Genomic DNA, 55189 nt, shown 5'->3' on the forward strand with positions numbered 1-55189 from the left:
GCCGCTGACCACCTTTGCCCAGAACAACGGGGTTATTCAGATGACCGGGGTGGCTTCCCGCCATGTCGGGAAAATCATTGCGGTTATCCTGGTGATCCTGGGGCTGTTTCCGGGGATCGGCTGGTTCTTTACGACGATTCCGGCACCGGTGCTGGGTGGTGCGATGACACTGATGTTCTCCATGATTGCCATTGCCGGGATCCGTATTATTCTGTCCAACGGTCTGCGCCGCCGCGAAACCCTGATTGTGGCGACCTCACTGGGGCTGGGGTTGGGTGTCTCTTATGACCCGGCGGTTTTCCACGTCCTGCCGACATCCCTTTACGCGCTGGCAGAAAACCCGATCTGTATGGGCGGTGTGACCGCTATTATTCTGAATTTAATTATTCCGATCAGTAAGGAAACCGAACCGGATGATATTGAAGAATCCGTGAGGGAAGAGGAAGTTTAATCAGCACAGCCTGACAGCCCGCTTATCTCAGCGGGCTGTCAGTATACGGACTTACCGGTGACTGAGTGCCAGCTTCACGGCAAAAAACATAAAAAGTCCGCCGGTCAGGCGATCCATCCACCGGATAAAGCGCCGTGATTTCAGCAGGCGTGAGGCGTAACCGGTCATCATAATCAGAGTCAATGACCAGAGCGTACCGATAACCACATGAATAGTGACGAGCAGAAATGTCCGGGCTATCAGCGGCTGTCCGGCAGGAATAAACTGCGGCAGGAAAGAGACATAAAATATCCCCTTGTGTTGTACTGAATGATTGACGGGGGTGCAGAATTAACTGAATACCCAGCCAGAGCAGATAAAGTGCCCCGCACCATTTAACGATATCGTAAGCCGTGGCAGACGCGGCGAGCAGTGCACCGAGACCCGGCGCCACGAAAAGCCCCCGGAAAAAGATAAAAAAGTGGTTTAACGATATTTTCCCAATAAGTATCAACTATAACAATAAGAGAAACGGCAAAGAAAGAATACGCTACCATGATTTTCCACACTTTTTTGAAGACAGTAACTGATTTACCAAATTTCCTGTTTTTCTGAACATCAGTGAGTTCTTTATACAAGTTTTCTTTTTCTTTATCTGACATTTTTTCACTGCGGATTTTCTGCAGCAGGCGTGTTTCAGTTTTTGTATGAAACAATGGCATCCATTAATTCAATATATTGCGGAGAGTGCCTAGTACTGTTCATTTTGTCCTCATGAGTACCATTGAGTATTGTTCTGACAATAAAAAAACCGGCGGATACAGAGCATCAGCCGGCTTATGGATGTGTACTGAGTTACTGTGAAGCGTTACTCAATATTGAATTTATTCATTGAGTAGGTGGCTTAAAGACGCGTGGTTGCTGGATTATTGCTATTCAATATTTTCTAGGGGTACACCCTTGGGTACACGCTAAATCGGAGTGTACCACCGGATTGATTAATTTGTGTCCGCTGGTGGATTCGCCGTCCAGACAGAACCCTACCCGTAACCTCCCCGTCATTTTTCATGCCTCCGTTTCAAACGGAACCGTGATATCCGAAGAATGGTTTATGTCTGTCCTGCACACCGAACTACCCCAATAATATTGGGTCAGTTAAATGGCAGATCTCTGCCACTTTTAAAGTCGGGATTCCTCACCTTTGAATTTCCCGATTTCAAATCCGACAACATTAACTTTTACTAACCGGTGACTATCTGCGCCCCGGTGAGCTGATACCCGTTAAACCATTCATGCCGCCCAGTGGCGATAACCAAGCTTCCTTTCTGGCAGGTCATCAGTTCCAGTGCGTTCATATCAAATGCCACCAGCTTCAGCGGATAGGGGCTGCGGCGTTCGCTCTCTGCCTGAATGGTCATTGTTGCCATTACCTTACCGGTGGCCGTCTTAACCCGCTGAGGTGGTTTAGTGACAGTGCCGGTTACTGTGGCTGTGATGGGCTTTGTTTTTCGGTATGTGCGCATAAATCACCTGCTGGCTGTTGAGACTGCGGATAGTATAACTCATTGATAACGCTTGTTTCCGGTATAAAGCCGGAATCACTTCTGCTATTGGTCACTGAATCAATGACCAATGATGATACGGGATAATCCCTCAGATAAAACCTTGCCGTAATCTTGCCGTAAACCTTACCGTAATCTTACCGTTTCCTCGCCCTAATCTCGCCCTTACCCCTCACCGTAATCTCACCGTTATATAGCTCTGACCCTTGTTGTAATCTTGTTGTTCCCCGAGACCGTCACTTTGTCCCGCGCAGGGTGATATAACTTAACGTACTGATATTTATCCAGAGTGTGATTTAGCATTCTGGCGTGAGCCACCGATACCGGAGCCTCCTGTCCGGTCATTGTCCTGATACCGGCTGCTGATAGAGTGGCATAAGCTGGTGGTCTGTCCGGTAATTGTCCGGTACGCGGGATCATACAGGCTATTCCGGTGCGTACCAATCTGCGTACCAATGATGATAAAGCCTGTAATCACGCCTGGCTGATCCACATTCGGCGGCTGTTCGATGCCTGGTTTTGTCCGGTTCCGGTGACAGCTTTTCACCACGACATTTCACAACATCCGAGTTTCTTGATGTCAGGTTTTGACAGGTTCAGATGTCAACATTTGTCAACATCAGCACTCTCCGGCATCCGGTTTAAAAGTTAACATTTGTAAACGTCTGAGGGCTTTTCTCTGGCGGGTAATCCTTTGCTCTCAATCCCGAAACTAAAACAACAAATCTGTGCTTTTCTGTACCGGGCCCGCATTCCAACCGTCACCCTTTCCGGCTATTGCGACAACCACAACGGTACAAAGCGCAAATCTGAGCTTTGCTTGTTTAACAGATAGTTAGGCTGATATTTGTTTGTTATCTGAACTGTATAACACCGTTATACACTGGTATAATATCCAGTAATCACCAGTAAAAGGACTTTTATCATGAGCAATTCTAACCTTGTCGCCTTTCGTCTCCCCACAGAACTCCAGACCGTGTTTAATGACGCTGTAACGGCCTCCGGCAGCGATAAAACATCATGGATAGTCTCAGCCATTAAAGAGAAGCTGAACTGTCCAAAGGGGAATCCTGATGCCCGTATGCTGACGCTGGTGGAAAGGATGGAATCCGCCGCCGCTTCCCTGATAGCAGGTAAAGCCGATACTCCGCCTCATGCCTACAATGAACCGGCAATCGTCGCCGTGGTGAATCAGGTGCTGTCTGAGGGGATGGAAAACGGACGTGTCATTGCTGAGCGGATTAACAAGGCTGGCTATCAGACAAAGGCCGGTAAAGCGTGGGACAAGGATATCTATTCTGCGTGGAAGCGCAGAAAGCAAAGACCCAGAGATATGGGTCTATCCATTTAAAACACTTCAGGTTTAGAGATGTTTTCTTGGGCGTAATGAAGGAAGTTTATACTTGGAAGAAGCACCGGCGGATGGCCTCCACTAATAAGTAAGTTGGCCAAAAAAGCCCTTAAAAATGGGAATGCGATAGCCGGCGCATTGATTACTGGAAACTTAGAATTACGAAAAGCTTCATTAATATCTGAATCAGTAATAAAATAGCTCTGATAATCTATTCTTAAGTATTTTCTATCTGTAGTTATATATTCAAAATCGAACACAATTTTGAATTTTCTAGCGTCTTCCTCATAGAAAATCGGCTCAAAACTTAAGCTAAAGTCAGAATCTAACGTCTGATTGTCTTCGGCATCAACCAGAATTAGCTGGTTTACTTTATTTTCTTTCAATGAAAGCTTCATTGCTAAGCTGCTTCACCCATGTCGTAATTTTCTGAAGAAAAAATAATATTTCTTCTGCTAGGAGCATCGAGATTACTAGGCTCGATGACAGTTACTCGCTCAGATACTTCAACTACATGAGCAGCTAAAGATCTCCCATATGCTGGGAATTTAGACAATTCTTCAAAAAGAGACTCAGGAGTATACTCACTGAGAGCCGCTTCTAATAAAGCCATTCTTTCTTCAAAGGAAAGCATAATTTCCTCCTAATTTTGTTCAGTGTACTCTTTTGGGGACATGAAACAGCTAAAATCAATTCTGTCCTTCGCGTGAGCAAAAACGCACATTTGCTGCCTAGTGGCTAAACAAAGATGCTCTCGCCGATAACGGGTAAATAGCATTTTGGGGAACCTGCTATCATGTGGAGCGTCTTGTGCTTTAACTGCTAAATAGGGAAAAATTCCTGAAGATTTGGTTTCCTTGTTCAGTTTTCTAAAAAAAGCGATCACCTGAGAAACCGTAATTTTACCCACATTTTTAATGTCTAATTTTTGCGCAACTTGCGTACGCATTTTTTGAAATTCACATATTTGTCTAGTGTTGCCGACTAAATCTAGTAGCTCATCATCTTCATGAAATGTAATAGTAAACTTACTTATTGTTACCTGTTTCCCTTGATTCCACCGTTCAGCCCAGTAGGTATCATCTGTCCAGAAGTAGTAGCCTTGAGTCAGCCACTGATTATCTCCCTCTCCGCTTAAAAAAGGAACATTTTCACGGAGGAAATCATAACCACCTTCATCACGACAATTATGGTATCCAATGTGAATTTGGCGACCCATGCGTAATATTACCACTAGTTAGTTATTTGAATTTATTAGCATTAGTCTGAATTTCAGTATTAATCTAATAAGTTGATTGTTAAGTATACACCTTTTATTGATATAACCAATACGTACATAACTAGGCTAACCAGAAAAACTAAACTACTAGGATTTAGTTAAAAAGCAAAAACAAAACGTGCCAATCATCATCAAACTTGTATCAACTCTGATGTTAAGCATACTCCGCACTCCGCCCGCAATTCGCAATTTGACCTTAACATTTCTATACATCCATATTTGCGCAAAAATCACGTTAACCATTGTTACACAAGGCTTTTTCCGTGGTTCGCACTGCGCAGTTTTCGGGTTTCGTTTTGCGCAGTTCAGCGCGCACAATACCGATACATTCCGATACATGCGAACCGGAAACATTTATAGATTTTTTAAGGCGCGGCGGGGATCTGCGGAGGTATTTACCTTATCAAACCTTATCATCCGGAACGTTAGCAAATGTTAGCATCCGTACCGGGTCAGAAACGCCAGATAACGGCATCAATTGTTATCATTTTACTTAAGATTTCCAAAGATTCGGGCCGATAAGACTTAGTAAAACTTAGTATTGCGATATCCGAAAAACGTTAGGATTTGTTAGGATTTACTCTCTGTATTTGTCGCTATTCAGCCCGCTTTCACGGGCTTTCTAATAACTATTTTTCTTTGTAATTATCTATAAGTACGCATTCTTTGTTGGTCAAATTATTGACATCCATAAGTTCGCTATCTTTACAGATTGACTTTAAGGTTCTCATGCTAAGAAGGGCATACTCATAACCATCCGAAGATAGTCTTTTCCGTACATCATTTGGTAAATCCTCATTAGTTTCTTCACGCCAAGAGCGCTCGACAGCAATCGCCTGCGCCTGCTCATAGATAGCCTCTTTAACAAAGATATTACCGCTGAGGTCTGGGTTGTCACTAAAAAAACTGTCAAGGCCAGCGGCAGAAGATAATGCAGGAAATAAAATAAATAATAATATGCGGGTCGGTTTCATTTTCTACCGCCATCTGCGCTTTCAACAATTACTACTCTTGGTTTCATCATACTGATAGCTTTGACTAAACAGTACGGAATCACTGCCCAAGCAATGCCGATAGCAGCGCCTGCGGCTTGTTGTGGGGCACTATTGGCCATGGTAATAGCCGGGAGGAGACCATCAAGCAACCCAATGACAGCGCAAATAACAACAACACCCCAAAGAATTTTCATATCAACCTCAATTTATTAATTTAAGTTAATAATCATTTTGCCACTGGGGTGTTGCGAATTAAAGTCAATTAACTCATTGGTGTGATCAGCTGGAACATGTTTTCACGGGCGGATGTGGTCGCATCTGCCACGTTACCGCTGACTGTCGCTGATGAGGTGTTGATATTAATATCTCCGAAATTAGCCTCAACACGGTTATTAACGGTTTTGTTCCCCGACTGAAGCATCTGTGAATTAGCCATAATTTGCCGGGTTCCTGCGGCTGCGTTCGGCGCAATAGGATTGGAAATAAAGTCATTAAAACTATTGATTTTATTTGCCAGATTTACAGCCGGATCACCAGTACCATTAATGGCAGACATAACCAGCCCTTTGGAATACGGGAATTTCCCCTTATTTTCCATTTTAGACATTTCTTTCATCAGGTCATACATAACTGATGAATCATTCAGGTTTATCTTGTCGTGGACACCAACCCCCATGCGAGAAGCTACTGTATTTGAGTATGCTACCGGATCATTTTTCCCATGACCTTTGGGTGCCCATTTGTGAATGATATCCCACACCGTTTGCAGTTTCTGATAACCAGCGGCGCGTGATGTGCCGTCATAATACATCTTCAACTGGTTTGCGCTTGCTCGTATCCCGTTGTATTCAGTATCAAATTTAGCCCAGCCTCCGATATTGTCTGCGCCTTGCTGATTAGCATAAGCAAGGTTTAGCGGACTGTTATAGCGCAAGCCTCTCTCGGTATGATTTTTGGCAACGCTGCCATCTTCACCATCAGCATCAGATGAAATATCATAGCCATTCATCAGGATATCATTAGCCTCGTCCAGGCTTAATTCACCTTTTGACACTTTGACGGCAAGTGTATCTCTTTCGGGGTCACCAGTCGGTATATCCAGTGTATTTTCAGTTAAGCGCGCTCCGTTTTGCTTACCACGGTTATCAACCCACTCTCCATCCACCCAGCGGGCATCACCTTCACCAATAATGGCTTTACCTGCATATCCCCACGTTGGGGCTGTTCTAAACCGCTGGAACCAGTCAAACCCACCGAAAGCTTCATTCAGCGCATAATCAACCAAATCCGAGGCTACGTATGTCGCTGCCGCCACTCCACCAGCTTTCCCGATCATTCCTTTTCCGAGGCCTTTGCCGACTTTGGCCGCACCTTTAGATACACGCCCGAATGCGCCCAGCATTTTTGTTGCCCATTTGCCAGCAATATAGGTGGCAAACGCAGCAAACGCTAACTCCAGTTTATTGAGGTTTCCCTCCTGGTCGGTAAACCATTGCCCGATAGTGGTTCCTTTGAACCATCTTTCGAACTGATCCAGCTTCATCAGAATATAGGTAATGGTTTTATCCCACTTAGCCCAGTATTCACCCAGCAGTGATTCGCCGCCTTCTTTCCATTTTTTATAATCGTCATACAGCAGCCAGAGACCGGCACCGAGAGCAAACAAAGCGAGAGGAACCAGCCCGATTGACGCAAACAGCCCCAGAAAGGCCGCAGCGGCTTTTATCACCAGCGGGATAAGCAGGACACCCAGCACAATCCCGATGCCCTTAAACACCATTACAGCCGTGTCTCTGTTCTTGTTCAGGAACATCAGCACACCGGTGATCACCTCAGAGAATTTCAGCAGTGTCGGCATCAGGTAGTTTGCCAGCAGAGTTTTAAGCCCCTCCCAGCCCTGACGTACTTTCGCATTCTGTTTGTTAAGCTGGCGGCTGATTTCCAGTTCTTCCTCGCCGGAGATAACCAGACCGCGCTGCGTGTCCAGCATCTCCTGCATTGCGTCACGGCCTTGCAGCAGAGTGTTAATCGTACCCTCATCAAAGCCCATGTTTTTCGCAATGTTGTACGCCTGCGGGCGCGACATACCAGAAAGGCTGTCGGCCACATCCAGCAGGATAGCATCGAGGTCGCGTAACTTGCCGCCGGAATCCACCACGCCGACATTCAGCGCATTGAAGTAAGGTAACACCGAGGAATCCCCGATAGTGACCAAATCCCACAGCGATTTGCTGAGGTTGGACATACTCGCCGCCATACCATCAGCGGAGCCGCCGGACATCTCAGCCATGTTCTGCCACTTTTTAATCTCAGTGGCGCTCATGCCGAGGTTTTTACTCAGGAAATAAAGCTGTTCATTTGCCCGGTTAACTTCAGAGATGAGTTTCGCCAGCCCCGAAGAAACCAGAATAGCCGAGAAAAGCGCACCGACAGCTTTCACTCCTTCGTTCACAGACTTCGTGAAATCATCCTGCTTCTTCGTCGCTTTTTTGGTTTCGTTACCGAGGTTTTTTATCGTGATGGTTAAATCTGCGGACGCATTAGTAACATTTTCAACAGATGCCGATAATTTATTATTCTCTGCCGTCGATTTTTTGGCTTCATTGCTGAAACCACTGTTATCAAGCCTGAGCGATACGATCAGCGCATCAATTATTGTTGCCATGCGCTCCCCTCCCTCATGATATTCAGTGATTTCTCTGCCTGTTCAATCGCCTTATTCAGTAACCCGCGAATATATTCTGACGTTGTGATATTCAGGCTGATAAGGCTGGTGGATTGCGCAGCCTTTTGTATCTGCTTAACCCGTTCAATTGAGTCCAGTTCGATAAGAATAGGATGCATATCCCGTTTATTGTTGCTCATAGTGCCCCCTGTATTTACATACAGTTATTTTAATTGATTTGTATAAATAAGCAACAAACACCCCATGACATCTATATTTCTGTAGAATTATTTTCTATTTATTTGTGTTTTTAGTTGCTTTATTTCTATGAGGGGATAACCGGGGGAATCCCCCGGCTACTTTGCTTAATGATGATATCTGCGTCTTAATGCCTTTCCTGCTATTTTGACCTGTTCCGGGGTACCTTTAATTTTCATTCGTTTCAGAAAAAAGCCGGTTGTTTCAATTTTAACGTCTGCTATTCGCCTGATTGATTCTATTGCATATTTAATTTTATCAAGCTCAAATATTGAATATTCCAGTTCAATTACATCCGTCTCTCCTTCGGTTCGGTAGGTCATTTTCATAATTCATCCTGCTTATTAGTGTGTTGCCATCCCTGCAACTTTTGTTCAGCGGCATCTGCCTGCTCTGGTGTAATTTCACCGTTAGGCTGTCCGTTCATATCAAAGCGATTGCCGCCCGTCATGAGAGTTCTAAGATACACCTTCCGGTTAATATAAGCGTGTAATCCCTGTTTTATTTGCCCGCCGGTAATATCCAGCTCCCGCGCCTCAGCATCGGCAATCATCTGTTCCCTGATACCTATTGCCAGCGGTCTGGATCCCTGCAGGGTGAATACAGGCCAGTGCTGCGCTATCCGGTCTGTACGGCGTTTCCGCTTCTTCGCATGTGCCTCTGTCCTGTTTTTCTTCTGCGGCTGCTTCGGGGCTTCCTGCTGCGTTTTATCCGGTGCGCTTTTTGGTGCGCTGGTATCGGACTGAATTGTTATCACTTTGTTACCTCTCTTTAAGGTGAGAATTTCTCTGCTCACTCTCGTTACTCCCGTTTTATTTTTTTATATAAATACGCGATCAGGTGTCGGTTCAGTCGGTTCAGTTGGTTCAATTTGTAAAGATGATTGTTTTTAAATGATTTATTTCAAAATACTGAACCAACATTGCCCCCGATTGAACCAACATACTCCGGCACTGAACCAACATTCTTTCCGGTCACTGCCAGCCAGAGAGAAAACGGCTGATTTTCAGTGTTGGTTCAAAATGCCCGTTTGTTGGTTCAAAACAGCCCTTTGTTGGTTCAGTGTTGGTTCAGAAAACAGACTATTTTCCTTATAAATTAATACATCATTATTAAATGAACCAACTGAACCAACACTAAAACACTGTTTTTCACGTATAGCGTTTTTTATCTGAATACACCCCGGTGATGCTTCGGGGTGGTTTAGTAACACTAAATTAACTTTCATCCTCTGAGTCTGAGGTTTCCGGCATAAACCGCAGCACATAGACGTTAATCTGCCGCCCGTCTATTCTCGGGCTTTTCCGCTGATAGCCTCTGCCGCTGGACGGCGGTATCAGCATTCCGGCTGTTTTCAGCACTTCGGCAAATTGTTTGTAATTCACGCCCTGAGAGATTTCTTTCTCAAATGCCGCCGGAAAGGTGTAGAAGACAATCGGGTCATTGTCGTGATCCCCTTTCTTTCTGTACCCGGCCAGATCCCGGATTGGCATATCCCGGCAGTCATACGGCAGTGGCGCGAACCGGCTCAGTCCGTGCGCGTTGAGGAATGCCTCTGCCTGCCCGATTATCTGCTCAATTTCTTTGTTGCCGGTGCCGAACTCTGCCAGCCAGACATTGAATACCGCCTGAACCGCATCCCGGCAGTCCTGCTCACGCCAGCCGGTGATCACCCGTCCGGTCAGTAACGCGGCCTCAACCGCAGCAAACGGTCACTTGCCCGGTGAACCTGCTCCCCGTAGTTATCCGGGATCAGTTTGCTCCACCGCTTTTGTGCGTCACGGTAAGCGGTTTTTGCATCCTCTTTGTGCGCGGAAAGCCAGGTGATCCACCCGCGTCCCGCTGCGCCATAGTGAGAACGGCAGTTCACTTTGATAGTGTCGGCATGGTGTTTACCTGTTTCGCAGCCGTGAAGTTCCGTTGCCCGCTGAACCGGGATATTGAGCAGCCGCACTAACTGCCCGGCATTAATCTTCACGCCGGAACTGAGCAGGAATGTTTCGATATCTTTTTCACCGGTACTGATTGCCACAGTCCGCCAGCTCTCCAGCGGACGATTGCCGCCATCTCTGGCTCCCTGAATCTTTCCCTTGCCGTTAAACAGCGTGTAGGCCGATTTGTAGACATGTTTCGGATCTGCGCCCTGTCCGACTTCATCCAGATACAAAAGCCCGTCATTATGCGCCACAGCCTCATTAGCGATACCGTAAGCGGTGCCGTACCACGTCAGCCGCTGTAAATCCGGATGTCCGTACAGACTGACCGCCATATCCGCCGTGGTGCTCTTACCGGCGGTGGACTGTGCATAAAGGTGAATACCGAAGCTGTCCGCCATTGTGATCCCGGTCATGGGTGCCGCCAGTGCCGCACCGACAGCAAACATCATGAAGATATTGCCGTCCGCCAGCCGCGCCACCTCATCCCGCCAGCTCTCCGCCGTTCCGCTGACCTGATAAGCAGCTGCGGCGGCACTCTGCCCGTTAAACAGCACAGGTTTATCCGGTTCACCGATAACGGAGCCGTCCGGCATGATGTACGCGCCTTTGTGCCAGCCGGATTTATGGGTCACGCTCCACACATCCCGCCCCCGGCTGCGCATCAGCCAGTCTGCCAGTGTTGCCCGTAACGCCGGTTTGGTGGTGACAATCACGCCGCTGGCTTTCAGTGTCCGCCAGCCCTCGCGCTCACCGATATCTGCCATCGGGATCGCCTTTGTGGTGCCACTGCCGCAGTCCATTATCAGGAATGACTCATTCACATCGTTAACGCCCGCAGCCACCACCGTCAGCGGGTCACTGAGCCACTGCTCGTTATTGATGATTTCCCCGGTTTCTTTATCCAGCTTCGGGATCACCTGAAAGACACCGTTATCACGGGTTTCAATCCGGGGCTTCATCTGGTCGGCTGCGGCGGGTTTCTCTGCCGGTTCCGGTGCCTGTCCGCTGTCGCCGCTTTCCGGCTGATACATTCCCTGATTAAATGCCTGTGCTGCGGCATTCAGCCCCTCAGCCTGATACACATCGTTCCAGTCGCCGCTGGTGGCCGGTATCGTCACCTGCCCATTTACAGTCCGGGCTGCCGCTTCTGCTTTCTCTCTGCCGGTGTTAACCGTGTTATCTGCGTCATTATCGGCAGCAATAATGAGGGTCGCGCGCGCGTACTGGTCTCGAAAGTCCTTCGCAACATGGAGTAGGTTCCCTGCATCCATTGCCGCCACGGTCAGCGCGTCAGGTCGGATTAAGTGACACGTCAGGGCGGTTGCCAGCCCCTCTGCGATAATCACCTCAGAAACGTTCTCAGGCGCATTGACGGGGTAGTGGCTGCCTTTCTTCGTGCTGTCGGTTAACAGGCGTTTCCCGCCGTCCGGTTTAATGGTTTGCGCGCCGGTGACGGTGCCGGTCGCATTCACCAGTGGGATCAGTATTGACCCGTCAGGCAGTAACGGCAGCATGAAGCCGGTCAGCCCTTTACCGGCCAGATAAACGGATTCTCCCTGCTGAACCTGCGGTAACAGGCTGCTGTAACGCGCTGTGAAGCGTTTTTGTTTCTCTGCTGCGTCACGGGCTTCTTTCTGCTGCTGTGTGGCTTTGTGGCTCTGCTGCGCACTGACCGGCGTCCGTTCTCTGGCGGGCTGATGGTCTGAACGGGTATCAATACCGATAATCCCGGCAACTTCTTTCGCGGCCTCCGTCACACCCACCCCCAGCACACGCTGAACGAGGTCTAACCCGTCACCTGCGCCGCACTGATTACAGATAAACGTGCCGTTACCGTCCTTATCATCAAAACGGAACCGGTCTTTACCGCCGCAGGCAGGGCAGGCTGTATGAGTATTTACCGGCACCTCCGCGCCCACGGCGGACAGAATGCCCTGCCATTGCCCGTTAGCTTTCAGCTTAACCTCACGGATAACATCAATGGATTTCATCGTCTGCGCCTCCTTCCGGAGCGGCCATATCACGGGATATGCTGAGGATTGACTGATACAGTGCCTCACCCGCCAGAGTTAAACGCCCCGAATCTACTGCACGGGTCAGTACGTCCGCTGCTGCCGCTTCGTAATCCTCCGCCTGTTCTGCCAGTGGTTCGATGAAATACCAGTCGGTCAGCAGCACGATATATTCTGACGGCGGGATGTCGCGGCAGGTGGTATTACCGCCCAGCGTCTCCGTCAGCCGGTAACTGTCCTCGTAGTCATGATGGTGGCAACGGTATACTGCGGCAGCAAAATCGCGGGTCAGATTCTCCAGCGTGTTATTTTTCTGTCTGAACGGGATCACGTTACTCATTGAAATGCTCCTTTGTCTGCCAGCGTGTCGCCCATATCGTTAATCATGCTCTGCCATATCTCGCGCCCAAACCCGGTGATAAAGCCGTTCGCGGTACACTGCTCCAGTACCTGTACCGCTGCCGGTTCCCACGTCCGGGATTGTTGTTGCAGGGCTTCCAGCAGATAGCTGTCCACCAGCATCCGGATACCTTTCACACCGTCAGTAATCGCTACCTCAATCGTTTTATTGCCTACATTCATCGGGAACCAGTCGCCGCCGCTCCGTGTGGTGACATCGTGATAAACCGCCCCGGCAAACAGATTGGCCAGCGCATTCACACGGAAGTTTTTTGTGATTAGTGCCATGTTATTTGTCCTCAGTGTGTCCGCAGTTCCGGCTGTTCCAGCACACCGCCTGCCACGTCCTGCGCTATTGCCCCGTGTATGGTGTCCATGATGTCAGTGCCCCACTCAGACAGGCGTAACGTGCCGCTGCCGTCAATCATTGAGGCGTACAGGCTGACGATGTGCTCTGCGTTGTCTGAACCGTGGCGTTCGGTCATTGCGCCCTCGATGTGGTTCGCCATTGCTATCCGCTCACAGTCCGGCAGGAGCGGCAGCATAACCCCGTGATTGCGGTAGTACGGCATCCCGTTCTTTGCAGTGGTTTCACGGATATACAGCACGGCGACCATCCAGCGGAAAGCGAGTAAATCTTTCGCTTTGTCACCCTGTGCATGGTCTAAATATGTCGCAATCAGACACAGCCCCAGCAGCATGTTACTGTCCCACTCTCCGGCATCCGCACGGGCAGGAATATCAGCCAGCGGTATCAGGGCGATATGCTGATATTTACCGGCAGCGTTGCGTTTCATCACAGCCACGGCAGAGCCGGTGACTTCGGTGCGGTATTCGCTCATACTTTGCCCTCCGCAGCTTCAGCCAGAGACTGTTCAATTTCCCGCGCCACCGTCAGAGCGGTAACAATCATGTTTGAGGTGTCATTGTCCGTCTCAGCCTCCAGCCAGATAGTAAGCAGAGTGATCATCTGTCCTGCTCTCATCTGCGGGACTTCCAGCAGTCGTTCAGTCAGGCGTTTTTGTTCCGGATTCATTTCATCACCTCCGCCAGTACTCTCAGTTTTTCATACTGTTCAGCCGCAATGCGTTTGATTGCCCTGACCATCAGGTGTGTATCGGGTTCAGCCTCATTTTCTACAGCAGCCAGCACCGGAAGCAGCAGCGCGATAATTTCCTCACTGATATGTAAAGCAGACCGAAACCGAACCATGTCTCCTTCCGATAATTTGATGGTTTTCATTTGTCGTCTCCTGCTTTATGAGTCAGTGACTGGCTGATATCGCTATGTATGTCACTGGCAATAGAAATCAGGTCGAACAAATCCGGTGAGCATTCTTTCAATGCCTGCTCCAGAATGACGGAATACAGTGATGTGACCTGCCGATCTTTATAGGCGGCAACATCTAACGGAATAGTTTGCTGGCTCATGCTTCCACCTCAGCTTTCACATCTGCGGCTTCAGCTCCGCTGATTCGGGCTATTGCCTCCAGCCAATAACAAAGTTCCTGTTTCTTTGGATCGTCAATTTGCGGGAATACCTCGCACAAAATATGAGCCATTCCTTTTCTTATTCTGAGCAAGCGGTCACGGCTGCGCTCCTCCGCAAATAGCGACATGTCATTGCTGAGAATTTTTGATATTTCAGACTGAATTTGGTGATAGTTGTCTGGGAACTGGCTGTTCATGCGGCCACCTCACGAACCGGTAAACGTCCGGCAAAAGAGAGGATGTAATCGCGTACCAGCAGCAGGCGGGCACTGTGCTCGTTTGGTGCTGTGGCTTCGATGCGGTGCGGAATATCTGTGCTGTCTGCACGTTTTACCGCCAGAAACAGGAATTTGAATTGAGTTTGGGCAGGGATAGCCATCATAACGATGATCTCCGTTTGTATTAACGCGGAGTCACCACCAGAGGTCTCAATCTCTATAGGGGTGGTGACGTTGACAGGGTTGAGACTACTGGCACAAACGGAAACCAGCCAGCCCGAAGGCTGCCCCACCAACGCCACCATTGAATCAGGACGGCATAATACCGTATTTTGCAGGTGTGCGTAGGCACGGACACAAAAAAAGACGCAAGGCGCGTCATGTGTCGCCGTTTGTATATTCAGGGTCTCAATCCTGGCACCGGATTTTGCCGGTGCCCGATCACTATAACGAACATCTGACGATAAAAACAAGTGATTATCATCAAAGTTTTCGGCTTCCCCGGAAATATCCGATATGCAGCCACTCCGCCGCTGACTAATCTGTAATGGCTGATTTGCTCGATATTTAATATCGAACACGCAAAGGGTGGTGGAAACGTTGCCCTTTTTTATGGACTCTAAAAACTCTACGCCTCTATCACTTTTTATGGACTCGCAAAACTCTACACAGTCCTTTTTTATGGACTCCGAAAACTCTACACGTCTATCATTTGTGGGCTGACAAAACTCAATTTCCCCCCGCATAGTGACCCCGATAAAACCTTTAAATGGTGTAATTTCCCCACGATTTGGGATATCCGGATTCGGACGGCTCAGGGTTTCATATTTGAGACCGGCGTAAAATTTCGCTGATTGACCGGCTGAAACTTTAGCCGATGACTGAGCAAATAATTTTGCTGTGTGGTTGCTGGTAATACCGTAAGTTGAAGTTACAGTATTCGTGAGGGTGTCCAGTTTAACCGACTCCCCGCCGTCCAGGAGAGAGCCTTTCCACTGGCTGGCCATGTGATTAATATTTGCGCTTTGATACACCGTTTCGGGTGTGTCAAACATTACTGAGGTGACGGCCATCAGTGGATCTCCTCATCGAGAAAATCAGGCTGATATTTCCGCCACAGTTCGACTTCCTCACGCTGCAAGCTGGCTTTTTCAGTCTTGCATGATTGCAGGTCACGCCCGCGCTGTGATGAGGTTAATTTGTACTGCTGCTGACGTTTAGTCAGGTCATTCAGTTCACCGAACGGCACACCATACGCGCCGGTCTTGCGGATAGATGGGATAACGTCCCGGAATACCCAATTAGTGAAACGATGTGCAAAAGTGCCTTTAGTGGTTGCTTTGCGGCTGCGGGCAATCAGTTTATAAAAACCGGATTCCGAGACAATATTTGCTCTCTGCTTTCCGCCAGGGGTGTAAATTAAACTTACCCCCTTTTCGTCAGAATCAAGGGCTTTCAATGCCATTCTATGGTTGGATAATTCCAAGGCATCACAAACATCTTTAGCAATAAACCACGGCTCATTATTAACTTTAACAATCCGCACCTGCACACCTTCAAACCGGATAAATGAAATATCATCTGAGTTGATATTCAAAATATCGTCTGACTCAAATTTAGGGTGAGTTTGGCTGGTGGCATTAAAGCCACTTTTTAAATTTTCCATTGTGATTACTCCGTTATTCGGTCGGGTACAGGTTCAGATAAATATCGGCTTGCTGCTTTGATAACCCGGGATAGCCACCATAATGTGCGCTGTTATTAACCAGATTAATCACCTTCTGAGCATCCTGACGGTTACTGATACTGTAACGGTAATGGCTCGCAATACCGTCCGGATTCGGCTCGTCATCACGGTTCAATGTGATGCCGGTCAGCCTTTCAATTTCTGAGCAATAATTCCGGCCTGACGACAATCCGCAGCGGCGCAGAATGTCGTTTTCAGTGATTCCGGATGTACCCGCTCCAAGTACAGCAATACGGGCGCGGTGCTTTTTCGGCGTGCGTTTCTTCGTGCGTTCTGTGGTGGAAATAGTTATAATGGCGGGGCAATTTTCAATATCTGAAAGATTTAAGCCGCCACCACAAGGGCGGTTTTTTTTCATCATTAAACCCCCTCGCGCTGTGCTTTCTTAGCGTCCACCCACGAACGGATCTCCGCGGCGTCAAAGACAGATAAGCCTTTCTCCAGCTCGAAAGATTTTGGGATTTTACCTGCCTTTTCCCAGCGATTAAGGGTTGCGTCTGAAATACCTAAAAAATCGGCTGTATGGCGTTTGCGGGCATTGCCGCAAGTAGGGTATGGGGTATTGATTTTAGCGCGTTGTTTGCGTTGTTGCTTCATGCTGTGCTCAGCTCCTTTCTGTTGGTTACTGAGCACATTAAAGCGTTTATTATTTTTATTTTTTAGTCAGTTATTGAAAACTTGTTGAAGTTATCGATAACTTATTTTGGTTGAAGTATTTGTATATCTCTCGCCCTAGAGAGCCAATCTTTCATTGTGTTATCAGAGATTACAGGCATTTCAATTCCAGCAGCGATGGATTTTTTACTGATTAAATCTAATAATGTTTGTGGTGATTGTCTTAATTCATCATTAGTGAACCCGGATAGCAACAATAGAAATTTTATATACGTTGCTTGGTTTGCTGTTGTCCGTTCTTTATTTTTTGTTTTTTTCTCATATCTTGAGTTTTTTATATTTGAATTATTACGAGCTAATCCCTCGTCAACAATATGTCCACCATCCATCAGAATGCTTAATTCATGATCTGTTATTAATAAGTCTTTTACCTTGGCTTCATACCAATCTGACAAATAAAAATCAGATGGTGCATAATCACTGGTTTTTTTAAAATTTTCGCATCTAGGAATATCAAAGCTATCAACCAAAATAATATCAGTCACCTCATTTACTATGTCAAGTTCATCAGATGATATTGATGTATGTGGTATAGCCACTAGGCCATCTATTTTATCTATCTTTTTTTCATTTCGTAAATTATCAAATGCCTCTGTTATACTAAAATAATCAGAACTATAGTGAAAATATCTATAACTTAACTGGCTGTTTTTATCTGGGATTTTTCCATATTCATCAATGATTTTTTTTATTTCAGCCTCATTTTCAAGTCGTGATTCTTCCTCTAGCCACAGAGTGGAATTTGATTCTATTTCTATTTTAAACACCTCATCATTTTCATTAAAAAAATGAAACCCAGCAGCAGGGATTTTGATGCATAACTGTAATAAACCAATTGATGCGAAATGAATTAGGTCACTGAATTCTATTTCATTACCAATGACTTTAATTGCCTTATCTAATGTATAGTATCTTCTTTCTGGCAATGCCATAACGTCACCTTTTACGCGCCTTAAGTATCGCCGTATCAGGCGGGTAAGGCTTCCCCACTTTTCACCCCTCGGGCTAGATACGGCTTATCCGGTTATTTTGCTTTTCGTGTACCCATTGGGATCACGTTGTAATCTTCGCCTTTCTCCAGCGATACCAGCAGGGCACACCATTGGGTCAGTGCTGCCCGCCGTTCATCAAAGTAATCATGCCGGTTATAAATACCCTCAACGCCCTTTATCCGGTGATTCAGACAACGTTCAGCAACAAAGGGGTCAACACCCAGCGCTGCAAGGTGTGTACGTGCTGTGCGCCGGAAGTCGTGAATAGTGAAATTAGGCATATCAGCGGGCAGGGCGTGGCGTACTTTCGATAAGGCAACGGGCAGGGTGGATTCTTGAATATGGGGGATCATCCGGCTTTGCATCTTCCGCGCAGGCAGAACGTACTGACTGCCGCAGGACTTAGATTTCAGTTCTGTAAACCAGTCAATGACTGTAGGGCACAGCGGAATATCTACGGCATCGCCGTTTTTACTGCGTTCAGCAGGGAAATGCCAGACAGCATTATCAAAATCGAACTCCTCCCAGCGGGCGGCACATAACTCCATTTTCCGCAGACATAACGCCAGCAGTATTTTAAAGCTGATTTCATTTTGTCGGCTGATACTTGATGTGCGGAATGCCCTGAGTACCAGTATCAGTTCTTCTCTGGTCAGCCATCTGTCCCGTGATACTTCTTTACCGCCAGCGTCAGCCACTTCAAAGGCGGAGCAGGGGTTAATCTCTATCATCTGCCGCTTAATTGCATAATCGAACATACGGCGCACCCAGCGTAAAACGTCAGTTGCGATAGTTGGCGCACCACGGTCAACGATCCCTTTCAACATGTCATCAACATGACGGGGCTTTACGTCCTCCAGCTTCATATCACCGATGCGTGGATTGATGTCTTTATCAATGCGGCGGCGGAGTATGTCCGGATGCTTCCAGCGCGGGAGTATCTGACGTTCAAAGTATTCAGCAGCCAGATCACAAACTCGGATAGCATTTTTCTCGGCCTCGATTTTCGCCAGTGCTTCGGCCTTTCGTTCTTGCTTTTCACTGGCAACGTCATAGCCCAGCGATACGCGGGCAGATAACTCCTTGGTCAGTTCCCGGGCTTTAGCGAGTGAGAGATCGGAGTATGACCCAAGATTCATTGTCCGGGACTTCCCGGCGAGTTTATACCTGAACCGCCATGAAGGGATGCGGTCATTTTGCCTGAAACGTAAATACAGCCCGTTACCGTCCGATTTGCCCTCGAACCGCTCGCCTGACTTTATCCACGCCCGGATCTCTTTATCTGTGAGTTTAGGCATTGTGCAATTTCCAATGTAAAAACAGGGGGTGTACCCAAAATGGATTTTTATAATGTCTAGGGGTACACCTTTGGGTACACGCCAATCATGCGCTATTGTGATTCACTCTGCAATGCTCTGATAGTAAAAAAGCCAGCTAATACAGGGTATCGGCTGACTCGTTGATGTGCTCTGATTTACTGTGAAGTGTTACTCAATATTTTGAATTTGCTCACGCATCTGCTCAATCAGCACTTTCAGTTCAATCGCAGAGCTGGTGATATCGGCATTGATGGACTTTGAGGCGAGGGTGTTCGATTCGCGGTTGAATTCCTGCATCATAAAGTCCAGACGGCGGCCGACGGCCTCTTTTTTCTTCAGGATATTATGGGTTTCTTTCACATGGGCATCGAGGCGATCTAACTCTTCCGCCACGTCAATGCGCTGTGCCAGCAGGATCAGTTCCTGCTCGAGGCGGTTCGGATCGACCTGAATCTGTGCGTCATCCAGTTTGCTCTGCAGGCGCTCACGCTGCCATAACAGGATATCCGGCATCTGTGCACGGACTTTGCGGACTTCTTCGGTTACACCGTCGAGGCGCTGTTCGATTAAGGTCTTCAGTGCCGCACCTTCACGTTCGCGGGCATCGATAAAGGCGGTGATGGTGTTATCGAGAGCGGCCAGCAGTTCTTCACTGATGGTGTCCAGATCCTGCTCCTGTGCGGACATTACGCCCGGCCAGCGCAGAATTTCCAGCGGATTGATTTCCCCTTCGTGACTGTAGTTTTTAACCCAGTTTGCGGCAGCAACCAGCTGTTTCGCCAGGTCTTCATTCATATTCAGCCCGCTTTGCGCGTTACTGCTCAGGTCAAAGCGGAGGTTACACTCAACTTTACCACGGGTCAGACGCTGACGCAGACGCTCGCGGATCACCGGCTCCAGGCTGCGGAGCTGTTCCGGCAGGCGGATGTAGGTTTCAAGGTAGCGCTGGTTAACAGAGCGGAGTTCCCATGCGGCAGTGCCCCACGGGCGTTTGACTTCCTGACGGGCAAACGCGGTCATACTACGGATCATGATATCTGTCCTGTGATGGATTTATTGCTCTGATTATAGCGCTGTTATGGTGTTAAGGCATAGGCATTCACCGGTTTAAGCCGTATAATGCGCCCCCAACAGTTAACTGAACCGGAGAATCACTATGAGTCAGTCATCACGTCCCGCTGGCCGGGGAACAGACCAGGTGCGTCCTATTACTATCACCCGTCATTATACCAAACATGCCGAAGGCTCTGTGCTGGTCGAGTTCGGTGACACTAAAGTGTTATGTAATGCCTCCGTTGAAGAAGGTGTACCGCGTTTCCTGAAAGGTCAGGGACAGGGCTGGATCACAGCCGAATACGGCATGCTGCCGCGCGCAACCAATTCCCGTAATGCCCGCGAGGCCGCCCGTGGCAAACAGACCGGCCGCACAATGGAAATCCAGCGCCTGATCGCACGTTCACTGCGTGCTGCGGTTGATCTGACCAAACTGGGCGAGTTCACCATCACCCTCGACTGTGATGTTATCCAGGCTGACGGCGGTACCCGTACCGCTGCGATCAGTGGCGCCTGTGTGGCACTGGCTGATGCCCTGAATCAGATGGTCGCGAAAGGTCAGCTGAAAGCCAGCCCGCTGAAATCCATGGTTGCCGCCGTTTCTGTCGGTATCGTGGACGGCGAGCCGCGTTGTGATCTGGAATATGTCGAGGATTCTGCGGCAGAAACCGATATGAATGTGGTCATGATTGATGACGGACGGATGATTGAAGTCCAGGGTACGGCAGAAGGTGCGCCGTTCAGTCATGATGAGTTGTTGTCGTTACTGGCCCTCGCAAGAGGCGGGCTGGAAACCATTTTCTCCGCTCAGAAGGCGGCATTAGAAAATTAATCAGAAGGCGACGTGATAGTCGCCTTTTTTATGCCTGTGATTCAGGCACGTTATCCGTCAATCAGAATCAGGAGATCCCGATGAAAGCTTATCAGCGCGAATTTATTGAACTTGCGATGAAAAAACAGGTACTGAAATTTGGTGAATTTACGCTGAAATCCGGCCGGAAAAGCCCGTATTTCTTCAATGCCGGGTTATTCAATACAGGGCGGGATTTGGCACTGCTCGGACGCTTTTATGCGGCAGCATTATGCGACAGCGGCGTACAGTATGATGTCCTGTTCGGGCCTGCCTACAAGGGTATTCCGATTGCAACGACGACAGCCGTCGCACTGGCCGAGCATCATGATCTTGATATGCCGTACTGTTTTAACCGTAAGGAAGCCAAAGATCACGGGGAAGGCGGAACATTGGTCGGCAGCCCGCTGAGCGGGCGGATTGTGGTGGTGGATGATGTGATCACCGCCGGAACGGCGATCCGTGAGTCGATGGAAATCATCAGACAAAACAATGCTTCGCTTACCGGTGTGATGCTGAGTCTTGATCGTCAGGAAAAAGGCAAAGGCGAGTTATCCGCCGTCCAGGAAGTGGAGCGCGATTACGGTTGTCAGGTATTTTCCATTATCACACTGAATGATTTAATCAGCTATCTGGCGGAAGATCCGCAGATGGACAGCCATTTACAGGCTGTACGGGCTTACCGTGAGCAGTACGGGATTGAGATCTGAGCCGGACAGCAGGCAAAAAAAAGCCCTCGCCCAATAAAACGGGCGGGGTGAGTAGTTTAACTAAAAACGGTATTACTGAAGTTGTGCAAGGATCAGCGGCCAGCGGGCTTCAAATTCCTGTGTTGGCCGGTACTTAAATTCTGAGCGTACAAAACGGGACAGCATGCCTTCGCAAAAGGCGAGCAACTGAGATGCTAACAGGCTTTCGTCATAAGTAAAACCGCTGCCGTCACGGATCCGCTTTTCTTTTAAGACCTGACGCAACTGAGCTTCGATTCGTTCATACAACTGATTAATTCTGCTCTGTAATTTATCCTGCTCAAACATCAGTGCGTGACCGGTCATGATACGGGTCAGGCCGGGGTTCTTTTCCGAGAATCCCAGAATCAGCATCAGAATCAGTTTTATCCGCGAGATAGTCTCTTTTTCATCCTGAAGGATGAGGTTTATCCGCGAAATCAGTGAGTCCTCAATAAATACGATCAGGCTGTCGAACATTTTTGTTTTGCTGGAAAAATGACGATAGAGCGCTGCTTCTGAAACACCCACACTGGCGGCAAGTTTGGCGGTTGTTATACGCTGACTGCCGTCACTGGACTCAAGCATCAGCGCAAGCGCCTGCAGGATCTCCTCGCGCCTGTTCTTCTTTTTTGTACTTTCTGCCATGTCAGATAAAACCCCTGCGTTAACGCAAAAACAAATCTGCCGACTGACAGCCGTACACCAGTACTGCTGTCAGAAAAGCGACGGAAATAACGGCGTTATTAGTATTATTGACGGCCTGAATGGCCAAATCCGCCGGCTCCGCGCTCGCTTTCGGTAAATTCTTCAACAATATTGAATTCAGCCTGAACAACAGGAACGATAATCATCTGTGCGATACGTTCGCCCGGTTCAATCGTGAAGGTGGTGTCGCCACGGTTCCAGACGGATACCATCAGTTGTCCCTGATAATCAGAGTCGATTAAGCCCACCAGGTTGCCGAGAACCACGCCATGTTTGTGGCCGAGGCCGGAACGCGGCAGTACCATTGCCGCCAGGGACGGGTCTGCAATATGGACGGCAAGGCCGGTCGGCAGTAACAGTGTCTGGCCCGGCTTCAGTTCAGTGGCTTCATCCAGGCAGGCACGTAAGTCCAGACCCGCAGAACCCGGCGTGGCGTAGGCCGGTAACGGAAATTCCCCGCCGATGCGCGGATCAAGAATCTTAATGTCGATTTTTTTGGTCATAGTGTTTCAGTATTTCGTCCAGTAAATGGTGGCTGAGCTCGGATTTGCTCATGTTCGGTAAGCTGATATCGCCGGTATGCCAGTACAGATGCAGGGCATTGTTATCACTGTTAAAGCCTTGGTTTTCAACAGAAACGTCATTGGCGCAAATCATATCGAGCTGCTTTTTCACCAACTTGCCGCGCGCGTATTCTTCCACATTTTGGGTTTCAGCTGCAAATCCAATCACAAATGGCCGGTTTTTTTCCAGTGCACCGACACCGGCGATCACATCCGGATTTTTCACCATCGTGAAGGTGATTTCGTCGCCCTGTTTTTTAATTTTCTCAGGCGCAACCGCTTTGGCGCGGTAATCCGCGACGGCAGCACAGCCGATAAAAATATCCTGCTGCGGGGCTGTTTTCTGTGCGGCATCATTCATTTCACAGGCACTGCTGACATCAATACGTTTAACACCCGCTGGTGTCGGTAGTGTGACAGGCCCGGCAATCAGTGTGACATCCGCGCCGCGTGCTGCGGCAGCCGCTGCAATGGCAAAACCCATTTTGCCGGAGCTGTGATTGCTGATAAAACGCACCGGGTCGAGTGCTTCGCGCGTCGGCCCGGCGGTAATGGCCAGACGGATGCCGGACATATCCTGTTTTTTACGGAAGTGCTGTTCTGCCCGTGAGACTATCTCTGACGGATCCAGCATGCGTCCCGGACCAACATCACCGCAGGCCTGGCTGCCGCTGTCCGGTCCCCAGACCGCAAAACCGAGCTGTTCCAGGTGCGCGAGATTTTCCTGAGTGGTCTGTGCGCGGTACATCTGCTGGTTCATGGCCGGTGAAACGGCAATAGTGGCATCAGATGCCAGGCAGATAGTGGTGACCAGGTCATTTGCCATGCCGGCGCTCAGGCGGGCAATCAGGTCAGCCGTGGCGGGCGCGAGAATAATGAGATCCGCCCATTTCCCCAGCTCAATATGACCCATTGCCGCTTCTGCAGCCGGGTCAAGAACGCTTTCGGCCACCGGGAAGCCGGAAACGGCCTGGAGTGTCAGCGGGGTGATAAATGCGGTTGCCGCAGGTGTCATGGCGACACGGACAATCGCACCCCGGTCACGCAGACGGCGGACAATCTCAGGGGCTTTATAGGCTGCGATACCACCACTGATACCCAGAACTATCTGTTTTCCTGTCAGTTCGGACATTGTGTTTTATCCAGTTATTTTTCGGAGATACGCGATTTTACCACAACACCGCCGTATAGGTAGGGTGCTGTGTATTTATCCAGCTAAATAATGTTTTTTCTTCGGCGCGTCTCGCAAAAATGGCGTGTTTTATGCGAAAAAACCGCCGGTACTGACATACTTTTTCCGGTAAAGCAGAGAAAACGGCGGGGGAAAAATGGATAACATAACCGGAAATACGGCACTGATGCCGAGAGAAAAACTGATTGCTTACGGGGCATCTGTTCTGAGTGATTCAGAACTGCTGGCTATTTTTTTGCGTACCGGTACCCGTGAGCGGCCGGTGCGGCAGTTTGCGGAGTATCTGCTGGACGTCTTCGGGTCACTGCACCGGTTGCTGACAGCAGGGTATGAGGAGTTTAAGCCTCTGCCCGGGATAGGGGACAGTAAGTTTTGCCAGATGCAGGCGATTGTCGAGTTGTCCAGGCGCTATTTCAGCAGTCAGTTTCAGGAAACGCAATTTCTCAGCAGTGCCTGTACTGTAAAGGCGTATCTTAACCAGCGGATGGCCGGGCAGGAGCGGGAAGTCTTTGCAGTACTTTTTCTCAATAATCAGAACCAACTTATACGTTACGAGGAGATGTTTTCAGGGACGGTAAACTGTGTGGAAGTACATCCCAGAGAGATTTTGCGCCTGGCGCTCAAAGTGAATGCAGTTTCTGTGATTCTGGCGCATAATCACCCCTCCGGTAACGAAAACCCCAGCCGGGCTGACCGTCTGCTGACAAAAAAAATTGTTCAGGCATGTGAGTTGGTGGGGATTAACGTGTTGGATCACCTGATTATCGGGAAATTCAATATGTTTTCGTTTGCAGAACACGAGCTGATCTGAGCAGTTTTTTTCGCAGAAACACACGATCTTTACTGTTCGGGTCTTGAGCGTTTGCGCCGGAAAGCGTATACTACGCCACCTTTGAGGATCTTGGGTTTGGCGAGAAGAGCCTATCTCAGCATATTTTTGCTGGTTGACAGAGCAATTTCCCGGCGAGTCAAAAGTAAGCTGAGATGGGCTCCTAAGCCTGACGAGGCAGCCTCACCCAATACAAAGCTCGAGCTGATTAGATTTTTGGAGAATAGACATGTCCCGAGTCTGCCAAGTTACTGGCAAGCGTCCGATGAGCGGTAACAACCGTTCTCACGCATTAAATGCGACCAAACGTCGTTTTCTGCCGAACCTGCACTCTCACCGTTTCTGGGTTGAGTCTGAAAAACGTTTCGTGACTCTGCGTGTATCTGCTAAAGGTATGCGTATCATTGATAAAAAGGGTATCGAAGCTGTTTTAGCTGATTTACGTACCCGCGGTGAGAAGTACTAAGGAGCTGAAAAATGGCTAAAGGTATTCGCGAAAAGATCAAACTGGTTTCTTCTGAAGGTACAGGTCACTTCTATACCACTACGAAGAACAAACGTACTATGCCTGAAAAACTGGAAATGAAAAAATTCGATCCGGTTGTTCGTAAGCATGTAATGTACAAAGAAGCAAAAATTAAGTAATTTCTGCTTCCTGATTGAAAAAACCCGGCCTCGGCCGGGTTTTTTATTGCCTGTTTACAGGTGAACGCTTGATTGACAGAGGGTAATATTGTCATCTGTTTTCACTCGCTGAGTTAGTTGATATAATATATTGCTATTTTATAAATTATTGGTGTTTTTATATAAAACGATATCTTTTCAAACGTTAATTGGAGATAAAATGGCAGATAAATCGGATACTTATCTTAAATACTGATTGTAAGAGTATTAAAATATTCAGATTGTTGTATCATTTACGGGTACTATTGTTTTATCAGAACATACAACTATAACGGCTGATTTATTTATTATTTTTATATAGTTTTTATATGATTACTGAGTTGGCGTGCCAGTGACAGCCAGAATCTGAATCAGTTTACTTCGCAGATAAAAACGAATGTTGGAATATGATATGAGTAACCCGGTTATTTCGGTCATGATTGCAGTACATAATGCGGAGTCATCAATCCTGGCCGCGTTAGAGAGTCTGGATAATGCCCTGAATGAGAATGGTTCTCCGGAGCATGTTGAAGCGATCATTATTAATGATGGCTCCACCGATAAATCGCTGGATCTTATCAACCATTATCAGCCACGAAACTTTATTAAAGTCGTTGAAACAGTTAACTTTTCTAATGTCGGGAAAGTCCGCCATTATGCATATTCATTATCCCGCGGCGAATATATCACAGCGTTAGACAGTGATGATATGCTGAAAAATGGTGCACTGAGCCGGGTTATGGACATTATGCGGGAGCATCCGTTTGATCTGCTGATAACCCGTCTGGATGAACATCATGATCGTAATCCGGTATTAGAAATTGAGGATAAACCTGTAGTATCAATCACTCAGGACAGGTTAAAAGAACTCTATCTGGAACATAAGACGGTAAAAGGTCATTTACTCGGCCGGTTTATCCGCAGGGATATCCTGACAGATGATATGTTCCCTGAAATTTATTGCTATGAAGATGTGGTTATTACAGCAAATGTTATTTGCGCTGCTCAGAATATTCTGATCACAGATACTCAGATTTATTGCTACTATAAACATCGCGGCAGCTTATCCACAGAGAAAAGTATGAATAAAACCGTTCTTTTCCTGCAAATTGTTTTATCAATGGAAAGCTTCTTTGTAAAAAATAAAAATGAAAAAGTGATGTTTGAAGGGTTGTTCGTTAAAGTATGTTCTGATTATTTATCAAGAAATAATAAACGTAAGCTTCCCCATTTTGTTATGGATCGGTTTAATAATATTAAAATATTCCGCTTTCTGTTCAGCTCTAAAGTAAGATTAAGCAGGAAAATTATGTTTTTAAAAATAAAATCAGCAGGAGTTTTTTAAATGTTCACAAGCAGAACATTACCAATTCTCATTGGTATGCTGATGACTTTCTCAATGGTTATTGCTTCTTTCGTGGATACCTTGTCACGGGACTCTTATTTTATACTGAGTTATTTATCTGTTATCGTGACACTCTGGCTGGTCTTTTTCAAAAAAATGTCACTTTTCCGTGACCGTGCTGTGTTGCTTGTTGCAGTATCGTTCCTGTTGTTTGGTATTTCCCGGGTTGCCTGGTCATTTCTGATGAATGATGACGGGTTGAGTATTTATAAAAACTACTCTCCCACAGCATCGAGAATCATACTCGGAGCATTTATTTTTTGTGTTTGTATTTTATTAAAAAATGAGTTGAAGTGTTTTTTCAGTAACAAATATATTTCATCTGTCATTAAGGTATTACCGCTCTATATTTTATTGTATGCGCTTTATGATATCTTTGTTTTGCATAAAGACAGAGTTGAGCTGGATACAAACCGGGCAACAGTAACTGCATACTTTATCAGTGCGATATTTTTTGTCAGCCTTCATTTTTGTTCGCGGGTGAAAAATAAACTGAATATTTCATTATTTTTTACTAATCTGATTGTTTCAAATGCGATTATTATTCTGACACAAACCCGTGCCGCAATAGCTATTTATCTTCTGCTTTCAGTTTTTTATACTGTCATTGTTTTCCGGAAGAGCCTGAATATAAAAAAAATAAGCATGGTTGTGGTACTTCTGCTAATTTTTGCCGGTACATCATATGAGTTTTTATATAAATCCCGTATTAATGAGGCAATCACTGAAACTCAGGGTTATGATGTGACAAAGCCGGGGGGATCGCTGGGTGACCGTTATACCATGTGGTATGCAGGGTTATCTGCGTTTAAGCATGCCCCGATGGGGGAATCTTTTCAGGCCCGTAATGATTTTATTTCAGAAAAAATAGCTGCCGGTGCAATCAGTGATTCAATCACTGTCTACCTGACGATACATCTGCACAGTGAACTGATTGAGGTGTTGTCATTGCAGGGGGTTATCGGTGGTGTGCTGCTGGTGCTGATTTATCTCTCTCTGTTGTATGCCGGTATTCGTAATAAGAACGTATTGCTGATAATGATTACATTATGCCTGGCCGGTTATGGTCTGACAGATGTCTTGTTCTTCAGTCGTGAGAGTATTACTGTTTATCTCCTGTGTATTGCAGTGGCCCTGGTGACCGGCGGTAAAGAAGATACCGCAGAACAGCCGCTGCCGATTGATCGCTGAGGAGGTATCTGTGCCGGAATTACCCGAGGTCGAAACCAGCCGGCGCGGCATTGAGCCGCATCTGGTCGGTAATACAGTGCGTTATGTTGAAGTCCGGAACCGGCGGCTGCGCTGGCCGGTGTCAGAGCAGATTGAGCGCCTGAGTGACCGGCCGGTGCTCAGTGTGCAGCGCCGTGCGAAATATCTGCTGATTGAGTTGCCGGAAGGGTGGATTATCATTCATCTGGGAATGTCCGGCAGTTTACGTATTCTTTTGGAAGAAACGCCGGAAGAGAAACACGACCATGTGGATATGGTGCTCGGTGACGGTAAAATTCTGCGCTATACCGACCCGCGCCGTTTTGGTGCCTGGTTGTGGGCAGATGATCTGGCAACCTGTCCGGTACTGGCGAATTTGGGGCCGGAGCCGCTGAGTGATGATTTCGATGCCGCGTATCTGTTCGCCAAATCCCGCAAACGAAACACACCGGTCAAAAGCTGGCTGATGGATAATAAAATTGTAGTGGGTGTGGGAAATATTTATGCCAATGAATCCCTCTTTTTATCCCGCATTCATCCGCTGCGTCCTGCCAAAGATCTGACTGAAGATGAGGTTGCCCGCCTGGTTGCCACCATAAAGCAGGTACTGACGGAATCCATCAGACAGGGCGGTACCACGCTGAAAGATTTTTTACAGTCGGACGGAAAACCCGGTTATTTTGCCCAGGAACTGTTTGTGTACGGAAAACAGGGAGAGTGCTGTGCGAACTGCGGGCAGAAGATTGAAGTGGTGAAAGTCGGTCAGCGGAGCACGTTTTTCTGCCCCGCCTGTCAGCACTGATTACGCCTTACCGAGTTTTTGCATCATCGCCTGTGCGACGGACTCCGGCAGAAATGCAGAGACATCGCCGTCGTGCAGGGCCACGTCTTTAATCAGGGATGAAGAAACAAAAGAGAGATTTTGCGACGGCAGGAGGAAAACACTCTCGAGATCCTGCGCAAAATGGCGGTTCATATTTGCCAGCTGCCATTCATATTCAAAGTCAGCAACAGACCGGACACCCCGGATCAGCACATTGGCATTTTGCTTTTTGGCAAAATTTGCCATCAGCTCAGAAAACCCCAGCACTTCCACATTCGGGATGTGAGAACACACGTCTTTGGCCAGCGCAACCCGCTCATCGAGGGTAAACATCGGATTTTTACGGCTGCTGTTGGCGATCGCCAGCAGGATGTGATCAAACATTTTTGAGGCGCGCTCAAGAATATCGATATGTCCGCAGGTAATCGGGTCAAAAGTGCCGGGATAGATTGCGCGTGTTTTCATGATGCTGACTCATCGTTGTTACTGACGGACCACAAAGTGGCGTATTTATTAAAGGTATATTGTGCGTTCACAAATGCAAGGATAAGCCCCTGTCTGCCATCCAGGAATCCGGCTCTCAGCAGCCAGGTTTTGCAGAACGCACCGGCGGTGTGAGTCAGAACAGAGAGGAAAGAGCAGCGTTTACCGGCCAGATGACGGGCTTTTGCCCAGTCAGCAGCATAGCGCAACTGCTTTTGCTGAAACTCCGGTAAATCGCGGCAGGTCAGGTGCAAGACATCCCCTTTCAGTGTGATGACATTGGCGCCCTGTGTCTCCAGAGATTCATGAACTGCATTACTGTTGTACTGATATTGCTCACGCGGATATAACCGCAGGACATGATCCGGATACCAGCCGCTGTGTTTCATAAAACGCCCCAGGAACAGATTACGGCGGGCAAAACGATATACTGTATTTTTCTGCGGCGCGGCAAGTACCTGCTCAATGGATTGTTTCAGCTCCGGCGTGACCCGCTCATCAGTATCGAGCATCAGGATATAATCCCCGGTGGCATACTGCTGGGCAATCTGCCGCTGGCGGCCGAATCCCGGCCACTCCCGGTTTTCATATACCTGAGCTCCGGCATTGCAGGCGATGGTCAGTGTGTCGTCCTGACTGCCGGAATCGAGCACAATGATTTCATCCGCCAGTCCCTGAACGGAGTTCAGGCAATCACCGATAACATCGGCATTGTTTTTACTGATCATCACAACGGAGAGACGTTTTTTATCTGTCATCAGTGGCTCCGCGGTGGCAGATACGGCCCGAGCAACTGCATCAGACGGTGCAGTGCGCCCTGATTTTCATGAAGTACCTCAGCGGCATGCCGTCCGCAGTACAGCCGGTAATCCTCATCATTGAGCAGATTACTGACGGCGTCACTCAGACTCTGTTCATCGGTGACTGTCAGCAGGGCATCGGCCTGCTGTAATTTGCCACAGATATTTTTGAAGTTGAAGGTGTGCGGCCCCATCAGTACCGGCAGGGCGTGTGCGGCAGCTTCCAGCGGATTATGTCCGCCGCGCTCAACCAGGCTGCCGCCGACAAACGCGATATCCGCCAGTCCGTACAGCAGCATCAGTTCACCCATAGTGTCCCCGACCACCACCTGTGTTTCCGGTGAAGGAATCGTGTTGCTGCTGCGCATGACGTAGGTCAGACCGGCTTTTTCGGTCAGTTCCCTTGCTTTGGCAAACCGTTCCGGATGGCGCGGCACCAGGATCAGCAGCAGGTTCGGAAAGTGGTTCAGCAGGGTTTTATGGGCACTGAGGATAATTTCCTCTTCGCCTTCATGAGTGCTGGTTGCGATCCAGACCGGACGGCGGGCAGCCCACTGACGGCGCAGTGTGACGGCTTTGGCGGCCAGTTCCGGTGTGACAGAAATATCGAACTTCAGGCTGCCGGTCACATGCAGTTGCTGGCGGCGCAGGCCGAGCTCAATAAAGCGTTCCCCGTCTTCCTGATTCTGCGCGGCCACCAGGGTGATCCGGTTCAGGATGGTTTTTACGAAACTGCCTGCTTTCTTATAACCGGCGGCCGAGCGCGCTGACAGGCGGGCATTGGCGATCACCAGCGGAATTTTCCGGCGGTGCAGCTCGGTTATCATGTTTGGCCACAGTTCGGTTTCCATCACGATCACCAGTTTCGGCTGAACAGTATTGAAAAACCGTTTCATTGACCCCGGCAAGTCGTAAGGCAGATAGACGTGATAAACATCATCACCTAATGCTGATAAAACCCGCTCTGAGCCGGTCGGTGTCATAGTGGTGACAGTGATAGGTAACGTCGGATAATGGTGGCGCAATGCTCGGACCAGCGGCACTGCGGCGAGTGTTTCGCCGACAGAAACCGAGTGCAGGATGATACCGCCGGTGCCGGTTTTTCCTTTACAGAAACCATAACGTTCGCCCCAGCGTCTGCGGTAGGCCGGGGAGCGGCGGCTGCGCCATAACAGACGTAACCAGATAAGAGGTTGGATCAGGTAAAGCAGAACCTGGTATACACGCAGTAACATTTTATCAGTTTCGCAGATAAGATTGCGGCAATAGTAGCATAAAACTAACACGAATAGCGCATTAAAAAGCATAAACCCGGCGTCGCTGACGGCGGGATCCCCGCTGCCCGGCACAACACACTGCGCTATCTGTTAATACTGCCGGGAACGATTTGTGGTAATCTGTGCCTCAGAGATTGATACACCTTATTCCCTGATTTCTGTCTGACCCAAATGGAACTCTTATGCAAACAGCATCAGCGCCGGTACAGCGTATTTTAGTAATAAAACTCCGTCATCACGGCGATATGCTGCTGATAACGCCGGTGATTAATACTCTGAAAGCGAATTACCCGGATGCTGAGGTTGATGTCCTGCTGTATCAGGAAACAGCACCGATGCTCAGCCGCCATCCCGGCATCAGCCATATTTTTGCCATGGACAGAGCCTGGCGTAAAGAGGGAACCTGCAAACGTATCGGGCATGAGTGGCATTTACTGAAATCACTGCGCCGCCGCCGTTATGACCTCGTGGTGAATCTGGCTGATCAGTGGTACAGCGCGATTGTGACCCGTTTCACCGGTGCCCGTATCCGTATCGGGCTGGATCTGCGGAAACGGCAGAGTATTTTCTGGAAAAAATGTTACACCCTGCTGGCAGATACCTCACAGGAACTGACCATGCATACGGTGGAGCAGAATCTTAACGGATTAACCCCGCTGAATCTGCCGGTGACTGATAACCATGTCACCATGGCCTGTTCAGAGGAAGACCGGCAGAAGACTGAACAGCTTTTGCAGCGCAAACAGGTGACCGGTGACTATATTGTGGTACAGCCGACATCCCGCTGGTTCTATAAATGCTGGGATGACGACAAGATGAGTGAGGTTATCCGCACACTGGCGGATGACGGGCACCAGATTGTGCTCAGCAGCGGGCCGGATCCGCGCGAAAAAGCGATGATTGAATCTATTCTTGCGCCCTGTCAGCAGGCTGTTGCCGGCGGAAAAATTGTGTCCGTTGCCGGAGAACTGACGTTGCCGCAGCTCGCGGCACTGATTGATCGTGCAAAACTGTTTATCGGTGTGGATTCTGTGCCGATGCACATGGCTGCCGCCCTGCAAACGCCGATGGTGGCTCTGTTCGGCCCGACGAAACTGGTGTTCTGGTCGCCGTGGCAGGCAACCGGTGAAATTATTAAAGCATCGGATTACGGGGAACAGCCGGACCCGGATGACGTGGACACAAGGACGGACGAACGTTACCTGAGTCCGATTCCGGCAGACGCAGTGATTACCGCGGCACGGAGATATTTATGAAAAATATGCGTCTGGCGATTGTTCGTCAGAAATACCGCCCGGACGGCGGCGCGGAGCGTTTTGTATCCCGGGCGCTGGAAGCACTGGATAACCGGAATCTGGAGCTGAATGTTATCACCCGTTCCTGGCAGGGTGCTGCGGCTCCCGGCTGGCATATTCATGTGGTGAATCCGCCGAAATGGGGACGGATCAGCCGTGAGCGGGGATTTGCCAACGCTGCCCGTGCCTGCTGGCAGAATGAAAAATTTGATATTGTTCAGAGCCATGAACGCATTGCCGGCTGTGATATTTTCCGGGCCGGGGACGGTGTGCACCGCCGCTGGCTGTTACAGCGGGCGCGGGTACTGCCCGCCTGGCGGGCAAAACTGTTGTTTGCCTCGCCGTACCACCGTTATGTGATGAAGGCGGAGCAGGAGATGTACCATGATCCGCACTTTAAGCAGGTGATTTGTAATTCGGAAATGGTAAAAAAAGAGGTGATGGAAGACTTTGGTTTGTCAGAGTCGCAAATAACCGTCATCTATAACGGGATTGATTCTGAAAAGTTCCATCCGCTGCCGGAATCAGAGCGTCTCGCGCTCCGGCAGACTTATCAGATCCCGGCGGCGGCAAAATGTCTGGTGTATGTCGGTTCCGGGTTTGAACGCAAAGGACTGGCGGCGGCGATTATGGCGGTCAGCCGCAATGATGCGTATCTGCTGGTGGTCGGTCAGGATAAGGCAGAAAAAAAATATCGACAGCTGGCAGCATCCCTGGGTTGTGCGGATCGCATCCGTTTTGCGGGTATGCAGAAACAGACACTGCCGTTTTATCAGATGAGTGACGGGCTGCTGCTGCCGACACTGTATGATCCGTTCCCGAATGTGGTACCCGAGGCGATGGCCTGCGCACTGCCGGTGATCACCAGTACCACCTGCGGCGGGGCGGAATTTATCTCACAGGGTGAAGAGGGTTTTGTCTGTGATGCGCTGGATATTGGCGGTCTGGCAGAGGCGGTCTCGCAACTGCCCTGTGATCACCTGAGCAGCCGGATGTCTGAATGTGCACGGCAGCGGGTTTTACCTTATACACCGGCGGCGTTATCACAGCAGCTTATCGATCTCTACGGGCGGGTCCTGGCATAATGAAACAGCATATTTTATTTATTATTGACGGTTTACCGGGCGGCGGTGCTGAACGGGTGGTGCTGAGCCTGAGCCACGGGCTGGTTCTGACCGGTTATGATGTCACTCTGTTATCTCTCAGCAATACCCGCGATTATGATATCCCGGAAGGGGTGGATTATCAGGTCTCTGCGGATACTTACCGTGGCTTGTTCCACCGCCAGACTGAAATCCGGCGCCGTGCCGGAAAAATGGATGCTTTCTTATCTGATCTGTTTGCCCGCAAAGGTAAACCGGTACTGGTGGTGTCCAATCTGCATAAAACTGACCGTATTGTCGCCGCATCACAGGCACTGACCGGGCTGAATGTCTGGTTCTGCCTCCACGGCATGTTTTCAGCCAGTTATCTCGGCAATAAAACCGGCCTTCGCCGCCGTCTGAAACAGGAAAAAATCCGCCGGGTGTATAACGGACGGAATATTATTGGCGTCTCCGGTGCGGTGTGCCGGGATCTGTGTGAAAACGTAGGCGTGACGCCGCAGCAGTGCATGACCATTTATAACCCGTTTGATGTTGCGGATATTCAGTACCAGTCGCAGAAAGATAACCCGTACCAGGGGCAGGATTACATGGTTCACCTCGGGCGTTTTCATGAGGTGAAACGGCAGGATCGGTTACTGACCGCGTTTGCACTGGCTAATCTGCCGTGCAAACTGCTGCTGGCGGGACAGGGCAGCCAGTCTGCCACACAAACACTGAAAAACCAGGTAGCTGAACTGGGGCTGGAAGAGAGAGTGGAATTTATCGGTTTTCAGTCAAAACCGATGCCGATTATCCGAGGTGCGAAAGCTGTGGTATTAAGCTCTGACAGTGAAGGACTTTCTTCTGTTCTGATCGAATCACTGATCTGCGGCACACCGGTGGTCAGTACCCATTGCCCGGGAGGAATCGGCGAGATCATGACCGGCGAACTGGCAGCGTATCTTTCAGATATGACACCGGTGAGTCTGGCGGAAAAAATCCGTCTGGTTTATGAACACCCGCCGGTGATCACCCCTGAGATGTATCAGAAATTTGAGCAGCAGACGATTGTCAGCCAGTACTGTGATTTAATTCAGCCAGTCCCGTCAACACACGCGTGAGGAGCACAACTATGGCGAAACCCGCTTTTATCATTACCCTTGATACGGAAGGGGATAACCTCTGGGAATCCGGTCCGGTGATCACCACGCAGAATACCCGGTTTTTACCGCGCTTTCAGGCATTGTGCGAGAAATACAGCTTTAAGCCGGTCTGGCTGACCAACTATGAAATGGCAACGGATGATGCCTATATTGAATTTGCGCAGGATGTGATTGCCCGGCAGACCGGGGAGATCGGCATGCATCTGCATGCCTGGAACAGCCCGCCGCTGAAGGCACTGACGTCAGACGATGATCGCTTCCAGCCTTACCTGATTGAATACCCTGATGATGTGATGAAAGAAAAAGTTAACGTCATGACATCGCTGCTGGAAGATAAATTACAGACTAAAATGCTCAGCCACCGCGCGGGCCGCTGGGCATTCAATGAAAAATATGCCCGTTTGCTGGCAGAATTTGGTTATCAGACAGACTGCTCTGTGACACCACGGGTGAACTGGGCATATACTCCGGGAGCACCGGCACCCATCGGTAACGGCGGCACCAATTACCTGAATTTTCCGTCTGAAGCGTATTTTATGGATCTGAATGATATCCGCCGTCCCGGGGATTCAGCGCTGTTACAGGTACCGATGAGCGTACAGTTCCGCCATTCCCCGCTGATGAACGGCCTGAAACAGTTTTATGATAAGTTACGCGGCAAAAAACGCTCGCCGTCCGTGAACTGGCTGCGGCCGAAAGGCGGGAATCTGGCACAGATGCAGCAGGTGGTGGATGCCTGTCTGGCGCAGGGAAACTCTCACATTGAATTTATGCTGCATTCATCCGAATTTATGCCGGGCGGCAGCCCGACATTCAGGGATGAGGCGGCGATTGATGCACTGTATGATGATCTGGAGCAACTGTTTGCGTATATCGCCCAGCGGGCGGAAGGGATGACGCTGGCGGAGTTTTATCAGCGCAAACTCGCACAGCGTCACGCATCATAATCTTAACGCGGCATGTGCTCTGCCATGGCGGCGAGCACATCATCCGCACTGACAGAGGATAAATCCCCGTCCTTTGATGTCAGGGCAAACTGCCCCTTACCGTAACCACCGATCAGCCCCGGGTCCGTCGGGCCGTACAGGGTGATATTGGGTTTATCCAGCGCGGCCGTCAGGTGGCTCAGCCCGGTATCGACTGAAATCACCCCTTCCGCACCGGCAATTTCTGCCGCCACATCCGCCAGTGATAATTTCGGCAGTACATGCACATGGGTGAATCCTTCCGCCAGACGCAGTGCCCGTTCCTGTTCATGCGGTGCACCCCACGGCAGGCGGACATGCAGATCAGTATCAGCCAACTGGGCAAACAGCGCCCGCCAGTGTGATTCCGGCCAGTGTTTGGTATCACGGGTGGTGGCGTGGAGACAGACCAGATACGGCACGGCATCCGGCGATACCGCACGGTTATTCAGAAAATGGGCGGCAATCGCGTAATCACCCTGTGTCTGCGGTTTTTCATAGCCGAGGCTCAGGGCAAAAAGCTGACGGATCCGCTCAACAGCATGCTGTGTTTTGCTGACAGCGTGTTTCTCATCATAGAAAAAGCTCGCCAGCGGCTCGCGGATACTGTGCCGGTCGTAGCCGTGTTTGCGGCCGCGTGCCAGCCGGGTAACCAGCAGGGCACTTTTAATCAGCCCCTGTGCATCAATCACCGCATCATAGGTCTGTGACTGAACAGCGTCGCGGAACCGGCGGCGTTCATCACGGATATCGCGGCGGAACCAGTTTTTCCGCCAGCGGCGGATAGCAACCGGAATGACGCGATCAACAGCAGAGTGCCAGCCCGGGATCTGGGCAAAACCCTCTTCAACTACCCAGTCAAAGGTGAGAGCCGGGAATACCTGCACGGCATCGGTCAGTGCGGGCAGGGTATGCAGCACATCCCCCATCGACGAGGTTTTGACGATTAACACACGGCGCATGGCGGGGAACTCTTCAGCAAATCATCCAGTTCAGACAGAACCTGCTCCGGCTGAATATCAATCAGGCTCTGATGGTAGCCCTCATGGGCATCCCCTTTGCGGACTTTATGATAACCGGTGATCAGGCGGATAACGCGGGCTTTCTCTGACAGCGGCGGCGTGAAATCCGGGCTGCTCGGGCCGTATAAGGCGACCAGCGGGCGATCCAGTGCGGCAGCCACATGCATCAGACCGGAATCATTGGTGATAATGGCATGACAACCGGCGATCAGATTCACCGCCTGTTCCAGTGAGGTTTTTCCGGCCAGGTTCAGACAGTTTTCGCGTTGCTCATCACTGAGCATGGCGAGGATTTCCTCACCGGCAGCGTGATCTTTTTCTGAGCCGAACAGGACTATCTGAAAATCACGCTCATCAATCAGTTTCTTCGCTAATTCACCGTAGTGATAATGCGGCCAGCGTTTGGCCGGGCCAAATTCGGCCCCCGGACAAAAACCGACGACCGGGCGGTGATCACTGATATTAAACGCAGCCATGCTCTCGGCAATATCCTCATCACGCACCACCAGCTTCGGCCACAGCAGGGGCTGCGGCAGAGCGGCGGCGGCAGGGACATCCGCTTTATCATACGCGAGGGCAACATAACGCTGCACCATCAGCGGAAAAGCGGCTTTGTCGAGTTTCCGGTGATCGTTGAGCAGGCCGTAACGCATTTCGCCCAGCCAGCCGGTGCGCACAGGGATTTTCGCAAAAAACGGCACCAGTGCCGATTTTAACGAGTTCGGCAGCACATAAGCACGATCATACTTATTATCACGCAGGGAATGACCGAGACGGCGGCGCTCACCGAGTGCCAGTGCACCGTGGCCGATCGGCATAGCGACAGCCTCATCCACTTCCGGCATTTTTGCCAGCAGCGGACGGCACCACGCGGGTGCCATCACATCAATCGTTGCCTGCGGATAACGTGTTTTCAGGGTACGGTAAAGGCTTTGTGACATCATCATGTCACCGACCCACGACGGCCCGATCACCAGAATTTTCATGTGCGTTTAATTAATTCCCCTGATTTAACCAAGCCATATATTCACGGACACCTTCGGCGACCGTTTTGAACTTACCCGGGTAGCCCGCTGCACGCAGATTGGTCAGGTCAGCTTGGGTATATGCCTGATAGCGGCCTTTCAGTTTTTCCGGGAACGGGATGTAATCGAGCGCGCACTGGCGTTCGCTGTGGAAACCGGTCACGGCATCGGCGACAGCCTGGAAAGATTCCGCGCGGCCGGTACCGCAGTTGAAAATACCGGATTTGGCATTTTTCCAGAACCACAGGTTTACATCCGCCACATCACCCACATAGATGAAATCGCGCAGGAAGTTTTCACTGCCGGAGAATAATTTCGGGTTTTCGCCGTTTAAAATCTGATTATTCAGATGGAAAGCGACACTCGCCATGCTGCCTTTGTGGCCTTCACGCGGGCCGTAGACGTTGAAATAACGGAAACCGCAGATCTGGGACTCTGCTTCCGGCAGAATTTCACGGACATACTGATCAAACAGGAACTTGGAATAACCATACACATTTAATGGTTTTTCGTACTGCCGATCTTCAATAAAGTTATCACTGCGCCCGCCGTAAGTGGCGGCAGAAGAGGCATACAGGAACGGGATCTGACGATCCAGACAATAATGCAGCAGTTCTTTGGAGTACTGATAGTTATTATCCATCATGTACTTGCCGTCCCACTCGGTGGTGGATGAGCAGGCACCTTCATGGAATACTGCTTCGACTTCCCCGAAATCATCCCCGGCCACAATACCGGCGATAAAATCTTCTTTATCCATGTAATCGGCGATATTCAGATCGACCAGATTGACAAATTTGGTGCCGTCTTTCAGGTTATCCACGACTAAAATATCAGTGTAACCGTCATCATTCAGTGCTTTTACAATATTGCTGCCGATAAATCCGGCACCGCCGGTGACAATAATCATCACGCATTCCTCTGTTCGGTTCATTCAAGAAAATGAAAAAATCACTGCTTTTATCATAGCATTGAAGGGTGGCAGACGTGGATGAAAAAATTGCGGCGGCAGGAAGATCTCCCGTGTTACCGGGTTGTTTTCCGCTGATGATCTGTTATACCGTGAACACTATTTATTACGTTATCTTATTATGTTATCCGGCCGGACACGGTCTCCGGACTTTAAAGGAATATGCATGAACCCGACCACTGTTTTCCGGTTACCGCTATTATTTGTACTGGCCTATGCACTTATTCTGAGTGGTTCGCTGATCCTGGTTTCTTACCCGGATGTCAGTGTCCGCTATCCTGAATTATCATTAGCGGCCTATTTGTCAAAAGTATTTGCTTTTCAGCTGATTCAGCTGACCGGGCTTTTTACTCTGACATCATTATTTTTTTATCATTACCGGATAACACAACTGAATCGTAAAACTATTCTGGCAGTTATCGGTCTTACTCTCTTTCTGTATACAGCAAACATGATCCTCGGCAGCCTCAAAGCGGAATGGCTCAGTCATCTGATGGCGACAATGATTGCGGAGAAAGCGGAGTTTGCTGACGTTATTCTGCTGGTCAAAACCGCAGATATTGGCCTGTACCTGATCTCATTTGTATTACTGGGTATCGCGACCCGTCTGGTGGCGAAATATTATCTTAAAGTCAGCCATCCTGCAGTTATCCCGGACGGAAAAACTCCGGATATTTACGCACTGTTGTTCAGTTGCGGGATGGTGTATCTGATGTGGATGATTGCGTTATTTCTGACGGCGGTGATAACACCACATCTCCCCGGCGGCATACCGGCACCGCTGTCTGATAATGCGTATACCACCGCGGCGGGTCTGCTGATTTCGTGCGGTATTGTTTTTATTGCTGTCCGTCAGCGGTTCCCGGTGGCAGGCGGAATATTGCAGATCAGGCCGCTGGTAATTTCCGTTCTGCTCAGTACCGTGCTCAGTATTCTGGTTATGGCGGCGATCACCGCCGGAACGGTTTATATGGTATTACTCACCAACAGTTTCCGGCACTTCGGGGAGACTGAGTTATGGATTATAACTGCGGTTTGTGTCGCTCTGACACTGTGGATAAGCCGTGCTGTCACCGGTGTGATGTTCCGCCGGTGATAATCTGATCATACTGTCGGCCGGGCTGGTTATCCCGGTCCTGCTATCGCTGAGTCTCTGCCGCCGGTTCAGCCGGTACTTTTTCCGCGGCCTTCAGGTCAGTGCTGACTGACTCTTTTGCCGCAGGCGGCGCGGTATCCGGCTGCGGTAGCGCCATGCGGACGGATAACAGGACTTCCGCCACTTTGCCGTTCATCTGATCTCTCAGGAGTGCTTCCGTCAGCAGATTGATATAGTTGGTGTAGAACTCCCCGCCGATTTCTGCTTTACCCTCACACTGCTCAGTCATTGGTGTCAGCCACGGTTTTTCATTCACCACCGGTTTGACCGGCACGACCGGTTTCTCCGGCTGCGGTTTCACGGCAGATGGTTTACCGGCATGCGTCAGCATATATCCCGGCGATACCAGCTCAATATCCGGCGGCAGTTGCGGGATGAGTTTATGCAGTGCGCGGACCGTCGACGGATGCGGGTGCCCGATAGCGATCACCGACCCCTGTTTGCGTGCCAGAGCAACAGCCCGGTTCAGTTGCTTGCGCGTCTCTTCCTCTGTCTGCACATTATCCAGAAAAACCTGGCGGCGCAGTACGCGAACCGGTGTTCCCTGTGCAGCCTGTGTCGCTTTGGTGCTGCCGATGGTCACACTGTCGAGGAAATAAAAACCGGAGCCGGAGAGAGACGCCATCACATGCTGCATGGCGGTCAGATCAGAGGTCATCGCGCTGCCCATATGGTTATTCATGCCGGTGGCATACGGCACCCGGGCAATCGCAGCTTTAATCAGGGTATCAATTTCTGCGGCACTCATGGACGGGCGCAGAGTGTCGCGCTCCAGTGGCTGTTTGCTGATCGGTGCCATCGGCATATGGATAAGAATTTCACGGCCCTGGCGGTGTGCTTTTTCTGCCATTTCTTTGCCGAACGGGGAATTCGGCAGGATAGCAATGGAGACCTGCGGCGGCAGTTCCAGGATGCGGTTATCATCCTGTTTGCGGTAACCGAAATCATCGATCACAATGGCGAGCTGCGCTGCAGCGGCAGAAAACGTTATCAGTGACGAAGTGATAAAAAGTAACGAAGTCAGTACGATATTTTTGGTTTTCTGCCGGTAAGTCACTGTGTGCTATCTCCCCAGCCAGGGCTGCGGGTTAACCGTCCGTCCCTGGCGCCGGATTTCAAAATAGAGGCCCGGTCTTTCCTGGCCCCCGCTGCTGCCCACCAGTGCAATCGGCTGACCGGCTTTCACCTGATCACCCACATTCACCAGTGCGCTCTGGTTATAGCCGTAAAGGCTCATATCCCCTTTACCGTGCTCGACCACCACCATCAGACCATAACCCTGCAGCCAGTCTGCCAGCAGGACCCGGCCATCTGCCACTGCTTTTACCTGTGTGCCTTCCGGCGCGCCGATTACCATGCCTTTCCAGCGCAGTTCGCCGGAGATACTGTCACCGAACCGGTGCAGCAGCGGACCACGAACCGGCCAGATAGCCTGACCGGCCGGACGGCCCAGTCCCCCGGTGCGGGACATCAGCGAGCGCTCGTCCTGAGTCGGGGTATAGGTGGAACCTTTTTTCTTCGCCTGCGCCTGTTTCTCGCGGATACGGGCGGCTTCACGGGCTTCGCGTTCCGCACGGGCTTTGGCTTCGCGCTCCGCTTTGGCTATCTTGTTACGCAGCTGGCTTTCGTTCTCCCGCATCACCAGCAAATCTTTCTGATCGGCTTTCAGCGAGCGCTCCAGCTCAGTCAGGGTGGATTTCCGGGCGGTCTGGGCACGATCCAGCTTTTTCTTTTCAGTCTGCTGTTTGCCGAGCAGGCTTTTATGCTCTGCACGTTTTTGTTGCTCAGTCTGGCGGCGGGCGTGTAACTGCTGAGTGGTCTCTTCCAGCTCTGCAATGGTTTTTTCCCGTGCGGCACCGATATAGGTGTAATAGGCAAGGATCCGCTCATCGCGCTGGCCTTCCTCACCCTTGAAAATCAGTTCAATACCCTGATGACGCCCCTGGCGGAATGCGGCGTCCAGTTGTTTTGACAGCAGCGCCCGCTGGGCTTTCTGCTTCGCATCCAGCTGTTTGATTTCTGCGCTGAGAGTCGTGATTTCACTGTCGAGCTGTTTCAGGGTTTTCTGTGTGGAATAGAGTTCACGACCGGCAGCGGCGATATCCTTTTCCTGATTTTTCAGCTGGGTTAACAGATTTGCACGTTTTCCCTGCTGCTCTTTGACGCTCTTTTCTTTCTCCGCGATATTCAGCTGGAGATTTTTCAGCTCATTCTTGCTGGCATCGGCGGTGGTTGTATTGGCGGCAGAAACAGCAAAAGAGACCGGCAACAGCAGAGCTGCCAGTAATGTGCGGACACCGGGGGACACCCGGCGGGAATGCGTGCGGAAAACGTGCTTATGCGCCAATTTATCTGACCCTGCCGTTACGCCAAAGAAACGATCGTATTTAACTATTCTAAACTGCAATTATTCCATGCCATTTAAAGCGTTACCAGTCCTGTTATCCGGGATTTACACTTCGGGACAATCCGGCGGCGGAGATTCACCGCGAATTTGTTGCGTTTGTTTTTTACCTTAGCCGTGAATCAATGGTAAATTAACCCCTCTGTCTGTCGGAAAAATGAATTTTCGCGGCATGCGCCGCAAAATTACGATGAAAACAGCCATAACCCGGGCAAGACCGGCTGTATTTGAACCGGCACACAGGTATACTTCTGCCCTTTGATCTTTGTTATTAACCAACGGGAGTTATTGTCCCCCATGCTGCAAGAAATTATGCCATTTGTCAGTAAGCACCCTATTATCAGCCTTGTATGGGTCGCGTTACTGATCTCAGTCATCGTACTGACTGTCAAAGGACTGTTTTCAAAAGTGAAAACAATTCCGCGTTCTACCGCTATCACACTGATTAATAAAGAAGAAGCGATTGTCGTGGATACCCGTACCCGGGACGATTTCCGCCGTGGTCATATCATTGACGCGGTCAATCTGACGCCGTCAGAAATTAAAGACAACAACCTCGGTGAAGTGGAAAAACACAAAAACCGTCCTGTTATCCTGGTTTCCGCCAACGGTATGGAGCTGGTCAAACCGGCTGAAAGCCTGCTCAAAGCCGGTTTTGAACGTGTATTTGTGCTGAAAGACGGCCTCTCCGGCTGGACCGGTGATAACTTACCGCTTTCCCGCAGCAAAAAGTAATCCGGCAAAGGATGATTGGAACATCCCCTTTGTAACTCACACTCTTTATATGGATATCAAAAGGTAACACTATGTCAGAACAACAAAACACAGAAATGTCTTTCAACATTCAGCGCGTTTACACCAAAGATATTTCTTTTGAAGCGCCGAATGCACCTGCCGTTTTCCAGCAGGAGTGGCAGCCGGAAGTGAAGATGGATCTGGACACCGGCTCAACCAAACTGGCTGATGACGTTTATGAAATCGTTCTGCGCGTCACTGTGACAGCGACTATGGGCGAAGAAACCGCATTCCTGTGTGAAGTTCAGCAGGCCGGTATTTTCACCATCGGCGGTCTGGAAGGTCCTCAGCTGGCACACTGCCTGGGTGCATACTGCCCGAATATCCTGTTCCCGTATGCCCGTGAGTGCATCGCAGGTCTGGTCGGCCGCGGCACATTCCCTCAGCTGAACCTGGCACCGGTTAACTTCGATGCACTGTTCATGAACTATCTGCAGCAGCAGGAACAACAGCAGGCTGCGCAGGAAGGTACACAGGAAGCATAATGACAGACGCTTCTATGACTGTACTCGGTGCCGGTTCATACGGCACCGCTTTAGCGATCACACTGGCCCGTAACGGGCACCGTGTGGTGCTGTGGGGGCATGACCCGAAACATATCCGTCAGCTTGAGGCTGATCGTGCCAATCAGGCATTTCTGCCGGATGTCCCGTTCCCGGATACCCTGATCCCTGAAGCCTCCCTTGAAAAAGCCCTCGCGGCCAGCCGTAATATTCTGCTGGTGGTGCCGAGCCATGTGTTCGGGGATGTGCTCAAACGTGTCAAACCGCTGCTGCGGCCTGATGCCCGGATTATCTGGGCGACCAAAGGTCTGGAAGCGGAAACCGGGCGTCTGCTGGGTGAAGTGGTACGTGAAGTCCTCGGGGATAAAATTCCGCTGGCCATGATCTCCGGTCCCTCTTTTGCCAAAGAGCTGGCTGCCGGACTGCCGACGGCGATTGCTGTCGCAGCGACAGAGCCTGCCTTTGCGGATGAGGTTCAGCAGCTTTTCCACTGCGGCAAAAGCTTCCGCGTTTATAAAAACCCGGATTTTATCGGGATCCAGCTCGGCGGTGCCGTGAAAAACGTCATTGCGATTGGTGCGGGGATCTCTGACGGAATGGGGTTCGGTGCCAATGCGCGAACAGCACTTATCACCCGTGGCCTGGCAGAAATGACCCGCCTGGGTGTGGCATTAGGCGCAGATCCGTCTACCTTTATGGGAATGGCCGGTCTGGGTGACCTCGTGCTGACCTGTACTGACAACCAGTCCCGTAACCGCCGTTTCGGCATGATGATGGGGCAGGGCGTGAGTGTGGATGAAGCACAGGAGCGCATCGGTCAGGTGGTGGAAGGATACCGTAATACCAAAGAAGTTCGTGCGCTGGCAGAGCGTGCAGGCGTTGAAATGCCTATCACCGAGCAAATCTATCAAATACTCTACTGCAATAAAGATGTGCTCGAAGCTGCCCGTACCCTGTTGGGGCGAGCCACCAAAGAAGAAGGTGAGCACTTTTAAGCCCGTTTTTTTATCCGAAGTCTGTGAGGTAATTATGTCCTACGAAGAACTGGAAGAGGTCTGGAGCTATATAAAGCAGGAAGCGCGGGACTTTGCTGATTGTGAGCCGATGCTGGCCAGTTTTTTCCATGCGACATTACTCAAGCATGAAAATCTGGGCAGCGCGCTCAGTTTTATGCTGGCCAACAAACTGGCAACCCCGACCATGCCGGCAATTTCTGTCCGTGAAGTGGTGGAAGAGGCATATCACAATGATCCGCAGATGATTAAATCTGCCGCAATGGATATCAAAGCCGTCCGCCTGCGGGATCCGGCGGTGGATAAATACTCCACGCCGCTGCTCTACCTGAAAGGCTTCCACGCCTTACAGGCATACCGCATCGCCAACTGGCTGTGGAACCAGAACCGCCGCGCGCTGGCAACCTACCTTCAGAACCAGGTTTCTGTGACATTTGGTGTGGATATCCACCCGGCCGCAAAAATCGGCCACGGCATTATGTTTGACCACGCAACCGGCATTGTCATCGGCGAAACCGCGGTGGTGGAAAACGATGTCTCTATCCTGCAATCCGTCACCCTCGGTGGTACCGGCAAAACCGGCGGCGACCGCCACCCGAAAGTCCGCGAAGGCGTGATGATTGGTGCTGGTGCCAAAATCCTCGGCAATATCGAAATCGGACGCGGTGCCAAAATCGGTGCGGGCTCCGTGGTTCTGCACCCGGTGCCGGCACATACCACCGTCGCAGGTGTACCGGCAAAGATTGTCGGCAAACCGGGCTGCGATAAACCCTCCCTGGATATGGATCAGCACTTTAACGGGTGCGAGGGGATTTAGTTTCCTGATTCAGCAGCCAAAAGTAAAAAAGACAGCCAAGGCTGTCTTTTTTGTGACTGAAATACAGAACACATTAATCCCGCAATAACGCCCCTGCATAATCCAGCTGCCGCCAGGCTTCAAATACAATTACTGCAACGGTATTGGATAAATTCATACTGCGGCTGTCCGGCAGCATCGGCACGCGGATTTTCTGATCAACCGGCATATTATCCAGCACATAAGGCGGCAACCCACGAGTCTCCGGCCCGAACAGCAGATAATCACCGGCCTGATAGCTGACATTACTGTGACGAGGTGTGCCCTTAGTGGTCAGTGCAAACACCCGGTTACCGGTTGGCGACTGCGCATTATCAGAACTCAGCCCCTCGCTGTCGAGAAAGGCGTAATAATCATGATGATGTTTGATATCCGCAAACTCACTGTAATCCAGCCCGGCCCGGCGCAGACGCTTATCATCCCAGGTAAACCCCAGCGGATGGATAAGATGCAGCCGAAAGCCGGTATTGGCACATAACCGGATGATATTGCCGGTGTTAGGTGGTATTTCTGGTTCGAATAAGACGATGTTGAGCATATTACCCCTCTCTTAAGGGGCAATAGTTTATCAAATAAAACATGGTGTTATAATGTTACTTCTTAAATTCGTGGCGAACAGTATTAGCAATTCCCTGTTCCAGGCTCACTGGGGCAACAAATCCGGTATCAGCAATAAAATCGGATTTAAACTGAGTACGGGCACAGAATTTTTTAATGCGGATGCTGCTTATCGGGAATTCCTTACCAGTCACTTTTGCCAGAATGTCAAAGCAGTAACCACCCAACAGACCAACACTATATGGTACGTGGATATTAGACTTATGCTTATCCATTGCTTTGCAGATTATATCTGTAAGGTCTTCCATATTAAAATCAGGTTTATCGACATAGTTAAATACATGGCGACCTGAATTAAAGGTAGTAGCAAATTTTAAGAATGCGGCAATATTTTCGACATAAGCCATTGATTTTTGGTTTTTACCGCCACCAATCATCAGGAAACGACCGGATGCAATCTGGCGGAATAAATTATAGACATTGCCACGGTTGTTTTCACCAAATACTACAGTCGGGCGGATTGTCACCAGTGTGCGATCTGCTTCTTCTGCCTGCCAGGCATCATAAACATGTTCGGCAGCTAATTTGGATTTACCGTAATCATTGAATGGCTCATATTGACCATCTTCACCGGTTTCTTTTTCAACAAAACCGTAAACGGCAACAGAAGATGTAAAGACGATATGTTTGATTCCAAGCTGAGCTGCGACATCACATACATGTTTAGCGCCATCGACATTTACATCATAGTAAAGACTGATAGGATGCACATTATCTTTGTGCTTTGCAGCCAGATTAATAATAACGTCGGAACCTGTCAGTGGCTCAACCAGAGATTCCGGTTTAGTGACGTCCCCAAATTCCCAATGATCAGGAAATGCAGCACTTTTCTCAATATCAACGATTTTGAACGGGATATTGTCTTTTTGTAATTGTGTGGACAGGCGAGTACCAATGAAGCCTGAGCCGCCGATAATGATGATCATTTTAACTCCGGGTAATTTTATCGTTTCAATATTTTTTTAATGAGAGATTGGGAAATAGATTCTTTAAAAAACAATAGTACTATTGTATAAGAAAATATAGAAAAAATCATAGACAGAATAGAAAATATAAATACATTATGTATGTGCTCACGAAGAAACGGAATAAAAAACATAGGCAGGCAGCCAGTGATATATATGCATATGTTTTTGTTAATAATAGGTATTTTTATTTTTTCTTTATTTCTGATGTGGAAGTAAATGATAATTGACATCAGTAGTAGTAGTGATAGTGTAATTAGAATACTTATAGATGAATTTATACTTTCTTGGAAAACTAATTTCACGATAGCATTTACTAAAGCAAAAGCTATAAGAAGAATGATATATACTTTTTCTTTGTTAAGTGCAAATAGTGTTTGAGTAGCCAATATTTTTAATAGTGAAAAAAATAGTATGTAGAATGAAAATATTTTTATAGTATCGAGAGCTGGCATAAACTCATAAGAGCCGAATATGAATAAAAATTCGGAAGCCATTAAATATACACCGATGAAAGATGGTAATACTATCATCATTAAGGAAGTATATATTTTATTTATAAGCAATAAAAATTCCGCGCGGTTAGTTTTTGCAAGTATAGATAACCTGGGTAAAGTAACTTGAGTAATAGTTGATGAAATAACAACTACCAAGACAATAATTTTTTCAGATAGTGCAAAATAGGCCACTTCAGTATTAGAAACAAATGCTCCCAGAGCAACCTTATCAAAGGCAAAAAATAAAAAACCAACATCAACTAAAAATAATGTAGATGCTATCCTTTTAAAATGTGAAAATAACTTATTGAGTCTAACTAATTTGAATGAGAAAAAAACTCTTTTTTTATAAAAAACAATATAATAGAAAGAAAAAAGAGCATTTATTAGGTCAAAGAAAACATTCAGCCAGACATAGATAAGATAATTGTCAGATGATGTAATAAGGAAAAACATTAAAATCAATGATACGCTGCGGCATAACATTGTTTTTATTGAAATAAATTTATAATCTTCATGTGACTCATTGACCCACTCAATATCAAATGCAAGCAAAAATAACTTTAAAGCAAGAACCAATGATATGATTTGTACTTTTGGATCTTTAATTACAAAGAAGATTAGTAATAAATATAGAAATAACGAAAAGGTAACTAAAAGTATATTGATAGTAAAGATATTAGAAAATAAAAAAGAAGATTTTAATCTGTTGCTTCTTACTTTACCTAGTTCTCTTATGGCATAGAATGATAATCCGAGAACGGCGAGTGCATTAAAATATGAGTATATACTTTCAGCATAATTAACAGAACCGATGTTATCAGGTGATAATGTTCTATATACATAAGGTATTATCAATGCTGGTAAGGTAAATCTGAATAAATTTAAAGCAAGTTTATATACACCATTCAAGGTTATCGATTTTTTCATTTTAATATTTTTGCTTTTAGTTTTTTAATTATTCTGCAAAGGTTCCTATACAAAAAATAAGGAGATATATTTATGATTTTTAAATCAACTATTTCAATATTTTCTGCGCTATTATAGGTATGCATTGCTATTGTTCCAAATGGTAATTTCAAGCTCTTTATATAACGTTCACTATAATTATTCTCCGATAGCTCATTTATTTCCATAAAATTAACGCGGTAACCATAACGTTTTGAACAATCCTGAGAAACTCTTATATTATTTAATATCTCACCGGCGTTCCGTGACTTTGAAATATCATGAACAACAGGATTCCCGATAACAGGTAAGAATGTTCCACTTAATGGGTCGTCTGTAACATATAGACTAAGTTCATCACCAAATGATACACCCATTTTTTTTTCAGAGGTTAATAGGTACCATAGCCCATTTTTATTAATTAAATTAGTATCAACAGCAGATATATTATCAATGAGTGTTCTTATTTTTTCCCATTTATAAGGGAACTCTATACATTTATATAAATCAATAGTGTTGTTATATGATGATTCAGGAATAATATATAGCTCATCATTTATTTTCAATATAAATGGATAGGAAAGATGATAATTCTCTTCAATAATTATATGATTATCAATTATTTCTTTGTTTTTAACATCTAGTGTACCAATTGAAATATAGCCTTTATCAGTATCATAATTTAATGCTTCATATAGAACATAATATTTTGAGTTATGATAGTATATAAAAGGGTCAGCCATTAATTCATTATTATCAAACTTTATTTTTGACCATTTATCGGTGCTTTTTTCTTTAAATGCAAGAATCCATTGGCTGGGGATGAAAATTTTAGTAAATAATGTTTTAAAAAATAATATAGCGTATAGTAATGGAGTAAATATAGAACGAGAGTATGATGGGTTGCGTATATTTATTTTATAGCCATAACGCTCTTGTAACATGCAAATTTTACTATCAACTAATATCTTATTTTTTTTGAAAGAAATACGGTTTGGGAGAAGGGAGTAATTTATCTTTTCACCATTATCGTCTGTTATTTCAAACAATAAGCTGTCATAAAAAATAGTAGATAACATAATTTCTAATGATAGGCTTCTACCACTGCCTATTTTAAGCGAAACCATGAAGTTAATTCCTTAATTTGCTGTATATTTTTGATAGAAGATAAGTTGGTAGAATACGGCTTAGTATTCTTAATGAAAAATATGGAATTGAAGTGTATTTCTTTTCTAAATCAGAGTTGAGGATATACTTTAACATGGTGATTTCTGATTTTACATATTTAAAACCCTTTCTGCGATTAATCATGGCTTCACCGACCCTGGCAGAAACTAAGATAGTATCGAGATTAACGAGGTTATAGTTTTTATTTAAAAGCCTGAGCCACAAATAGTAATCCTCCATATAAGGAAGATCCATATACCCACCAACATTAATAATATGTTTTTTCCTAAAGCAAACTGCCATATGGTTAAATGGATTTCTTTTTTTTATTACTTTAACAATATTATCACCAATAGGAACTTTTTTTACTCTGATGATTTCATCTGAAGATGCTTCAAATTCATTAACATGTGATCCACATAAGGTTATCTCAGGATTCTGAGTCATATATTTGTATTGGATCTCAAATCGATTTGGTAAGTTTATATCATCAGTATCAGCTCTCATCACAATATCATTAGAGCATTGTTCTAAACCGATGTTTAATGCGATACCAAGGCCACAATTATTATCTAATATAACATTCTGAATGGGTAGTAATGCTTCCCATTTTTCAATCACGCTATATAGTTCAGATGTTAATTTCCCATCATGAACAATGATAACTTCATTAGGCAAGTATGTTTGTGTATAAATACTATTTAAAGCAGCGTCAAAGAATTGGCTATTTTCTTTATAGTAAATAGAGAGTAAAACTGAAAAGTTATAATTCATATTTTAATATTTATTAAATAATGTATTAGTATTGGTGGTAGCAGAATTGCATTAATCTATTTTTAATGATATTTGCATCATCCCTAAATTGAGGGAATCGCTCAATCAGATTGGTATTTTTTATAGAAACCGAAGGATCGAAATATTTATTTTTCCACTGGTGGTTAGCAATGTCTATATTACAAAAGTCGCATACAGTTCTAATGGTAGAGTCATAATTATAAATAAAATCTTCAAACTGCAGATAAATTACATTTTCGTGCTCGGTCTTATTTTTTCTTAAAAGCTGGAACCATTCTATATAAGTATCTAAATTGTCAGATGGAATCCATTTTTCTTTCCACAATGCTTTGTTCAATATATATAAGTCTCTGGGGTCTCGATCAACGATAATCACTTTAATTTCATTGAAATAGTTAGTATATTTATCAACATTATCAGAGGGTATTATTTGGTCAAATACAACGAAATCTTTATTATTATGGTTAGAGCTTAAAATAAGCTCGTTCATATAGTTTTTGACGTGTTGATGAAAGTTTTTTCCGGAGGAATAATACATTTTTTTATTAAAAAGAGACCCATAAAAATTGGCACCACCTTCTTTCATTCGCAGTATTTTTTTCTGAATTATTCGTTCAGAATAATAAATGAATTTTCTGAAAAAAGATGAGTCAATGATATCTTGGTGCCAAAAACCATCCCATTTAATATCGACAATGTTATTTATAAATTTATCTGATATTGATTTAAATTGACCATTGAAAAATGATTCATAATTATATACTTTACTTTTGCTTAAATAATTTATATAAGCAATGAAATTATTTATATGATAACTGGTTGTTAGTCGATTATTATTTTCATTAATACCATAATCTAAGTCTCTTATACCATTAGGATCCTGAATAAATCTGAATTCGAAGTTACCCATGGAAGAAACATTACTAAACTCACCGAGTAGATCAGAAATAACACTTGAGCCTGTGCCGCCATAACCAGTACACGTTATTACTTTTGGTACTTTCATTAATTATTGACCTTTGAAATTGATTTAATAATATCGAATATGTTATTAACAGAAATTTCAAGCTCTTTAACTTTATCCGGCGTAATAACAGATAATTCTTTTTTTATTTTAGTGGTTGAGATATTCTCAGTTCTGTCAAGGTAAATGACTTCACAGATATTTTTTAGGCTATCAAATTTTCCTTCCCAATCATTCCCCATACCTAAAATATCTATATTATATTTTTTTATATCCAGTTCTTTCTGTTCCCAATTACACTCAGGTATTACTTCATCAACATATTTACAGGCTTCAACAATTTCTTTCCTTTCCTCAAAAGAACAAAATGACTCTTTTCCTTTGAGCTTATTAAATTCATCTGTTGAGATCGCAACAACTAAATAATCACCATAAGACTTCAGTCTTTTGAGTAATCGAACATGTCCGATATGAAATAAATCAAAGGTTCCATATGTAATAACTTTTTTCATTTTGCTTCTCTAGGGTGTGATATTACCTGAAAGTTGATCGATAAACCATGGACGACTTAATAAGTATCCTAAGTGAACTAGAGTAATCGTTACCAGAAATGGTTTTATTATTTTATTAATACCTTCTATTTTCATTGATAACATATAAATAATAGGGATTAAGAATGGTAATAATAAATAATATCGAATTGCCATTTCCCTATTAAATGACATAAATATTGCTAATGCGAATACTAAGATATAGAATTTTATTGCTCTATATAATTTGTTATGAACAACAGGAATATTTTTATTTTTTAATAGATATAAGAATACTAATAGATGAAAACCATACATAATGATATTTAAATATATAGTAGATATAGATCTACGATCATTAAAATAGATATGCCGAGATATAGTGCGACTAATTATATAGTAATCATTATAATTTCGAGATATGTACCCGCCAACATCAAATATAAATGTAGCCAAGGAGAGTAATAATATTAAAATAATCAGACGGATATTGAGATATTTAGATATTATTACTATAAGTATTAACAATGCATTTGAAGAATGGATAAATATTGACAATGTCATTATGAAAATAGATGCTGTGCTAAACTTTAAGTTTTTAATATATAGGCTAAAGCCAACTAAGAAAAAAGAAAAGCCAAGTACTTGCCTAAAATAATTTATGGTTCCAATTATTGAGCTTTGAGAAAATAGGAGGCACCATATAAATATTACTATATGCTCATTAATGTTTTTACCAAGAATATAATAAGAGTAATATATAAATATTCCATATAGTACTGTAATGGAAATAAGATATATTCTCTCATTTATTGAAATAAATCGTAATGCATCTGTTAAAAGGGTAAATAGTAACTCAAAATCCCAATTCCGATTTAAAAAATTATCAATATAAGCTTTAGTATCTGAGCCAATTGAATAATCCCGCAATCCAAATAGTATTGCATAGGATAGTATCATTACCAATGCAATTAAAGCGGATAATTTCTTATTACTTTGTATATCAAATATAATAGAAATAGTTAAAAATGATAATGACAATATTATAATAAATAGAGGGGAGTACTCATAAATCATGTCCAAGTATACCTTTCCAGTTGTTTGCGATTACCTGAATATCATAATTTAGAGCGTCATTATAACCCTGTAAAATCAATGCGTTACGTAGGTTTTTATCAGTGATAAGTTGATTTATTTTTTCAGTTAAATCGTATGTATCATTTATATTTACGAGTAATCCATTTTTTAAATTATCAATTAGCTTTATTCCACCGTTAGTACTTGTCGATACTAAGGCACACCCTTGGGAACGAGCTTCAATTATACTCATTGGCATTCCTTCAAATAGAGAGGGAAGAACACTAATGGTAGTCTCTTTCAAATATTTACTGATATCATTAGTAGAAGGAAGGAAACTGATATTTCTTAAGTTTAATTCACTTGCAAGTGTTATGAAATTAGTTTTATCTTTACCATCACCAATTATTGATAATTTCCAATCAGGATGTTCACTTTCTATTTTTTTCCAGGACTTAATTAAAGTATCTACACCTTTTTCTTTCGTGACTCGGCCAATAAATGATACCGTTTTATTCTCCTGAGATAGGTCTCTTTTATATATTTCAAGTGGGCATGGATTAGCAATAAATGTAATTTTCTCATCTATAACGCATTCAGGAGTTGTATCTGTATTTTTAAATAAACACACTACATTATCAAATACTGAAAAGATCATTTTTACACGATGTCTGGTGAATAATCGGGACATGTAAAATAATTCAAATTCAGCATTGCCGCCGTGAGAAAAATATACCAGCTGAATATCTTTAAATAACCCTAACTTCCTGAGAATATAAATAGGTTCAATATATGCAGATTTATTGACAACTAATATTGAGTTTTTGCACTCTTTTAATATTGGGATTATTGCCAGTAGATTTAAAGGAAGTGAAAGTAGTTTCCATTTAAAAAAGAATGTCTTAATCTTAAATTGAATACCTTCGTGTAAAGGAAAATAAGGTTCGCCTTTAACAACAGAGATTATTTTACACTTATATCCATGTGTACTGAAATAGTTAGCCCATGTTGTTATAACCCTGACAACACCACCAGCACCAACCATACTTTCTGTCAGGAAAACAATATCTTTTTTCATATTATTTATTTCTAAGGTTATTTACAATATAGTCGTAGATAAGCTTGCTGCTACCATATTTAACTTGATTAAAGTAATTATTAATAAGTTCTCTTTTTTCCAGGAAATATTCATTATTAGTTAGAGACTGATGTATTTCATGAATAAACTCATTTTGAGTTTTTGGCTTAGGACCCGGAGTGGAAAAGTTGTAGTCGAAATTTAATCCTACCTGGCTTTGATATGTTTCAATATCATATGGGAGAAATATAATTGGTTTATTTAATAATAGGAAATCAAAATATATGCTGGAATAATCGGTGATTAAAAGATCAAAATGGGGCATAACATCCATAATCTCTTCACACTCATCAGAACTGAAAGAGCGTATCCATTTTGATTCTGAA

General features: G+C 46.7%; 65 protein-coding genes and 2 pseudogenes (1 of these 67 running past the window's edge). 19 read left to right on the forward strand and 48 right to left on the reverse strand.

Annotation, left to right across the window (positions count from 1 at the left end; all coding sequences use genetic code 11):
- Window positions 1-451 (forward strand): solute carrier family 23 protein (locus tag HMPREF3119_RS19710; RefSeq protein WP_305777631.1); only part of this gene is annotated, 451 nt, incomplete at its 5' end.
- Window positions 452-502: 51 nt separating this feature from the next.
- Here the strand turns inward: HMPREF3119_RS19710 and HMPREF3119_RS06430 are convergent.
- The 3 genes and pseudogenes from HMPREF3119_RS06430 to HMPREF3119_RS06440 all read right to left on the reverse strand — a co-directional run.
- Window positions 503-893, reverse strand: a pseudogene (locus tag HMPREF3119_RS06430) (LysE family translocator); the annotation flags it as partial.
- Complete coding sequence (locus HMPREF3119_RS06435; RefSeq protein ID WP_004236675.1) at window positions 826-1152, reverse strand: hypothetical protein; 327 nt, start codon at window positions 1150-1152, stop codon at window positions 826-828. The gene HMPREF3119_RS06435 and the pseudogene HMPREF3119_RS06430, both read right to left, overlap by 68 nt.
- Before the next feature lie 519 nt (window positions 1153-1671).
- Window positions 1672-1953, reverse strand: a complete 282-nt coding sequence (locus HMPREF3119_RS06440) for a single stranded DNA-binding domain-containing protein (RefSeq protein WP_070579006.1) — start codon at window positions 1951-1953, stop codon at window positions 1672-1674.
- Between the two features lie 964 nt (window positions 1954-2917).
- Between HMPREF3119_RS06440 and HMPREF3119_RS06450 the strand changes: the two genes are divergently transcribed.
- Entirely contained in the window at window positions 2918-3343 is a 426-nt protein-coding gene (locus HMPREF3119_RS06450; RefSeq protein ID WP_070579012.1) for a hypothetical protein, read from the forward strand.
- Here the strand turns inward: HMPREF3119_RS06450 and HMPREF3119_RS06455 are convergent.
- The 24 genes and pseudogenes from HMPREF3119_RS06455 to HMPREF3119_RS06570 form a co-directional block, all read right to left on the reverse strand.
- Window positions 3340-3741: a protein-export chaperone SecB gene (locus HMPREF3119_RS06455; RefSeq protein ID WP_070579015.1), complete on the reverse strand. Its 402-nt coding sequence runs from the start codon at window positions 3739-3741 to the stop codon at window positions 3340-3342. The genes HMPREF3119_RS06450 and HMPREF3119_RS06455 overlap by 4 nt on opposite strands.
- 2 nt (window positions 3742-3743) lie before the next feature.
- Window positions 3744-3977 (reverse strand): hypothetical protein, encoded by a 234-nt coding sequence (locus HMPREF3119_RS06460; protein ID WP_070579019.1) that lies wholly within the window; start codon window positions 3975-3977, stop codon window positions 3744-3746.
- A gap of 9 nt (window positions 3978-3986) precedes the next feature.
- Window positions 3987-4562, reverse strand: coding sequence for a hypothetical protein (locus HMPREF3119_RS06465; RefSeq protein ID WP_070579022.1), 576 nt, complete (start codon window positions 4560-4562; stop codon window positions 3987-3989).
- A gap of 689 nt (window positions 4563-5251) precedes the next feature.
- Window positions 5252-5596, reverse strand: coding sequence for a hypothetical protein (locus HMPREF3119_RS06470; protein WP_070579025.1), 345 nt, complete (start codon window positions 5594-5596; stop codon window positions 5252-5254).
- Window positions 5593-5811: a hypothetical protein gene (locus HMPREF3119_RS06475; RefSeq protein WP_036407210.1), complete on the reverse strand. Its 219-nt coding sequence runs from the start codon at window positions 5809-5811 to the stop codon at window positions 5593-5595. The genes HMPREF3119_RS06470 and HMPREF3119_RS06475 overlap by 4 nt, the downstream gene beginning before the upstream one ends.
- Before the next feature lie 68 nt (window positions 5812-5879).
- Window positions 5880-8282, reverse strand: coding sequence for a hypothetical protein (locus tag HMPREF3119_RS06480; RefSeq protein ID WP_070579029.1), 2403 nt, complete (start codon window positions 8280-8282; stop codon window positions 5880-5882).
- The gene (locus HMPREF3119_RS06485) at window positions 8270-8482 is read right to left on the reverse strand and encodes a hypothetical protein (RefSeq protein WP_070579032.1); all 213 of its coding nucleotides are present in this window, start codon (window positions 8480-8482) and stop codon (window positions 8270-8272) included. Before HMPREF3119_RS06485 ends, HMPREF3119_RS06480 begins: the two co-directional genes overlap by 13 nt.
- Before the next feature lie 165 nt (window positions 8483-8647).
- The gene (locus HMPREF3119_RS06490; RefSeq protein ID WP_070579035.1) at window positions 8648-8869 is read right to left on the reverse strand and encodes a hypothetical protein; all 222 of its coding nucleotides are present in this window, start codon (window positions 8867-8869) and stop codon (window positions 8648-8650) included.
- Window positions 8866-9297, reverse strand: a complete 432-nt coding sequence (locus tag HMPREF3119_RS06495) for a ProQ/FINO family protein (RefSeq protein WP_233441740.1) — start codon at window positions 9295-9297, stop codon at window positions 8866-8868. Before HMPREF3119_RS06495 ends, HMPREF3119_RS06490 begins: the two co-directional genes overlap by 4 nt.
- A gap of 460 nt (window positions 9298-9757) precedes the next feature.
- Window positions 9758-12468 (reverse strand): annotated as a pseudogene (locus HMPREF3119_RS06500) (DUF927 domain-containing protein).
- Window positions 12455-12829 (reverse strand): hypothetical protein, encoded by a 375-nt coding sequence (locus HMPREF3119_RS06505; RefSeq protein ID WP_046894448.1) that lies wholly within the window; start codon window positions 12827-12829, stop codon window positions 12455-12457. The pseudogene HMPREF3119_RS06500 and the gene HMPREF3119_RS06505 overlap by 14 nt, the downstream one beginning before the upstream one ends.
- Window positions 12826-13176 carry a hypothetical protein gene (locus HMPREF3119_RS06510; RefSeq protein ID WP_070579038.1) on the reverse strand — a complete coding sequence of 117 codons (351 nt, stop codon included), beginning with the start codon at window positions 13174-13176 and terminating at the stop codon, window positions 12826-12828. Before HMPREF3119_RS06510 ends, HMPREF3119_RS06505 begins: the two co-directional genes overlap by 4 nt.
- Before the next feature lie 11 nt (window positions 13177-13187).
- Window positions 13188-13730: a hypothetical protein gene (locus HMPREF3119_RS06515; protein WP_070579041.1), complete on the reverse strand. Its 543-nt coding sequence runs from the start codon at window positions 13728-13730 to the stop codon at window positions 13188-13190.
- A complete protein-coding gene (locus HMPREF3119_RS06520) occupies window positions 13727-13924 on the reverse strand; it encodes a hypothetical protein (RefSeq protein ID WP_036407229.1) in 198 nt (65 codons plus the stop codon). The genes HMPREF3119_RS06515 and HMPREF3119_RS06520 overlap by 4 nt, the downstream gene beginning before the upstream one ends.
- Complete coding sequence (locus HMPREF3119_RS06525; protein WP_070579044.1) at window positions 13921-14130, reverse strand: hypothetical protein; 210 nt, start codon at window positions 14128-14130, stop codon at window positions 13921-13923. Before HMPREF3119_RS06525 ends, HMPREF3119_RS06520 begins: the two co-directional genes overlap by 4 nt.
- Window positions 14127-14318 carry a hypothetical protein gene (locus HMPREF3119_RS06530; RefSeq protein ID WP_070579047.1) on the reverse strand — a complete coding sequence of 64 codons (192 nt, stop codon included), beginning with the start codon at window positions 14316-14318 and terminating at the stop codon, window positions 14127-14129. Before HMPREF3119_RS06530 ends, HMPREF3119_RS06525 begins: the two co-directional genes overlap by 4 nt.
- Entirely contained in the window at window positions 14315-14575 is a 261-nt protein-coding gene (locus HMPREF3119_RS06535; protein ID WP_070579050.1) for a hypothetical protein, read from the reverse strand. Before HMPREF3119_RS06535 ends, HMPREF3119_RS06530 begins: the two co-directional genes overlap by 4 nt.
- A complete protein-coding gene (locus HMPREF3119_RS18750) occupies window positions 14572-15669 on the reverse strand; it encodes a host cell division inhibitor Icd-like protein (protein ID WP_233441739.1) in 1098 nt (365 codons plus the stop codon). The genes HMPREF3119_RS06535 and HMPREF3119_RS18750 overlap by 4 nt, the downstream gene beginning before the upstream one ends.
- Complete coding sequence (locus tag HMPREF3119_RS06545) at window positions 15669-16262, reverse strand: BRO-N domain-containing protein (protein WP_070579053.1); 594 nt, start codon at window positions 16260-16262, stop codon at window positions 15669-15671. Before HMPREF3119_RS06545 ends, HMPREF3119_RS18750 begins: the two co-directional genes overlap by 1 nt.
- A gap of 13 nt (window positions 16263-16275) precedes the next feature.
- Complete coding sequence (locus tag HMPREF3119_RS06550) at window positions 16276-16704, reverse strand: hypothetical protein (protein ID WP_070579056.1); 429 nt, start codon at window positions 16702-16704, stop codon at window positions 16276-16278.
- On the reverse strand, window positions 16704-16940 hold the full coding sequence (locus tag HMPREF3119_RS06555) for a helix-turn-helix transcriptional regulator (protein ID WP_070579058.1): 237 nt from the start codon (window positions 16938-16940) through the stop codon (window positions 16704-16706). The genes HMPREF3119_RS06550 and HMPREF3119_RS06555 overlap by 1 nt, the downstream gene beginning before the upstream one ends.
- Window positions 16941-17041: 101 nt before the next feature.
- Complete coding sequence (locus HMPREF3119_RS06560; RefSeq protein ID WP_070579061.1) at window positions 17042-17950, reverse strand: hypothetical protein; 909 nt, start codon at window positions 17948-17950, stop codon at window positions 17042-17044.
- 92 nt (window positions 17951-18042) lie between these two features.
- Window positions 18043-19308, reverse strand: a complete 1266-nt coding sequence (locus HMPREF3119_RS06565) for a tyrosine-type recombinase/integrase (RefSeq protein WP_070579064.1) — start codon at window positions 19306-19308, stop codon at window positions 18043-18045.
- 189 nt (window positions 19309-19497) lie between these two features.
- Window positions 19498-20361 (reverse strand): YicC/YloC family endoribonuclease, encoded by an 864-nt coding sequence (locus HMPREF3119_RS06570; RefSeq protein WP_032098039.1) that lies wholly within the window; start codon window positions 20359-20361, stop codon window positions 19498-19500.
- Between the two features lie 124 nt (window positions 20362-20485).
- Here HMPREF3119_RS06570 and rph point away from each other — a divergent pair, with 124 nt between their 5' ends.
- Both rph and pyrE read left to right on the forward strand, forming a co-directional pair.
- The gene (rph, locus tag HMPREF3119_RS06575; RefSeq protein WP_004236673.1) at window positions 20486-21214 is read left to right on the forward strand and encodes a ribonuclease PH; all 729 of its coding nucleotides are present in this window, start codon (window positions 20486-20488) and stop codon (window positions 21212-21214) included.
- A gap of 80 nt (window positions 21215-21294) precedes the next feature.
- Entirely contained in the window at window positions 21295-21942 is a 648-nt protein-coding gene (gene pyrE, locus HMPREF3119_RS06580; RefSeq protein ID WP_004236672.1) for an orotate phosphoribosyltransferase, read from the forward strand.
- A 72-nt stretch (window positions 21943-22014) separates the two neighbouring features.
- Here the strand turns inward: pyrE and slmA are convergent, their stop codons facing one another.
- The 3 genes from slmA to coaBC all read right to left on the reverse strand — a co-directional run bounded on the left by slmA (window position 22015) and on the right by coaBC (window position 24363).
- Complete coding sequence (gene slmA / locus HMPREF3119_RS06585; RefSeq protein WP_004236671.1) at window positions 22015-22608, reverse strand: nucleoid occlusion factor SlmA; 594 nt, start codon at window positions 22606-22608, stop codon at window positions 22015-22017.
- Between the two features lie 104 nt (window positions 22609-22712).
- Window positions 22713-23171, reverse strand: coding sequence for a dUTP diphosphatase (gene dut / locus HMPREF3119_RS06590; RefSeq protein ID WP_004236669.1), 459 nt, complete (start codon window positions 23169-23171; stop codon window positions 22713-22715).
- Window positions 23149-24363, reverse strand: coding sequence for a bifunctional phosphopantothenoylcysteine decarboxylase/phosphopantothenate--cysteine ligase CoaBC (coaBC, locus tag HMPREF3119_RS06595; RefSeq protein ID WP_036417449.1), 1215 nt, complete (start codon window positions 24361-24363; stop codon window positions 23149-23151). The genes dut and coaBC overlap by 23 nt, the downstream gene beginning before the upstream one ends.
- A 196-nt stretch (window positions 24364-24559) precedes the next feature.
- Here coaBC and radC point away from each other — a divergent pair, with 196 nt between their 5' ends.
- From radC to mutM, 6 genes are all read left to right on the forward strand, one after another.
- Entirely contained in the window at window positions 24560-25234 is a 675-nt protein-coding gene (gene radC, locus HMPREF3119_RS06600) for a RadC family protein (RefSeq protein WP_004236667.1), read from the forward strand.
- A gap of 247 nt (window positions 25235-25481) precedes the next feature.
- Window positions 25482-25718: a 50S ribosomal protein L28 gene (rpmB, locus tag HMPREF3119_RS06605; protein WP_015422374.1), complete on the forward strand. Its 237-nt coding sequence runs from the start codon at window positions 25482-25484 to the stop codon at window positions 25716-25718.
- Window positions 25719-25729: 11 nt separating this feature from the next.
- A complete protein-coding gene (rpmG, locus tag HMPREF3119_RS06610) occupies window positions 25730-25897 on the forward strand; it encodes a 50S ribosomal protein L33 (protein WP_004236665.1) in 168 nt (55 codons plus the stop codon).
- A gap of 430 nt (window positions 25898-26327) precedes the next feature.
- The gene (locus HMPREF3119_RS06615; protein WP_228342867.1) at window positions 26328-27260 is read left to right on the forward strand and encodes a glycosyltransferase family 2 protein; all 933 of its coding nucleotides are present in this window, start codon (window positions 26328-26330) and stop codon (window positions 27258-27260) included.
- 243 nt (window positions 27261-27503) lie between these two features.
- Window positions 27504-28511 (forward strand): O-antigen ligase family protein, encoded by a 1008-nt coding sequence (locus HMPREF3119_RS06620; protein ID WP_225310097.1) that lies wholly within the window; start codon window positions 27504-27506, stop codon window positions 28509-28511.
- A gap of 10 nt (window positions 28512-28521) precedes the next feature.
- Window positions 28522-29331, forward strand: coding sequence for a bifunctional DNA-formamidopyrimidine glycosylase/DNA-(apurinic or apyrimidinic site) lyase (mutM, locus tag HMPREF3119_RS06625; RefSeq protein WP_036417443.1), 810 nt, complete (start codon window positions 28522-28524; stop codon window positions 29329-29331).
- Here mutM and coaD read toward each other — a convergent pair whose 3' ends face one another.
- The 3 genes from coaD to waaA are packed head-to-tail and all read right to left on the reverse strand — an operon-like array spanning window position 29332 to window position 31870.
- Complete coding sequence (coaD, locus tag HMPREF3119_RS06630; protein ID WP_004240132.1) at window positions 29332-29817, reverse strand: pantetheine-phosphate adenylyltransferase; 486 nt, start codon at window positions 29815-29817, stop codon at window positions 29332-29334.
- Window positions 29814-30593, reverse strand: a complete 780-nt coding sequence (locus HMPREF3119_RS06635; protein ID WP_064483682.1) for a glycosyltransferase family 2 protein — start codon at window positions 30591-30593, stop codon at window positions 29814-29816. Before HMPREF3119_RS06635 ends, coaD begins: the two co-directional genes overlap by 4 nt.
- Window positions 30593-31870 (reverse strand): lipid IV(A) 3-deoxy-D-manno-octulosonic acid transferase, encoded by a 1278-nt coding sequence (waaA, locus tag HMPREF3119_RS06640; RefSeq protein WP_032098072.1) that lies wholly within the window; start codon window positions 31868-31870, stop codon window positions 30593-30595. The genes HMPREF3119_RS06635 and waaA overlap by 1 nt, the downstream gene beginning before the upstream one ends.
- Window positions 31871-32094: 224 nt before the next feature.
- On the opposite strand from waaA, the gene rfaQ reads away from it, so the two are divergent.
- From rfaQ to HMPREF3119_RS06660, 4 genes are read left to right on the forward strand one after another with little or no spacing between them, the layout of a single operon-like run.
- Complete coding sequence (rfaQ, locus tag HMPREF3119_RS06645) at window positions 32095-33168, forward strand: putative lipopolysaccharide heptosyltransferase III (RefSeq protein WP_070579067.1); 1074 nt, start codon at window positions 32095-32097, stop codon at window positions 33166-33168.
- Window positions 33165-34292, forward strand: coding sequence for a glycosyltransferase family 4 protein (locus HMPREF3119_RS06650; protein ID WP_004236655.1), 1128 nt, complete (start codon window positions 33165-33167; stop codon window positions 34290-34292). Before rfaQ ends, HMPREF3119_RS06650 begins: the two co-directional genes overlap by 4 nt.
- Window positions 34292-35413, forward strand: a complete 1122-nt coding sequence (locus HMPREF3119_RS06655; RefSeq protein ID WP_070579070.1) for a glycosyltransferase — start codon at window positions 34292-34294, stop codon at window positions 35411-35413. The genes HMPREF3119_RS06650 and HMPREF3119_RS06655 overlap by 1 nt, the downstream gene beginning before the upstream one ends.
- 11 nt (window positions 35414-35424) lie before the next feature.
- The gene (locus HMPREF3119_RS06660; RefSeq protein WP_004236653.1) at window positions 35425-36402 is read left to right on the forward strand and encodes a polysaccharide deacetylase family protein; all 978 of its coding nucleotides are present in this window, start codon (window positions 35425-35427) and stop codon (window positions 36400-36402) included.
- Window positions 36403-36404: 2 nt separating this feature from the next.
- Here HMPREF3119_RS06660 and rfaC read toward each other — a convergent pair whose 3' ends face one another.
- From rfaC to rfaD, 3 genes are read right to left on the reverse strand one after another with little or no spacing between them, the layout of a single operon-like run.
- Entirely contained in the window at window positions 36405-37382 is a 978-nt protein-coding gene (gene rfaC, locus HMPREF3119_RS06665) for a lipopolysaccharide heptosyltransferase RfaC (protein WP_004236652.1), read from the reverse strand.
- Entirely contained in the window at window positions 37367-38428 is a 1062-nt protein-coding gene (gene rfaF / locus HMPREF3119_RS06670; protein WP_004236651.1) for an ADP-heptose--LPS heptosyltransferase RfaF, read from the reverse strand. The genes rfaC and rfaF overlap by 16 nt, the downstream gene beginning before the upstream one ends.
- 10 nt (window positions 38429-38438) lie before the next feature.
- Complete coding sequence (rfaD, locus tag HMPREF3119_RS06675; protein WP_070579073.1) at window positions 38439-39377, reverse strand: ADP-glyceromanno-heptose 6-epimerase; 939 nt, start codon at window positions 39375-39377, stop codon at window positions 38439-38441.
- 226 nt (window positions 39378-39603) lie between these two features.
- Here rfaD and HMPREF3119_RS06680 point away from each other — a divergent pair, with 226 nt between their 5' ends.
- The gene (locus tag HMPREF3119_RS06680) at window positions 39604-40533 is read left to right on the forward strand and encodes a hypothetical protein (RefSeq protein WP_246829251.1); all 930 of its coding nucleotides are present in this window, start codon (window positions 39604-39606) and stop codon (window positions 40531-40533) included.
- A 43-nt stretch (window positions 40534-40576) separates the two neighbouring features.
- Here HMPREF3119_RS06680 and HMPREF3119_RS06685 read toward each other — a convergent pair whose 3' ends face one another.
- Complete coding sequence (locus HMPREF3119_RS06685) at window positions 40577-41650, reverse strand: divergent polysaccharide deacetylase family protein (RefSeq protein WP_070579079.1); 1074 nt, start codon at window positions 41648-41650, stop codon at window positions 40577-40579.
- A gap of 6 nt (window positions 41651-41656) precedes the next feature.
- Window positions 41657-42940 carry a murein hydrolase activator EnvC gene (gene envC / locus HMPREF3119_RS06690; RefSeq protein WP_015422380.1) on the reverse strand — a complete coding sequence of 428 codons (1284 nt, stop codon included), beginning with the start codon at window positions 42938-42940 and terminating at the stop codon, window positions 41657-41659.
- A gap of 354 nt (window positions 42941-43294) precedes the next feature.
- Here envC and HMPREF3119_RS06695 point away from each other — a divergent pair, with 354 nt between their 5' ends.
- The 4 genes from HMPREF3119_RS06695 (at window position 43295) to cysE (ending at window position 46125) form a co-directional block, all read left to right on the forward strand.
- Window positions 43295-43732, forward strand: a complete 438-nt coding sequence (locus HMPREF3119_RS06695) for a rhodanese-like domain-containing protein (protein ID WP_070579082.1) — start codon at window positions 43295-43297, stop codon at window positions 43730-43732.
- Between the two features lie 71 nt (window positions 43733-43803).
- Window positions 43804-44277, forward strand: coding sequence for a protein-export chaperone SecB (gene secB / locus HMPREF3119_RS06700; protein ID WP_070579085.1), 474 nt, complete (start codon window positions 43804-43806; stop codon window positions 44275-44277).
- Window positions 44277-45290 (forward strand): NAD(P)H-dependent glycerol-3-phosphate dehydrogenase, encoded by a 1014-nt coding sequence (gene gpsA / locus HMPREF3119_RS06705; RefSeq protein ID WP_070579088.1) that lies wholly within the window; start codon window positions 44277-44279, stop codon window positions 45288-45290. Before secB ends, gpsA begins: the two co-directional genes overlap by 1 nt.
- A 34-nt stretch (window positions 45291-45324) precedes the next feature.
- Window positions 45325-46125 carry a serine O-acetyltransferase gene (gene cysE, locus HMPREF3119_RS06710; protein ID WP_024473667.1) on the forward strand — a complete coding sequence of 267 codons (801 nt, stop codon included), beginning with the start codon at window positions 45325-45327 and terminating at the stop codon, window positions 46123-46125.
- A 73-nt stretch (window positions 46126-46198) separates the two neighbouring features.
- Here cysE and trmL read toward each other — a convergent pair whose 3' ends face one another.
- The 10 genes in view from trmL to HMPREF3119_RS06760 are tightly spaced (at most 55 nt apart) and all read right to left on the reverse strand, a layout consistent with a single transcriptional unit that may run on beyond the window.
- Complete coding sequence (trmL, locus tag HMPREF3119_RS06715) at window positions 46199-46702, reverse strand: tRNA (uridine(34)/cytosine(34)/5-carboxymethylaminomethyluridine(34)-2'-O)-methyltransferase TrmL (protein WP_036417437.1); 504 nt, start codon at window positions 46700-46702, stop codon at window positions 46199-46201.
- Window positions 46703-46757: 55 nt separating this feature from the next.
- A complete protein-coding gene (locus HMPREF3119_RS06720) occupies window positions 46758-47708 on the reverse strand; it encodes an NAD-dependent epimerase/dehydratase family protein (RefSeq protein WP_036425125.1) in 951 nt (316 codons plus the stop codon).
- 17 nt (window positions 47709-47725) lie between these two features.
- Complete coding sequence (locus HMPREF3119_RS06725; RefSeq protein WP_062773459.1) at window positions 47726-49174, reverse strand: oligosaccharide flippase family protein; 1449 nt, start codon at window positions 49172-49174, stop codon at window positions 47726-47728.
- Window positions 49171-50319 carry a glucosamine inositolphosphorylceramide transferase family protein gene (locus tag HMPREF3119_RS06730; RefSeq protein ID WP_062773456.1) on the reverse strand — a complete coding sequence of 383 codons (1149 nt, stop codon included), beginning with the start codon at window positions 50317-50319 and terminating at the stop codon, window positions 49171-49173. Before HMPREF3119_RS06730 ends, HMPREF3119_RS06725 begins: the two co-directional genes overlap by 4 nt.
- A gap of 4 nt (window positions 50320-50323) precedes the next feature.
- A complete protein-coding gene (locus HMPREF3119_RS06735) occupies window positions 50324-51133 on the reverse strand; it encodes a glycosyltransferase (protein WP_036417429.1) in 810 nt (269 codons plus the stop codon).
- Between the two features lie 25 nt (window positions 51134-51158).
- Window positions 51159-52160, reverse strand: a complete 1002-nt coding sequence (locus HMPREF3119_RS06740; protein WP_036417427.1) for a sulfotransferase family protein — start codon at window positions 52158-52160, stop codon at window positions 51159-51161.
- The gene (gene tagD, locus HMPREF3119_RS06745; protein WP_036417425.1) at window positions 52160-52630 is read right to left on the reverse strand and encodes a glycerol-3-phosphate cytidylyltransferase; all 471 of its coding nucleotides are present in this window, start codon (window positions 52628-52630) and stop codon (window positions 52160-52162) included. Before tagD ends, HMPREF3119_RS06740 begins: the two co-directional genes overlap by 1 nt.
- A 9-nt stretch (window positions 52631-52639) precedes the next feature.
- The gene (locus HMPREF3119_RS20010; RefSeq protein ID WP_036425134.1) at window positions 52640-53725 is read right to left on the reverse strand and encodes an EpsG family protein; all 1086 of its coding nucleotides are present in this window, start codon (window positions 53723-53725) and stop codon (window positions 52640-52642) included.
- Complete coding sequence (locus HMPREF3119_RS06755; RefSeq protein ID WP_036417423.1) at window positions 53715-54803, reverse strand: glycosyltransferase; 1089 nt, start codon at window positions 54801-54803, stop codon at window positions 53715-53717. The genes HMPREF3119_RS20010 and HMPREF3119_RS06755 overlap by 11 nt, the downstream gene beginning before the upstream one ends.
- Window position 54804: 1 nt before the next feature.
- On the reverse strand, window positions 54805-55189 hold the final stretch of the coding sequence (locus HMPREF3119_RS06760; RefSeq protein ID WP_079549407.1) for a CDP-glycerol glycerophosphotransferase family protein. Its footprint extends 791 nt past the window's final position; the window shows 385 of its 1176 coding nt (coding positions 792-1176); its start codon lies off the right edge, out of view; its stop codon occupies window positions 54805-54807.

The organism is Morganella sp. HMSC11D09 (assembly GCF_001807955.1).
Taxonomy (GTDB): Bacteria; Pseudomonadota; Gammaproteobacteria; order Enterobacterales; family Enterobacteriaceae; genus Morganella; species Morganella morganii.

Bases quoted from the DNA above. Each gene is read 5' to 3' on its own strand.
- HMPREF3119_RS06620 (WP_225310097.1), top strand. From the start codon at position 27,504: ATGAATGATGACGGGTTGAGTATTTATAAAAACTACTCTCCCACAGCA.
- HMPREF3119_RS06450 (WP_070579012.1), top strand. From the start codon at position 2,918: ATGAGCAATTCTAACCTTGTCGCCTTTCGTCTCCCCACAGAACTCCAG.
- HMPREF3119_RS06680 (WP_246829251.1), top strand. From the start codon at position 39,604: ATGAACCCGACCACTGTTTTCCGGTTACCGCTATTATTTGTACTGGCC.
- HMPREF3119_RS06560 (WP_070579061.1), bottom strand. From the start codon at position 17,950: ATGGCATTGCCAGAAAGAAGATACTATACATTAGATAAGGCAATTAAA.
- HMPREF3119_RS06655 (WP_070579070.1), top strand. From the start codon at position 34,292: ATGAAACAGCATATTTTATTTATTATTGACGGTTTACCGGGCGGCGGT.
- HMPREF3119_RS06660 (WP_004236653.1), top strand. From the start codon at position 35,425: ATGGCGAAACCCGCTTTTATCATTACCCTTGATACGGAAGGGGATAAC.
- HMPREF3119_RS06510 (WP_070579038.1), bottom strand. From the start codon at position 13,176: ATGGCACTAATCACAAAAAACTTCCGTGTGAATGCGCTGGCCAATCTG.
- HMPREF3119_RS06440 (WP_070579006.1), bottom strand. From the start codon at position 1,953: ATGCGCACATACCGAAAAACAAAGCCCATCACAGCCACAGTAACCGGC.
- pyrE (WP_004236672.1), top strand. From the start codon at position 21,295: ATGAAAGCTTATCAGCGCGAATTTATTGAACTTGCGATGAAAAAACAG.
- HMPREF3119_RS06730 (WP_062773456.1), bottom strand. From the start codon at position 50,319: ATGGTTTCGCTTAAAATAGGCAGTGGTAGAAGCCTATCATTAGAAATT.
- HMPREF3119_RS06550 (WP_070579056.1), bottom strand. From the start codon at position 16,704: ATGATGAAAAAAAACCGCCCTTGTGGTGGCGGCTTAAATCTTTCAGAT.
- waaA (WP_032098072.1), bottom strand. From the start codon at position 31,870: ATGTTACTGCGTGTATACCAGGTTCTGCTTTACCTGATCCAACCTCTT.
- HMPREF3119_RS06465 (WP_070579022.1), bottom strand. From the start codon at position 4,562: ATGGGTCGCCAAATTCACATTGGATACCATAATTGTCGTGATGAAGGT.
- HMPREF3119_RS06615 (WP_228342867.1), top strand. From the start codon at position 26,328: ATGAGTAACCCGGTTATTTCGGTCATGATTGCAGTACATAATGCGGAG.
- rfaC (WP_004236652.1), bottom strand. From the start codon at position 37,382: ATGCGCCGTGTGTTAATCGTCAAAACCTCGTCGATGGGGGATGTGCTG.
- HMPREF3119_RS06515 (WP_070579041.1), bottom strand. From the start codon at position 13,730: ATGAGCGAATACCGCACCGAAGTCACCGGCTCTGCCGTGGCTGTGATG.
- cysE (WP_024473667.1), top strand. From the start codon at position 45,325: ATGTCCTACGAAGAACTGGAAGAGGTCTGGAGCTATATAAAGCAGGAA.
- rfaD (WP_070579073.1), bottom strand. From the start codon at position 39,377: ATGATTATTGTCACCGGCGGTGCCGGATTTATCGGCAGCAATATTGTA.
- HMPREF3119_RS06475 (WP_036407210.1), bottom strand. From the start codon at position 5,811: ATGAAAATTCTTTGGGGTGTTGTTGTTATTTGCGCTGTCATTGGGTTG.
- radC (WP_004236667.1), top strand. From the start codon at position 24,560: ATGGATAACATAACCGGAAATACGGCACTGATGCCGAGAGAAAAACTG.
- HMPREF3119_RS06470 (WP_070579025.1), bottom strand. From the start codon at position 5,596: ATGAAACCGACCCGCATATTATTATTTATTTTATTTCCTGCATTATCT.
- gpsA (WP_070579088.1), top strand. From the start codon at position 44,277: ATGACAGACGCTTCTATGACTGTACTCGGTGCCGGTTCATACGGCACC.
- coaBC (WP_036417449.1), bottom strand. From the start codon at position 24,363: ATGTCCGAACTGACAGGAAAACAGATAGTTCTGGGTATCAGTGGTGGT.
- HMPREF3119_RS06525 (WP_070579044.1), bottom strand. From the start codon at position 14,130: ATGAAAACCATCAAATTATCGGAAGGAGACATGGTTCGGTTTCGGTCT.
- HMPREF3119_RS06485 (WP_070579032.1), bottom strand. From the start codon at position 8,482: ATGAGCAACAATAAACGGGATATGCATCCTATTCTTATCGAACTGGAC.
- HMPREF3119_RS06755 (WP_036417423.1), bottom strand. From the start codon at position 54,803: ATGAAAAAAGATATTGTTTTCCTGACAGAAAGTATGGTTGGTGCTGGT.
- HMPREF3119_RS18750 (WP_233441739.1), bottom strand. From the start codon at position 15,669: ATGGCCGTCACCTCAGTAATGTTTGACACACCCGAAACGGTGTATCAA.
- tagD (WP_036417425.1), bottom strand. From the start codon at position 52,630: ATGAAAAAAGTTATTACATATGGAACCTTTGATTTATTTCATATCGGA.
- HMPREF3119_RS06570 (WP_032098039.1), bottom strand. From the start codon at position 20,361: ATGATCCGTAGTATGACCGCGTTTGCCCGTCAGGAAGTCAAACGCCCG.
- HMPREF3119_RS06535 (WP_070579050.1), bottom strand. From the start codon at position 14,575: ATGAACAGCCAGTTCCCAGACAACTATCACCAAATTCAGTCTGAAATA.
- HMPREF3119_RS06650 (WP_004236655.1), top strand. From the start codon at position 33,165: ATGAAAAATATGCGTCTGGCGATTGTTCGTCAGAAATACCGCCCGGAC.
- HMPREF3119_RS06545 (WP_070579053.1), bottom strand. From the start codon at position 16,262: ATGGAAAATTTAAAAAGTGGCTTTAATGCCACCAGCCAAACTCACCCT.
- rpmB (WP_015422374.1), top strand. From the start codon at position 25,482: ATGTCCCGAGTCTGCCAAGTTACTGGCAAGCGTCCGATGAGCGGTAAC.
- rfaF (WP_004236651.1), bottom strand. From the start codon at position 38,428: ATGAAAATTCTGGTGATCGGGCCGTCGTGGGTCGGTGACATGATGATG.
- dut (WP_004236669.1), bottom strand. From the start codon at position 23,171: ATGACCAAAAAAATCGACATTAAGATTCTTGATCCGCGCATCGGCGGG.
- trmL (WP_036417437.1), bottom strand. From the start codon at position 46,702: ATGCTCAACATCGTCTTATTCGAACCAGAAATACCACCTAACACCGGC.
- HMPREF3119_RS06460 (WP_070579019.1), bottom strand. From the start codon at position 3,977: ATGCTTTCCTTTGAAGAAAGAATGGCTTTATTAGAAGCGGCTCTCAGT.
- HMPREF3119_RS06695 (WP_070579082.1), top strand. From the start codon at position 43,295: ATGCTGCAAGAAATTATGCCATTTGTCAGTAAGCACCCTATTATCAGC.
- HMPREF3119_RS06435 (WP_004236675.1), bottom strand. From the start codon at position 1,152: ATGCCATTGTTTCATACAAAAACTGAAACACGCCTGCTGCAGAAAATC.
- HMPREF3119_RS06480 (WP_070579029.1), bottom strand. From the start codon at position 8,282: ATGGCAACAATAATTGATGCGCTGATCGTATCGCTCAGGCTTGATAAC.
- rph (WP_004236673.1), top strand. From the start codon at position 20,486: ATGAGTCAGTCATCACGTCCCGCTGGCCGGGGAACAGACCAGGTGCGT.
- slmA (WP_004236671.1), bottom strand. From the start codon at position 22,608: ATGGCAGAAAGTACAAAAAAGAAGAACAGGCGCGAGGAGATCCTGCAG.
- secB (WP_070579085.1), top strand. From the start codon at position 43,804: ATGTCAGAACAACAAAACACAGAAATGTCTTTCAACATTCAGCGCGTT.
- HMPREF3119_RS06725 (WP_062773459.1), bottom strand. From the start codon at position 49,174: ATGAAAAAATCGATAACCTTGAATGGTGTATATAAACTTGCTTTAAAT.
- rpmG (WP_004236665.1), top strand. From the start codon at position 25,730: ATGGCTAAAGGTATTCGCGAAAAGATCAAACTGGTTTCTTCTGAAGGT.
- coaD (WP_004240132.1), bottom strand. From the start codon at position 29,817: ATGAAAACACGCGCAATCTATCCCGGCACTTTTGACCCGATTACCTGC.
- HMPREF3119_RS06530 (WP_070579047.1), bottom strand. From the start codon at position 14,318: ATGAGCCAGCAAACTATTCCGTTAGATGTTGCCGCCTATAAAGATCGG.
- HMPREF3119_RS06720 (WP_036425125.1), bottom strand. From the start codon at position 47,708: ATGATCATCATTATCGGCGGCTCAGGCTTCATTGGTACTCGCCTGTCC.
- HMPREF3119_RS20010 (WP_036425134.1), bottom strand. From the start codon at position 53,725: ATGATTTATGAGTACTCCCCTCTATTTATTATAATATTGTCATTATCA.
- rfaQ (WP_070579067.1), top strand. From the start codon at position 32,095: ATGCAAACAGCATCAGCGCCGGTACAGCGTATTTTAGTAATAAAACTC.
- HMPREF3119_RS06490 (WP_070579035.1), bottom strand. From the start codon at position 8,869: ATGAAAATGACCTACCGAACCGAAGGAGAGACGGATGTAATTGAACTG.
- HMPREF3119_RS06565 (WP_070579064.1), bottom strand. From the start codon at position 19,308: ATGCCTAAACTCACAGATAAAGAGATCCGGGCGTGGATAAAGTCAGGC.
- HMPREF3119_RS06520 (WP_036407229.1), bottom strand. From the start codon at position 13,924: ATGAATCCGGAACAAAAACGCCTGACTGAACGACTGCTGGAAGTCCCG.
- HMPREF3119_RS06505 (WP_046894448.1), bottom strand. From the start codon at position 12,829: ATGAGTAACGTGATCCCGTTCAGACAGAAAAATAACACGCTGGAGAAT.
- HMPREF3119_RS06555 (WP_070579058.1), bottom strand. From the start codon at position 16,940: ATGAAGCAACAACGCAAACAACGCGCTAAAATCAATACCCCATACCCT.
- HMPREF3119_RS06740 (WP_036417427.1), bottom strand. From the start codon at position 52,160: ATGAAAGTACCAAAAGTAATAACGTGTACTGGTTATGGCGGCACAGGC.
- HMPREF3119_RS06635 (WP_064483682.1), bottom strand. From the start codon at position 30,593: ATGACAGATAAAAAACGTCTCTCCGTTGTGATGATCAGTAAAAACAAT.
- HMPREF3119_RS06455 (WP_070579015.1), bottom strand. From the start codon at position 3,741: ATGAAGCTTTCATTGAAAGAAAATAAAGTAAACCAGCTAATTCTGGTT.
- HMPREF3119_RS06735 (WP_036417429.1), bottom strand. From the start codon at position 51,133: ATGAATTATAACTTTTCAGTTTTACTCTCTATTTACTATAAAGAAAAT.